This window comes from Actomonas aquatica (assembly GCF_019679435.2).
In the GTDB taxonomy this organism is placed as follows: domain Bacteria; phylum Verrucomicrobiota; class Verrucomicrobiia; order Opitutales; family Opitutaceae; genus Actomonas; species Actomonas aquatica.
In genome coordinates, this window is sequence record NZ_CP139781.1 from 3,804,865 (window position 1) to 3,861,321 (window position 56,457).

At 64.3% G+C, this 56,457-nt stretch carries 52 protein-coding genes (2 of these 52 cut by a window edge); 15 read left to right on the forward strand and 37 right to left on the reverse strand.

Annotated elements, in window-relative coordinates; translation table 11 throughout:
- From K1X11_RS14765 to K1X11_RS14785, 5 genes are all read right to left on the reverse strand, one after another.
- A protein-coding gene (locus K1X11_RS14765) for an efflux RND transporter permease subunit (protein WP_221031585.1) crosses the window boundary here: on the reverse strand, positions 1-2,078 show its 5' portion. 1,006 nt of this gene lie to the left of the window's left edge; only the first 2,078 of its 3,084 coding nucleotides appear in the window; the start codon lies at positions 2,076-2,078; the stop codon falls past the left edge of the window.
- Positions 2,075-3,016 (reverse strand): efflux RND transporter periplasmic adaptor subunit, encoded by a 942-nt coding sequence (locus K1X11_RS14770; protein ID WP_221031586.1) that lies wholly within the window; start codon positions 3,014-3,016, stop codon positions 2,075-2,077. Before K1X11_RS14770 ends, K1X11_RS14765 begins: the two co-directional genes overlap by 4 nt.
- Positions 3,017-3,280: 264 nt before the next feature.
- Positions 3,281-3,850: a lipid-binding SYLF domain-containing protein gene (locus K1X11_RS14775; RefSeq protein ID WP_221031587.1), complete on the reverse strand. Its 570-nt coding sequence runs from the start codon at positions 3,848-3,850 to the stop codon at positions 3,281-3,283.
- 57 nt (positions 3,851-3,907) lie between these two features.
- Entirely contained in the window at positions 3,908-4,288 is a 381-nt protein-coding gene (locus tag K1X11_RS14780; RefSeq protein WP_221031588.1) for a YkgJ family cysteine cluster protein, read from the reverse strand.
- A gap of 11 nt (positions 4,289-4,299) precedes the next feature.
- Positions 4,300-4,773 carry a hypothetical protein gene (locus tag K1X11_RS14785; protein WP_221031589.1) on the reverse strand — a complete coding sequence of 158 codons (474 nt, stop codon included), beginning with the start codon at positions 4,771-4,773 and terminating at the stop codon, positions 4,300-4,302.
- 208 nt (positions 4,774-4,981) lie between these two features.
- On the opposite strand from K1X11_RS14785, the gene pdxH reads away from it, so the two are divergent.
- Entirely contained in the window at positions 4,982-5,563 is a 582-nt protein-coding gene (pdxH, locus tag K1X11_RS14790) for a pyridoxamine 5'-phosphate oxidase (protein ID WP_221031590.1), read from the forward strand.
- A gap of 185 nt (positions 5,564-5,748) precedes the next feature.
- Here the strand turns inward: pdxH and K1X11_RS14795 are convergent, their stop codons facing one another.
- Positions 5,749-6,192: a DUF2721 domain-containing protein gene (locus tag K1X11_RS14795; protein WP_221031591.1), complete on the reverse strand. Its 444-nt coding sequence runs from the start codon at positions 6,190-6,192 to the stop codon at positions 5,749-5,751.
- 133 nt (positions 6,193-6,325) lie between these two features.
- On the opposite strand from K1X11_RS14795, the gene K1X11_RS14800 reads away from it, so the two are divergent.
- The gene (locus K1X11_RS14800) at positions 6,326-6,991 is read left to right on the forward strand and encodes a DUF2959 domain-containing protein (RefSeq protein ID WP_221031592.1); all 666 of its coding nucleotides are present in this window, start codon (positions 6,326-6,328) and stop codon (positions 6,989-6,991) included.
- 49 nt (positions 6,992-7,040) lie between these two features.
- On the opposite strand, the gene K1X11_RS14805 is transcribed toward K1X11_RS14800, so the two are convergent.
- Complete coding sequence (locus tag K1X11_RS14805) at positions 7,041-9,524, reverse strand: PAS domain S-box protein (protein ID WP_225919500.1); 2,484 nt, start codon at positions 9,522-9,524, stop codon at positions 7,041-7,043.
- Positions 9,525-9,664: 140 nt separating this feature from the next.
- Here K1X11_RS14805 and K1X11_RS14810 point away from each other — a divergent pair, with 140 nt between their 5' ends.
- Positions 9,665-9,904, forward strand: coding sequence for a putative signal transducing protein (locus tag K1X11_RS14810; RefSeq protein ID WP_221031593.1), 240 nt, complete (start codon positions 9,665-9,667; stop codon positions 9,902-9,904).
- 162 nt (positions 9,905-10,066) lie between these two features.
- Positions 10,067-11,368: an MFS transporter gene (locus tag K1X11_RS14815; RefSeq protein WP_221031594.1), complete on the forward strand. Its 1,302-nt coding sequence runs from the start codon at positions 10,067-10,069 to the stop codon at positions 11,366-11,368.
- A 110-nt stretch (positions 11,369-11,478) separates the two neighbouring features.
- Here the strand turns inward: K1X11_RS14815 and ilvA are convergent, their stop codons facing one another.
- Positions 11,479-12,687: a threonine ammonia-lyase gene (gene ilvA, locus K1X11_RS14820; RefSeq protein WP_221031595.1), complete on the reverse strand. Its 1,209-nt coding sequence runs from the start codon at positions 12,685-12,687 to the stop codon at positions 11,479-11,481.
- A 216-nt stretch (positions 12,688-12,903) separates the two neighbouring features.
- The gene (locus K1X11_RS14825; RefSeq protein WP_221031596.1) at positions 12,904-13,422 is read right to left on the reverse strand and encodes an EF-hand domain-containing protein; all 519 of its coding nucleotides are present in this window, start codon (positions 13,420-13,422) and stop codon (positions 12,904-12,906) included.
- 93 nt (positions 13,423-13,515) lie between these two features.
- Between K1X11_RS14825 and K1X11_RS14830 the strand changes: the two genes are divergently transcribed.
- The 4 genes from K1X11_RS14830 to K1X11_RS14845 all read left to right on the forward strand — a co-directional run bounded on the left by K1X11_RS14830 (position 13,516) and on the right by K1X11_RS14845 (position 17,124).
- Positions 13,516-13,872 carry a type II toxin-antitoxin system RelE family toxin gene (locus K1X11_RS14830; RefSeq protein WP_221031597.1) on the forward strand — a complete coding sequence of 119 codons (357 nt, stop codon included), beginning with the start codon at positions 13,516-13,518 and terminating at the stop codon, positions 13,870-13,872.
- Between the two features lie 48 nt (positions 13,873-13,920).
- Positions 13,921-14,799, forward strand: coding sequence for a CDP-diacylglycerol--serine O-phosphatidyltransferase (gene pssA, locus K1X11_RS14835; protein WP_221031598.1), 879 nt, complete (start codon positions 13,921-13,923; stop codon positions 14,797-14,799).
- Positions 14,800-15,047: 248 nt separating this feature from the next.
- On the forward strand, positions 15,048-16,172 hold the full coding sequence (gene dnaN / locus K1X11_RS14840; RefSeq protein ID WP_221031599.1) for a DNA polymerase III subunit beta: 1,125 nt from the start codon (positions 15,048-15,050) through the stop codon (positions 16,170-16,172).
- Between the two features lie 73 nt (positions 16,173-16,245).
- Positions 16,246-17,124, forward strand: coding sequence for a hypothetical protein (locus tag K1X11_RS14845; RefSeq protein WP_221031600.1), 879 nt, complete (start codon positions 16,246-16,248; stop codon positions 17,122-17,124).
- Positions 17,125-17,168: 44 nt separating this feature from the next.
- Here the strand turns inward: K1X11_RS14845 and K1X11_RS14850 are convergent, their stop codons facing one another.
- The 3 genes from K1X11_RS14850 to K1X11_RS14860 form a co-directional block, all read right to left on the reverse strand.
- Positions 17,169-18,410, reverse strand: coding sequence for a hypothetical protein (locus K1X11_RS14850; protein WP_221031601.1), 1,242 nt, complete (start codon positions 18,408-18,410; stop codon positions 17,169-17,171).
- A 189-nt stretch (positions 18,411-18,599) separates the two neighbouring features.
- Positions 18,600-19,676 (reverse strand): GDSL-type esterase/lipase family protein, encoded by a 1,077-nt coding sequence (locus tag K1X11_RS14855; protein ID WP_221031602.1) that lies wholly within the window; start codon positions 19,674-19,676, stop codon positions 18,600-18,602.
- Between the two features lie 230 nt (positions 19,677-19,906).
- On the reverse strand, positions 19,907-21,232 hold the full coding sequence (locus K1X11_RS14860; RefSeq protein ID WP_221031697.1) for a class I SAM-dependent RNA methyltransferase: 1,326 nt from the start codon (positions 21,230-21,232) through the stop codon (positions 19,907-19,909).
- Between the two features lie 74 nt (positions 21,233-21,306).
- Between K1X11_RS14860 and K1X11_RS14865 the strand changes: the two genes are divergently transcribed.
- Positions 21,307-22,113, forward strand: a complete 807-nt coding sequence (locus K1X11_RS14865) for a TrmH family RNA methyltransferase (RefSeq protein WP_221031603.1) — start codon at positions 21,307-21,309, stop codon at positions 22,111-22,113.
- A 71-nt stretch (positions 22,114-22,184) separates the two neighbouring features.
- Here the strand turns inward: K1X11_RS14865 and K1X11_RS14870 are convergent, their stop codons facing one another.
- The 4 genes from K1X11_RS14870 to K1X11_RS14885 form a co-directional block, all read right to left on the reverse strand.
- Entirely contained in the window at positions 22,185-23,255 is a 1,071-nt protein-coding gene (locus K1X11_RS14870) for an NAD-dependent epimerase/dehydratase family protein (protein ID WP_324725992.1), read from the reverse strand.
- A 52-nt stretch (positions 23,256-23,307) separates the two neighbouring features.
- The gene (locus K1X11_RS14875; protein WP_324725993.1) at positions 23,308-25,029 is read right to left on the reverse strand and encodes a fatty acid CoA ligase family protein; all 1,722 of its coding nucleotides are present in this window, start codon (positions 25,027-25,029) and stop codon (positions 23,308-23,310) included.
- A 161-nt stretch (positions 25,030-25,190) separates the two neighbouring features.
- Positions 25,191-26,321 (reverse strand): ribonuclease D, encoded by a 1,131-nt coding sequence (locus tag K1X11_RS14880; RefSeq protein ID WP_225919501.1) that lies wholly within the window; start codon positions 26,319-26,321, stop codon positions 25,191-25,193.
- 47 nt (positions 26,322-26,368) lie between these two features.
- Positions 26,369-27,244, reverse strand: coding sequence for a histone deacetylase family protein (locus tag K1X11_RS14885; protein WP_221031606.1), 876 nt, complete (start codon positions 27,242-27,244; stop codon positions 26,369-26,371).
- Positions 27,245-27,335: 91 nt separating this feature from the next.
- Between K1X11_RS14885 and queC the strand changes: the two genes are divergently transcribed.
- Positions 27,336-27,992: a 7-cyano-7-deazaguanine synthase QueC gene (gene queC / locus K1X11_RS14890; RefSeq protein WP_221031607.1), complete on the forward strand. Its 657-nt coding sequence runs from the start codon at positions 27,336-27,338 to the stop codon at positions 27,990-27,992.
- 57 nt (positions 27,993-28,049) lie between these two features.
- Positions 28,050-31,493, forward strand: a complete 3,444-nt coding sequence (locus tag K1X11_RS14895; protein ID WP_425503760.1) for a PPi-type phosphoenolpyruvate carboxykinase family protein — start codon at positions 28,050-28,052, stop codon at positions 31,491-31,493.
- Positions 31,494-31,550: 57 nt separating this feature from the next.
- On the opposite strand, the gene K1X11_RS14900 is transcribed toward K1X11_RS14895, so the two are convergent.
- Positions 31,551-33,458: a SulP family inorganic anion transporter gene (locus tag K1X11_RS14900; protein ID WP_221031609.1), complete on the reverse strand. Its 1,908-nt coding sequence runs from the start codon at positions 33,456-33,458 to the stop codon at positions 31,551-31,553.
- 108 nt (positions 33,459-33,566) lie between these two features.
- Between K1X11_RS14900 and K1X11_RS14905 the strand changes: the two genes are divergently transcribed.
- From K1X11_RS14905 to K1X11_RS14920, 4 genes are all read left to right on the forward strand, one after another.
- A complete protein-coding gene (locus tag K1X11_RS14905; protein ID WP_324725994.1) occupies positions 33,567-35,453 on the forward strand; it encodes a TonB family protein in 1,887 nt (628 codons plus the stop codon).
- A 158-nt stretch (positions 35,454-35,611) separates the two neighbouring features.
- A complete protein-coding gene (locus tag K1X11_RS14910) occupies positions 35,612-36,724 on the forward strand; it encodes a TonB family protein (RefSeq protein ID WP_221031611.1) in 1,113 nt (370 codons plus the stop codon).
- A gap of 38 nt (positions 36,725-36,762) precedes the next feature.
- Complete coding sequence (locus K1X11_RS14915; RefSeq protein ID WP_221031612.1) at positions 36,763-37,173, forward strand: VOC family protein; 411 nt, start codon at positions 36,763-36,765, stop codon at positions 37,171-37,173.
- Complete coding sequence (locus tag K1X11_RS14920; protein ID WP_221031613.1) at positions 37,170-37,667, forward strand: FKBP-type peptidyl-prolyl cis-trans isomerase; 498 nt, start codon at positions 37,170-37,172, stop codon at positions 37,665-37,667. Before K1X11_RS14915 ends, K1X11_RS14920 begins: the two co-directional genes overlap by 4 nt.
- Before the next feature lie 19 nt (positions 37,668-37,686).
- Here K1X11_RS14920 and K1X11_RS14925 read toward each other — a convergent pair whose 3' ends face one another.
- The 20 genes from K1X11_RS14925 to K1X11_RS15020 all read right to left on the reverse strand — a co-directional run.
- Positions 37,687-37,869 (reverse strand): hypothetical protein, encoded by a 183-nt coding sequence (locus K1X11_RS14925; RefSeq protein ID WP_221031614.1) that lies wholly within the window; start codon positions 37,867-37,869, stop codon positions 37,687-37,689.
- A 16-nt stretch (positions 37,870-37,885) separates the two neighbouring features.
- Positions 37,886-39,997 (reverse strand): ferrous iron transport protein B, encoded by a 2,112-nt coding sequence (gene feoB, locus K1X11_RS14930; protein ID WP_221031615.1) that lies wholly within the window; start codon positions 39,995-39,997, stop codon positions 37,886-37,888.
- 23 nt (positions 39,998-40,020) lie between these two features.
- Positions 40,021-40,263, reverse strand: a complete 243-nt coding sequence (locus K1X11_RS14935) for a FeoA family protein (RefSeq protein ID WP_221031616.1) — start codon at positions 40,261-40,263, stop codon at positions 40,021-40,023.
- A 70-nt stretch (positions 40,264-40,333) separates the two neighbouring features.
- Positions 40,334-40,594, reverse strand: a complete 261-nt coding sequence (locus tag K1X11_RS14940; RefSeq protein ID WP_221031617.1) for a FeoA family protein — start codon at positions 40,592-40,594, stop codon at positions 40,334-40,336.
- Between the two features lie 123 nt (positions 40,595-40,717).
- Positions 40,718-41,509, reverse strand: coding sequence for a hypothetical protein (locus K1X11_RS14945; RefSeq protein ID WP_221031618.1), 792 nt, complete (start codon positions 41,507-41,509; stop codon positions 40,718-40,720).
- Between the two features lie 188 nt (positions 41,510-41,697).
- Positions 41,698-42,111: an ATP synthase F1 subunit epsilon gene (gene atpC, locus K1X11_RS14950; RefSeq protein WP_221031619.1), complete on the reverse strand. Its 414-nt coding sequence runs from the start codon at positions 42,109-42,111 to the stop codon at positions 41,698-41,700.
- A 110-nt stretch (positions 42,112-42,221) separates the two neighbouring features.
- Complete coding sequence (atpD, locus tag K1X11_RS14955) at positions 42,222-43,640, reverse strand: F0F1 ATP synthase subunit beta (RefSeq protein WP_221031620.1); 1,419 nt, start codon at positions 43,638-43,640, stop codon at positions 42,222-42,224.
- Positions 43,641-43,700: 60 nt separating this feature from the next.
- Complete coding sequence (gene atpG, locus K1X11_RS14960; protein WP_221031621.1) at positions 43,701-44,582, reverse strand: ATP synthase F1 subunit gamma; 882 nt, start codon at positions 44,580-44,582, stop codon at positions 43,701-43,703.
- Positions 44,583-44,688: 106 nt separating this feature from the next.
- Positions 44,689-46,212: a F0F1 ATP synthase subunit alpha gene (gene atpA / locus K1X11_RS14965; protein ID WP_221031622.1), complete on the reverse strand. Its 1,524-nt coding sequence runs from the start codon at positions 46,210-46,212 to the stop codon at positions 44,689-44,691.
- Positions 46,213-46,270: 58 nt separating this feature from the next.
- Positions 46,271-46,666, reverse strand: a complete 396-nt coding sequence (locus tag K1X11_RS14970) for a F0F1 ATP synthase subunit delta (RefSeq protein WP_221031623.1) — start codon at positions 46,664-46,666, stop codon at positions 46,271-46,273.
- A gap of 50 nt (positions 46,667-46,716) precedes the next feature.
- A complete protein-coding gene (gene atpF / locus K1X11_RS14975; RefSeq protein ID WP_221031624.1) occupies positions 46,717-47,277 on the reverse strand; it encodes a F0F1 ATP synthase subunit B in 561 nt (186 codons plus the stop codon).
- Between the two features lie 90 nt (positions 47,278-47,367).
- On the reverse strand, positions 47,368-47,571 hold the full coding sequence (locus tag K1X11_RS14980; RefSeq protein WP_225919503.1) for an ATP synthase F0 subunit C: 204 nt from the start codon (positions 47,569-47,571) through the stop codon (positions 47,368-47,370).
- 84 nt (positions 47,572-47,655) lie between these two features.
- Positions 47,656-48,525 (reverse strand): F0F1 ATP synthase subunit A, encoded by an 870-nt coding sequence (locus tag K1X11_RS14985; protein ID WP_221031625.1) that lies wholly within the window; start codon positions 48,523-48,525, stop codon positions 47,656-47,658.
- 170 nt (positions 48,526-48,695) lie between these two features.
- On the reverse strand, positions 48,696-49,301 hold the full coding sequence (gene trmB, locus K1X11_RS14990) for a tRNA (guanine(46)-N(7))-methyltransferase TrmB (protein WP_221031626.1): 606 nt from the start codon (positions 49,299-49,301) through the stop codon (positions 48,696-48,698).
- A gap of 81 nt (positions 49,302-49,382) precedes the next feature.
- Entirely contained in the window at positions 49,383-50,660 is a 1,278-nt protein-coding gene (locus tag K1X11_RS14995; protein WP_221031627.1) for a sensor histidine kinase, read from the reverse strand.
- Between the two features lie 66 nt (positions 50,661-50,726).
- Complete coding sequence (locus K1X11_RS15000; protein ID WP_221031628.1) at positions 50,727-51,446, reverse strand: response regulator; 720 nt, start codon at positions 51,444-51,446, stop codon at positions 50,727-50,729.
- 96 nt (positions 51,447-51,542) lie between these two features.
- Entirely contained in the window at positions 51,543-53,435 is a 1,893-nt protein-coding gene (mnmG, locus tag K1X11_RS15005) for a tRNA uridine-5-carboxymethylaminomethyl(34) synthesis enzyme MnmG (protein WP_221031629.1), read from the reverse strand.
- Positions 53,436-54,806: a tRNA uridine-5-carboxymethylaminomethyl(34) synthesis GTPase MnmE gene (gene mnmE / locus K1X11_RS15010; RefSeq protein ID WP_221031630.1), complete on the reverse strand. Its 1,371-nt coding sequence runs from the start codon at positions 54,804-54,806 to the stop codon at positions 53,436-53,438.
- A gap of 75 nt (positions 54,807-54,881) precedes the next feature.
- Entirely contained in the window at positions 54,882-56,132 is a 1,251-nt protein-coding gene (locus tag K1X11_RS15015) for an efflux RND transporter periplasmic adaptor subunit (RefSeq protein WP_221031631.1), read from the reverse strand.
- Positions 56,133-56,157: 25 nt separating this feature from the next.
- Positions 56,158-56,457 carry the final stretch of an ABC transporter permease gene (locus K1X11_RS15020; RefSeq protein ID WP_221031632.1) on the reverse strand. It continues 2,064 nt past the right edge of the window, so the window shows 300 of its 2,364 coding nt (coding positions 2,065-2,364); its start codon lies beyond the right edge, outside the window; the stop codon is at positions 56,158-56,160.

Sequence of the window (56,457 nt, forward strand, 5' to 3'; positions counted from 1 at the left end):
ACGATCGCTTTCACTTTATCGCCGAGTCGCCGCAGGGTCGGCAGGTCGGGTCCGACGATGCGCACCTCCACCGGCGCTTCCACCGGAATGCCCTGTTGGAAACGCGTCACGTTGAGCCGCACGCCCGGGCGGGAACCGTGCAACTGGGCGGCGTAGTCGCGCACCAATTTCTCGGTCTCATCCGGTCCCTCCGTGCCCACCAGCAACATGCCGTAGCTCGGTCGCGGAAACTCCGGCGCGAAGCTGTAATACACGCGCGGCGCCGGCGTGCCGACAAAGGCCGCGAAGTCCGTCACGCGCTGGTCCGCCGCCAGCCGCGACTCGATTTCCCGCACCACCGCATCGGTCGCTTCGAGACGCGTGCCGAGCGGCATGTCGACCTCGATCACAAACTGCGCGCGCTCCGCCGCGGGGAAAAATTTGAGTTTGATCACCCCCACCAGCGCCGCGCCCGCCACGAGCGACAACACCGCGCCCAGCACCGTGAGGCGCGGATGCGCCACCAGCGAACGCACTGTCGGGTCGTAGAGTTTTTGCACGCCGTCGAGCACGCGCGCGCCGAGGCTGGCCGGCTGATCCTTGAGGCCCTGCTTGATGAAGATCAGGCAGAGCAGCGGCGTGAACAGCATCGCCACCACAAACGAGGTGATGAGCGCGATCGCCACCGTGATGGGCAGCGCCACGATGAACTCACCCACCGACCCGCTCAGCAGCACGCCGAGCGGCGCAAAGGCCAACACGATCGCGATCGTCGCCGTGAACACCGGCACGGTGAGCTCACCCGCCGCGCGCCACGCCGCCTCCCAATGCGACATGCCTTCGTCCAGTTTTTCGAGGTAGTTGTCGGCAATGACGATGGCGTCATCCACCACCATGCCGAGCACCACGATGAGCGCGGCCAAGGACACTTCGTGCAGCTCGATGCCGAGCATCTCCAGCGCCAGAAAGGTGAACGCGATCGTAACCGGAATCGCCATCGCCGCGATGAGCGCGACGCGAAACGGCAGGAGCAGCAGCGTGACCGCCACCACCGCGCCGACCGCGATGAAGAACTCGCGCTCAAAATGTGTGACCGCTTCGTCCACCACGCCGGGTTGGTCGTTGATCACCGTGAAGGTCAGGTCGGCCGGCAGGCGCGCCGCGACATCGTCGATCGCCGCCCGCACCGCTTCGCCATAGGACACGATGTTGTGGCCCGGCTGCACTTCGATGGAGAGCATGAGGGCCGCGTCCTCCTGCCCGTTGACGCGCAGGAACGAACTCGGATCACTCAGCCGGCGCTCGACCGTGGCGACGTCGCCCACGCGCACCACGCGATCGCCGGTGGGATCGCGCACCACCACTTGGCGTCGCACTTCCTCGACACTCGCGAGGCGTCCGCGCGTGTGCAGCGGCACCTCCAGCTCGCTCGTCTTGAGCGAGCCGGTGAAGGACGTGGTGTTTTGAAACTGCAACGCGGTGATGACCTGCGGCAGACCGGCCTGATACTCGGAGAGGCGCTGCGAATCGGCCTCCACGTAAATCGTCTCACCGCGATTGCCGAAGCGGCGAATGCGGCCCGTGCCGTCCACGCCGCGGATGGCCTCCTCGATGCGATCGAGATCGGTGCGCAGCTCGGCGTATCCACGTTTTGGCGACGAGATCGCCACCAGCAGCGCGACCGAATCACCGAAGTCGGAGTTGACCAGCGGCCCCACCACCGGCGCGGGCAGGCTCAAGAGTTTTTGTTCGGCCAGACCCAATCGCAGGCGCGACCAGAATCCCGCCATGTCCGGCACCCAGTCGTGCAACTCGACCGTCACGACCATGAGGCCGTCGCGGGTGATGGAGTGCGTTTTCTTCGCGTCGACCTCGGTGTAGGAGAAGAGGTAGGACTCGATCGGGCGGGTGAGTTGTTGCTCCACCTGCGCCGCCGACGCGCCCGGATACTGCGCGATCACGAGTGCCTGGTGAATGGAGATCGAGGGCGTGTCCTGCCGCGGCATGGTGAGCAGCGATCGCACGCCGAGCACCACGACGACCGCGCACAACACGATCACCACATGACGATGCCGCAGGGGCCAGGTGAGTAGGCTCATGGGGCGACGACCTTTACCTCGCGCCCGTCGAACAACGGAGCGGTGGTGCCGACCACCACTTGGTCGCCGGCCGCCAGTCCTTGGTCGATGATCACCTGCTCGCCCTGGGTGCCGCCGCTGGCCACCGCGCGTTTGACGACTTGGTTGCCGTCACCACCGAGCAGCCAGACATAGAGGCTGCCGTCGGCTTCGCGTTGCACTGCCGGGGGCGGCAGCAGGAGACCGTCGCGACCGCGACCGGCTTCGATGCGGGCGGTGACGAGGTTGCCGAGGCGCAGGCGGCCGTCGGTATTGGCTTGGCGGATCCGCACCGCAAAGGTGCGGGAAAAAGGATCGGCCGTGGCGGCGATCGATTCGATCTCGCCGCTGAGCGTCGACGGAGCGTCGGCGGAGTCCATGGCGGGCAGCTCGAGTTGCACGGTTTGGCCGAGGGCGAGAGCGGCGCGTTGGGATTCGGCCACGTGGACTTCGGCCCAGACGGGTTGCTCCGCCATCAGCGTGAACACCGGCACGCCGGGCGCGACGACCGCACCCACGTCGAGCGGATGCTTGAGCAACTTGCCCGCGAAGGGCGCCACCAGCTCGGTGTGGTCCAGTTGTTCGTTGGCCAGATCGAGGGCGGCCTTGGCTTCGGTGAGCGCCGCGTGGCTCCGTTCGAAATCGGTGCGGGTGAGCGAGCCGGCTTCGAAGAGCTGAGTGAGCCGGTGATGGCGGGAGCTGAGCTCGTCGGCCTGGGCTTGGGCGATGGTTTTCGCATGGCGCAGTTCGGCCGGATCGAGGCGCGCCAGGACCTGGCCCGTCGCGACCACCTCACCGTCGGCCGCGAGGACCGCCTCGATCTGCCCCGGCACGCGGAAGCCGAGCGACACCGAGTTCACCGGGATGATGGAGCCGGCGGCGATGATCGGATCCGAGAACGTCTGCGTAGAGACGGTCATCACCGAGACCGAAGGCACGGGCTCGACCGGCGGCGCCTTGGCGCAACCCGGTCCCCAGAGTGGCAATAAAAGCGCGAGCAGTCCCGCCAGCTTCGTCGCTGAGCAAGTTGCTCGAACACGGTCCTTTGTCATGAGGACCGACGCTGACAGCGCGTGATCAAAGGGCAACGTCGCCCCCATCGGACCGTGTAAAAAAACCGCGCCAAGGCGGGAGCCATGGCGCGGTCGAATCGAGTCGTTTTTTTTTGAGTCAGCCGGGGCCTATCAATCGTTCAGCGCATCATCGCGCCAATATTTGGTTCCCTGCAAGGTCGCCTGCAGGGCCAAGCCGTTTTTCGTAAACTGGTAAACCTCGACCCCCTCCGCGAGGTTGCCAGCACCGGCGGCCTGGCCGCCCTTTTCGCCGGACTTGGCGGCCGCATCGGCTTGGGCGGAGAAGTCCCAACCCTTTTCGATGAAGGCCTCCATCTTGTCCTTGTCGTAGAAAACGAAGACGCCGCGGAAGTCTTTCACGCCGAGTCCCAGACCCACACCGGCCGAGCCCATTTTCATGAAGGTTTCGTTGCCCTTGCGGTCGACGACGACGCCGTGGCCACCGGCGAACGAAGCGAAGATGACGTTGATGCCCACGTTGGAGAACACCGCATAACCCTTGGCCTTTTTGATCCGGGCCTTGGCTTCAGGCTTCGCCTCGTAGAGCTCAGCGAGGACCTCGTCGCGCATCTCGCGCACCTTGTCGCGCTGCTCCTCGATGGAGGGTTTGGCCGAAACCGAACCGACGGCGAGCACGCCGAGGAGCGTTACAAAGGAGAAAAGACGAACCGATCGAGTCATGCCTGCAAAACTGTGGCAAAAGTAACCGCGCGCAATGCGGTTTGCGCGTTTCATCAATTATTCACCAACAGCTCGTCGGGCGTCGGCGCGCTTGCGCAACCACTCCGCCTCGCAGGCCGGCGAACCACGCCCGAGGTCCCGACAGGTCTGTGGACGTTGGTCGTAGATCGCACAGACAAAACGCGCGGGTTGGTCGATGCTCGGATCGGCCGGCTCCAGCTGCAGCGCCGCACAATGGCCGTCGACCATGCGCAAGTAGGCACGGTGGTTGTCGAAGACCGCCCACCGGTCGGCCTCGGCCCCGAGCCGACTCCAGTCCGCGCCGGTCACCCGCACATACTGCGCCGCGGACGAAAAACAGCAGGCCCCGCACGCCAAACACTCCGGAGCGGCAAAGGCCGTGCTTTCGCCGGGCGGGGGGTCGGGGCTCGGATCCATCGCCGTAAGGCTCAAGCGGAAGAACCCGTGTCCGGGGTGGCGCTCGCGGTCGAGCTGCCGGAGCGACGCGCGCCGCTTTGCGCCAGTTGCTCGGCGAAGGCTTCGGGCGTCTCCTGTTTGATGACCCAGGTGAGGATGCGCAGGGTGCGCTCGGCGTCGGGCATACGGTTGCGGCGGATGAAGTAGTCGTGCACGCGCTGGCGCGGCAGCTCGAGTTCGCGGGCGAGGATGGCTTGGGCACCGGGCCGACGCAGGTGCGGCTGCACGCGCTCCACCAAGGCGTTCCAGAGGCCGGTCTCGTCGCCTGGCCGCAGCGTGATCCCCACCCCGCGTCGCGGCGGCTTCGCCATGCGCCGTCGCGCCGCCCGCGCCGCCGCCTCCATCGAAAGCCAAACCAAGTCCGCCACCAGATCCATCAACCAAGCCCGACTATCCCGATAAACCATCCCGCCACCCTGCCCCACCGAGTCAATGTTGTCACCCATTAGGTGACAAATTTTTTGTAACCCATTGATTGTTAACAAAAGTGGTCGAAATAGGTGTCACCTAATAGGTGACAGGTGGCGCTGCGAGGCGGTGGGGCGCGGGGCGTTGAGGGGGGTGAGTGATGGAGGTGATGCGCGGGGGGGGCGGGGCGGTGGAATTGGCAAGGGATGCGGGGGCGCGGAGGGCGCGGGGTGGTAGGATGGGGGCATGGTTGATCCGTTGTTGGTATTTCAGGGGTGGTTGCAGGAGGCAAAGGACGCGGGGGTGCGCGAGCCGACGGCGATGGCGTTGGCGACGGTCGATGCCCAGGGCGCTCCGGCCGTGCGCATGGTGCTGCTCAAACACGCCGATGAGCGGGGCTTTGTGTTCTACACCAATCTCGAGAGCGACAAGGGTCACCAGTTGGCCACGCACGCGCGGGCCGAGTTGTGTTTCCACTGGGCGCACTTCGAACGGCAGGTGCGGGTGCATGGGCCGGTCGAACCAGTGACCGACGCCGAGGCCGATGCCTATTTCGCGTCGCGCGCCCACAAGAGCAAATTGGGCGCGTGGGCTTCGCAGCAGTCACGGCCGTTGGAGAGTCAGGGCAAGTTGCTCAAAGCGGTCGCCGGCGTGGCGCTTAAACATCCGCTGTCGGTGCCACGTCCGCCACACTGGAGCGGATTCCGGGTGGTGCCGGATTGGATCGAGTTGTGGTCCGCCGGCGAGTTTCGGCTGCACGATCGCGTGCGCTACACGCGCGACGCGGAGGCCGAGGGCGGTTGGGCGCCTCGGCGGTTGTATCCGTGAAGGGGTGACGCTGCCCTGCCGAAGGGCTGCGACGGCGGAGCGGCAGGCGTGAGCGCGAGCAAGTTTACCCGCCTCTGGCGGCGCCGAAGGCGACCAGGGCTCGCGGCCTACAGTGCGCGTTCGATTCGGTGATGTAGGCGGCGAGCTGGCTCGCGCTGCTACATCCGAAGGGCCCCCCTTTGACCTTACATGTTGAGGTCGAGGCGGAGGGCGGTGAGGGAGAGGTTGATGTCACGCATGAAGGCGATGACCGAGCCGATGAGCGCGAGTTGGCCGATGCAGAAAACGGCGATGACGACGGCGCCGGCTTCCCAATTGGCCAGTTTGGCGAGGAAGAGCAGGAGCACGAGGATGGCGGCCGACAACACGGTGAGGGCGAGCATCATGCAGGACGCGCGCAGGATGCCGGCGCGGCGATTGAGGATGGTGATCTGCAGGTGCAGTTTGCTGGAGGCGGTGCCAGCGGGGGTGTTGGCCTGCTCGCGGGCGAGGTGACGGGCCCGGTCCACCACGCGGCCGAGGCGATTGGTGATGGTGAGCAGCAGCAGGCCGACGCCCGAGATGAGAATCACGGGGCCGATGGCGAGTTGCAGAACGGGCAGAAGATCGTTGAGCGAGAGCGACGTCATAAGCGAAGTGGCTGAAATTGGGGGCGGAGTGAAACAGGGGAGGGGTGAGAGGTCGCGAACGAAAAAGCCTCGAGGGGCACTTTTCCGGCGGGGCTTGCGACGCTCGCGCGAGGTCGCACACTGCTGCCTCACCATGACGCGCTCCTTTCCCCGCTCCCCTTGGTTGTTGTGTGCCGGCCTGTTGATCGGCGTTTTCATGACGTCCGGCTGCTCCACGGTGTATTACGAGGCGCTGGAGAAAGTGGGGGTGGCCAAGCGCGAGGTGTTGGCCGATCGGGTGGAGGACACGCAGGAGGCGCAGGAGGAGGCCAAGGAACAATTTGCGACGGCGCTGGAGCAATTGATGGAGCTCACCGGCGACACGGGCGGCGAGCTGAAGGTGCACTACGATCGCCTGGCCGACGCGCTGGCCGAGAGTGAGGACCGCGCCGAGGAGGTGCACGATCGCATCAAGGGCGTGCGCAGCGTGGCCGAGGCGTTGTTCAACGAGTGGGAGCAGGAACTCGACGACTACACCAGCGCGACGCTGCGGCAGCGCAGTGAACGCCAACTGCGTGAAACGATGCGCCGCTATGACCGGTTGGTGCTGTTGATGCAGCGGGCGGCGGATCGCATGGATCCGGTGCTGGCGACCTTGCGCGACCAGGTGCTGTTCCTGAAACACAACCTCAACGCGCAAACGGTGGCCGGACTCGATTCGACCGCGCGCGAGTTGCAGGAGGATGTGACGCTGTTGATCGCCGACATGGAAAAATCCATCGCCGAAGCGGAAGCGTTTTTGGCGACCTGGAATTCCTGACGAGGCGCGACGGAGAGGCAACGCCGCGGCCTCACACGCGCCCGCCCGCTCAGACGGGGCGGACGAGCAGGAGGGTGGTGTCGTCGTGGCGGGGGGCGTGCACGCAGAAGTTGCGCGTGTAGCGGTCGACGGTGCGCACGATCTCGGCGAGGGGGTGATCGATGTTGCGCTCAAGGGCCTGGGCGAGGCGATCGCGACCAAACTCTTCGCCGTCAGGGTTGGAGACTTCGGTGATGCCGTCGGTGTAGAGGGCGAGCACGTCGCCGGCACCGAGCTGCACTTCGTGCTCTTCGAGCATCTCGTCGAAGAGCGGTCCGTCATCGAGACCTACGGCGAGACCTTCGCCGGGGAGCAGTTCCATCTCGCCATTGGCGCGCACGAGGATGGGGGGCTCGTGGCCGGCGCGGCAGAAGCGCAGGACCTTCGTATCCAGATCGAGGATACCGTAGAAAAGGGCGACAAACATGCCGGGGCGCATGTCGGGTTCGAGGTGCCGGTTGACGCGTTTGATGGCGGCGGCGGGGCTGGGTTCACCCTCGGCGCAGAGGCGCATGGTGGCGCGGCACTCGGTCATGACGAGCGCGGCGGCGGCACCTTTGCCGGAGACGTCGGCGATGACGAAACCCCAGCGACGTTCGTCGACTTTCACGACATCGTAGTAGTCGCCGCCGATGTGCAGTGACGGGTGGGAAAGGGCTTCGATTTCGACAGCGCGGATGTCGGGAAACTCGCGGGGGCGCAGGTGGGTTTGGATGGTGGCGGCGGTGCGCAGGTCGCGCTCGCGCAGCTCGCGTTCGCGCTCCTCGGCTTCCTTGCGGTCGGAGATGTCGGTGATGAGCCCCTCGTGGTGGGTGACGATGCCCTCGGCGTTGCGACGCACGACGGTGTGGTCGGCCACCCAGCGCACGGAGCCGTCGGCGCAGACGATGCGATATTCCTGGTTGTATTCGTCGTGGCCGGATTTGGCGTGAGCTTCGACTTCGGCGGTCACGCGCTCGGAGTCGTCGGGGTGCGTGATGGCGATGAAGCCTTGGTTGGCCTGGGTGAAATATTCGGGAGTATAGCCGTATTGGGAGACGCTTTGGGAGACGAACTCGACCGGCCAGTTTTCGGCGGCGCGCCAGAGCACGACGACGGACGGGGAACGGTTGACGATGCGTTCCATTTCCTCGCGGCGGGCGAGGGCTTCTTTGAGTTGGTTCTGGGCTTCGAGGCGCAGGGTGATGTCGCGGCCGACGCCGAGGAAGGCGGTGCGGCCGTGGCGGTCGGAGTAGACCGCGGAACTCATGGCGTGCCAGATCCAGCGCCCGTCGGCGTGGCGGATGCGATACTCGATGGAGGCGTTGGAGGCGCCGTGTTTGAGGGTGTCCTCGAAGAAGGCGGTCCACTGCTCGACGTGGTCGGGGTGGAGATAGTCGGTGAAGCGGCGGCCGACGGCGTCCTTCTTGGTGTGGCCAAGTTTGCTGGTCCAGGCGGAGGAGACGAATTTGATGCGGCCCTCGGGGGTGATGGCGTAGAGGACTTCGCTGGCGGTCTCGAGGTAGGTGCGCCAACGGGCTTCGCGGCTCTGCAGGAGATTGGTGGCGAGGCGCTGTTTCGTGATATCGGCGAGCATGCCGAAGTGGTGCGTCACCTGTCCGTCGGCGTTGCGCAGGACGACCACGGTGAGTTGGCCCCAAACGGTTTTGACGAGCGATTCGCGGTTGGCGAGGGGGTGGGGTTCGTTGCCGTCGGCGTCGTAATCACCCGCGCCATCGGGATCGTCGGTCTGGAGCGCGGCGAGTTCCTCCGAGGTGAGCGGCACGATGTAACGTTTCTCGATGGTGAACTGGTCGCGTTTGCCTTCGTAGATCTCGTTGGTGAGCGCCTCCTGTTTGGCGAGATCGTCCGGATGGGTGATGGCGTAGACGTTGTTTACGTCCGCCACCTGCTCATGCGTGAGACGGATGATCTTAAGGAAAGTCGCGTTGACGTGGTTGGCGCCGGGCTGTCCGTCGGCGTTGATCTCGCGCCAGGAGATGCCGATGGGGGCGTGGTCGTAGAAGGCGGTGAGCTGGCTCTGGGTGGAGCGCAGGAGCTCAACCTGATCGACGAGCTGGCTGTGTTGGGAGCGCAGTTTTTCCTCGGTCTCTTTGAGCCGGGAAACATTGGTGCGCAGGGCGAGGAAGAAGCGCGGGCGGCCGTCGTCGCCCAGCAGCGGCATGATCGTGCTGGAGACCCAGTAGCGGGAGCCGTCTTTGGCGCGGTTGCAGATGGTGCCGCGCCAGGATTCGCCGGCTTTGATCGTCGACCAGAGTTTGGCGAAGAACTCCGGCGGATGGTAATCGGACTTGATGATGCGATGCGTCTTACCGGCGAGTTCTTCGCGGGTGTAGCCGGACACTTTGCAAAACTGGTCGTTGGCGTAGACGATGACGCCCTCGGCATCGGTGACCGCCATGATCGAATGGGCATTCGCCGCGGAAAGGATCCACGTGATCAGTTCGTGCTCAGACAGCGGTAAATCACCAAACGATGCAGCCAGCGAAGTCATGGGGGGAAACCGTTGTCGCAAGGCAGACCGGTGGGGGCGAGTCGGAACCGCAGGACTTTTGGGCAAACCGTTGGGCAAATCGGTCGCACAATCGCACGAGCGGGCTGGCGTTGAGAGCCGTTGGCGTTAGACTCGGCATCATGAAAACGATCGCGTCATGTGCGGAAATCGCGGAGGCCCAACTCATCCGCTCCGTGCTGGAGGGGCACGGTATCCAGGCAGTTATTCCCAACGAACAAACCGCCGAGATCGCCCCGCCCTACTTGTGGGCTTCCGGCGGCGTGAAGGTGCAGGTGGCTGAACAGGACGCGGCCGATGCACAGGAACTGCTGGCGACCCTGGCCAAGGAGTCGGACGCGGCGCTGGAGTTGGAGGAATAAGGCGAGCAGCCTTTCGGCGAGATCAACGGGGTTTCGCCCGCGGCCTACCTTTGTTGACGACCCTAGCGTTGCACCGGTGGGGTGGCGACGGCAGGGATGGTGCTGCTGCCTTTGCCGATGTCGTCTGAAGTTGTTCCCCCGCCCTCCCCTGCTGCTGCCTCTGTGGATTCGTCCCGGAACCGATCGCCGTGGGCCTGGGTGCCGACGCTGTATTTTGCCCAAGGTCTGCCCTACGTCGCGGTCAACCTGCTCTCGCTCACGCTCTACAAGAACCTCGGGGTTTCGAACACCGAGATCGCGTTCTACACCAGCTGGCTGAACTTCCCGTGGGTGATCAAACCGCTGTGGTCGCCGCTGGTCGACCTGTGGCGCACGAAGCGGTGGTGGACGACCCTGATGCAATGGGTGATGGCGGTGAGTTTTGGGCTGGTGGCGCTGTCGATTCCGGCCCCGTGGTTTTTCCAGGCGACGTTGCTGGTGTTTTGGCTGATGGCGTTTTGCTCGGCGACACACGACATCGCGGCCGACGGGTTCTACATGCTCGCTTTGGACAAACCGCGGCAGGCGGCTTTTGTGGGCGTGCGCAGCACGGCGTATCGCGTGGCCATGATCGCGGGTCAGGGCGGCTTGGTGTATCTGGCGGGCTATTGGTATGGCACGGGCGGCGACTATGCGGCGGCGTGGGTGAAGGTGTTTGGCGTGCTGGGCGTCGTGTTTCTGCTGGCGGCGTTGTATCACCAGAGCCAACTGCCGCGGCCGGCGGCCGATGGCGTGGCCGAGTCGGCGGGCGCGGAGGGGAGCAGCACCGGCGAGGTGCTGCGCGAATGGTGGATCGTGATGGCGACGTTTTTCCAGAAACCCGGCATCCTGCGCATCTTGGGTTTTCTGCTGCTGTATCGCTTCGCCGAGGCGCAGCTACTGAAGTTGGTCACGCCCTTTCTGCTCGATGAGCGCGCGGTGGGCGGGCTCGGGCTGACGAACGAACAGATCGGCGTGTATTACGGCACGTGGGGGGTGGTGGCGCTGACGGTCGGCGGTTTGGTGGGCGGCTGGCTGGTGTCGCGCTTCGGGCTGCGTCGCATGTTGTGGCCGCTGGTGGCGGCGCTGCATGTGCCCAACGCGGTCTTTTGGTTGCTGGCGATTTATCAACCCGAGAGCGCGTGGCTGATCGGGGGCGGACTGGTGCTGGAGCAACTCGGCTACGGCCTCGGGTTCACGGCCTATCTGGTTTACATGATGATGGTGGCGGACGGGCCGCACAAAACCGCGCACTACGCGCTGTGCACCGGCTGCATGGCCTTGGGCGTGATGTTGCCCGGCATGTTTGCCGGCTGGGTGCAAGCGCAGCTCGGTTACACCCAATTTTTTGTGTGGGTGCTGGTGTGTGCGGTGCCGTCGCTCGGCGCGGTGGCGCTGGCGCAGGGGAAGATCCAGGACGGGTTTGGGCGGAAGGTGGCGGAGTAAGGCTCGGCACCGAGAGGCAGATGCATGTCGGGCATAAAGCCCGACCCACACTAAGAAGTCGCAAGTCCCATGTGGGTCGGGCTTTACGCCCGACATCGCGCTGGTCCGGTTTACTTCGCGACGGGGAAGCCGGCTTTTTTGAGGGCGCGGCGGAGGTCTTTCAGGTGGGCCGCGTCACGCGTCTCCACCGTGCAGACGGCGCGCACTTCGCTCACATCGGGCCCGCTGAAGGCGCGGTCGTGGGCGATGTCGCGCACGCTGGCGCCGGCTTTGGCAATCACACGCGAGAGCGCCTCGAGTCCGCCCGGTCGATCACTGATCGTCACGGTGAGCCGACCGAGACGGCCGTCGGCGACGAGGCCGCGCTCGATCACACGGGAAAGTGTAGTGGGATCGATGTTACCACCGCAGACGGCCAGCACGACACGTTTGCCTTGCAGCTCCGGCAACTGGCCGGCGAGGAGCGCGCCGAGCGGCGCCGCGGCCGCGCCTTCGACGATGGTTTTCTCGAGCTCGAGGTAGCGCAGGATGGCGAGCGCGATCCATTCTTCGGATACAGCGACCACCTGATCGAGCAGCGGGCGGGCGAGCTCGAAAGCATTGGCACCAACCCGCAACACAGCGAGACCGTCGGCGAGGGTGGCACGGCGCGGGATGGTGATGGGGCCGTCGTTCTTGAGTGCGGCGGAGAAACTGGCGGTGGCTTTGGATTCCACGCCGATGACCTGGATATCGGGCTTGAGGGCTTTGGCCGCGATGGCGAGGCCGGCGATGAGACCGGCACCACCGATGGGGGCCACGATGGCATCGGCATCGGGCACCTGCCGCAGAATTTCCAGGGCCATGGTCCCCTGCCCCGCGATGATATCGGGGTCGTCGAAACCGTGCACGTAGGCGAGGCCTTCGCGTTCGACCAGGACATCGGCGGCGGCGCGGGCGGCCGCAAAGTCGACGCCTTCGACGAGGACGCGGGCGCCGAGTTTTTCGCAGGTGGCGACTTTGATGAGCGGCGCGTAGTCGGGCATGACGACCGTGACCGGAATGCCGAGCAACTGGCCGTGGTAGGCGAGTCCGAGAGCGTGGTTGCCGGCGGAGGCGGCGATGACGCCCCGGCTGCGCTGGGCGGCCGGCAGACGCAGGAGCGCGTTGCGGGCGCCCCGCTCTTTGAAGGAGCCGGTGCGTTGGAAGTTGTCCAATTTACAGAAAACCTGCGCGCCGGTGAGGTCGGAGAGGGGAATCGATTCCGGGCAAGGGGTGACCGGAATCCCACTGCGGATGCGACGGGCGGCGGCGCGAATGTCAGCGAGGGTAACAGGCATGGGCGCACTCTGCCCGCTCGACCAAACCGGGTGAACTGCAATCCCAATGAAAGATTCGGGGGCTGCCCCGCGCGGCTACGGAGCAGAGTTATTCCAGTTGTCCGCAGGTTATTCACAATGGGCGGGGCGGGCACAAAAACGCCGCGGCCTGGGGAGGTCGCGGCGTCGTGGGAGGCGCGGGAAATTTGGTGAGATGCTAACGGACTGGAACTGAGCTCAGTTGGTCTGGCGACCGGCGCCTTGGCCGCCGCCGCCTTGGCCCATGCCCTTGCCTTTGCCCTTGCCCATGCGGTCGCGCAGGGCGTCGCGGTGGGCGGTCCACTCGGCGTCGCTGATCACACCGTCTTTATCGGTGTCGATGCGGGCCATGAGGCGCGGGCGATTCACGGCTTCGGCACGCATGGTGGCGTCGGCCGTGGCACGCTCTTCGGCACTGAGGCGACCATCGCCATCGGCGTCGAAACGCTCACGCATGTTGCGCATCATTTCGCGACCGGGACGCTCACCGTTCTGGCGCTTGTCCATCATGGCTTGGTGGGCAACGCCGCGTTCTTCGGCGTTGAGCACGCCGTCACCATCGGTGTCGAAACGTTCGATCATCCAGGCGGGCGGGGTGCCGCCGGGTCCGCGACCGGGAGGCGGATTGGGGGCGTCGGTGTTGGTTTGGGCGAAGAGGAAGGAGCTGCCGAAGGCACTGGCGGCGAGGAGGGTGGTAACAACGAGTTTGCGATTCATGATTTTTAAGGGATTGAGATTCGCTGGTTACTGGGACAAGACGACCGCCCGAGGGTCGGGTTACATTGCCGTTCCCGCTTCCTCTTTGCGCCCATGTTTCAAGTCACCTTTGCCGAACAGGCCATGCACGAGCTCAACAAGCTCGACAAACTCACGCAGCTCACCGCGATCGAGCCGCTGAGTTCGCTGCGTCTGATCGATCTGGAGCGGCCGCGCGAGCCGCTGGGCAAGTTCGCCCGCGGTGGTCGCGATCTCTACCGGCTGCGCAGTGGTGAACTGCGGTTCTATTTTGAGGTCAGGGAGGAGGAGACGTTGCACGTCCTCTACATCCTCCACGAGCACTCGCTGGAGGATTTCCTGCTGCGCAATGGCCTGCCGGTCTCTGAGCAGCAGTTGGTCGAGCAGCACTCGAAGTTCTGGAAATACCTCGAATCGATCACCAAGCGCTAATCCCGACGACGCGGCCACGACGCGTCCGCCACCACTCCCCCACTCTGCATGACTCCCGCTGAACCGCCCCCTCCGGAGCGCGAGGATCCGTTCTCGCCCGAAAACGCGAGCCGCATCTATTTCCTGCCCAACCTGATGACGGCCGGAAACCTGTTCTGTGGTTTCGTGGCCTGCATCAAGTGCGTCCAGGCGCACTATCTCATGCGTGGGTCCGACGTGATCACGCCGGGTGCGAGCGTGCTGTTTTCGGAGGCCGTGTGGCTGATCTTCGGGGCGATGGCGTTTGACGTGCTCGATGGGCGCCTGGCGCGCATGGGTGGCAAGGAGTCGCTCTTCGGCGGCGAGTTCGACTCGTTGGCCGACGTGATCTCGTTCGGCCTCACGCCGGCGTTGATGATGTTTTTCCTCATCCTGTCGCCGACCCAGGGTTATCCCATTTTCCAGAAGATCGGCTGGTGTTTCGGCTTCGTTTACCTGCTGTGTGCGGCGATCCGGCTGGCGCGATTTAACGTGATCACCCACCCGCTCATCATCCGCGACAAAAAGTCGGGCTCGAAGGATTTCGTCGGGCTGCCGGTGCCGGCGGCGGCGGGCACGGTGGCGGCGCTGGTGTTGTTTCTTCTCAACTTGGCCAAGCACGACCGTGAGCTGCAAATGTGGGCGCTGGCCTTGCCGCCGCTGCTGCTGTTGATCGCGGTGCTGATGGTGAGCACGATCCGCTACCCGAGCGGCAAGCAGATCGATATGCAGACGAAGACCCCGCTGGTGTCGCTGGTGCTGGTGGTGAGCGGGGCCGGCGCGATCGTGGCCTTCAAGGAAATCGGCATGCTGGTGCTGATGCTCGGCTACATCTTCTTCGGCCTGATCCGGGCCTTCCGCGAGCGCGGTCAGAAAACCACCCCGACGCCGGATGCGGAAAGCGTGTGAGTAACTTGGGCGTCGTTCACCAACAAGTTTTGGGGTGTTAAAAACCCCCGCTTTGTTCGCAATTGGCTCGCAGTTATTCACAGGTCGGCGGCGAGCTCGGTTTCAGAGGTAAAACGTGGGTTGGGAGCGCAGTTATTGGCCTTTTTCGGACGCATAATAAGACGACTCCAATTACTTATTGAATCAGGTATCTTTTGGGGTTTGTTAACTTCCGCGTTTCACGCCCTCGTGGACGCCAACCCCACGTCATGAAACTCAAGATCAACCGCGACCATTTCAGCAACGGCCTCGCCCAGGTTCTCAACGTCGTCGGCTCCAAGGCCACGATGCCCATCCTCAGCAACGTGCTGATCGAGGCCGAGGGGAACCACATCACGCTCACCACCACCAATCTCGATCTGGGCATCCGCTGTAAGATCAAGGCCGAGGTGAAGGAGGGCGGCGCGGTCACCCTGCCGGTGAAGCGTCTGGCCACCATCGTGCGCGAGTTGCCGAACCAGGACGTGAGTTTCGATTCCTCCGCCAACCACCAGGTGAAGCTCACCTCGGGCGGTTCCACCTTCCGCATCATGGGCATCGGCAAGGACGAGTTCCCGCCGCTGCCGGAGTTTGGCGACGACCGCACCTTCACCCTCGAGCAGAGCGAGCTCATCTCGATGCTCAAGAGCGTCGCTTACGCCCAGTCGAGCGACGAGACGCGCTACATCCTCAACGGCGTGTATTTCAACTTCCGCGACGGCAAACTCTCGCTGGTCGCCACCGACGGCCGCCGTCTCGCCCTCACCTCAAAGGAGATGGAAGTCCCCGAGGACGCGTCCGGCGCCATCATCCTGCCGGCCAAGACGGTCTCCGAGCTGCAGCGCATGCTCGACAAGGGCGCGAAGCTGAAGGTCTCGTTCAACGAACGCCGTGCGGCGTTCCAGATCCAGACCGACAAGGACAGCAGCGGCCTGATCGACTCCATCTACCTCTACTCGAAGGTCGTGGAGGGCAATTATCCCAATTATCAACAGGTTATTCCCAAGGAGACGCATCAGCGCATCAAGCTCGAGCGCGAGCTGCTCCAGCAGTGCATCCACCGTGCCGCCCTCGTCTGCTCGGAGAAGAGCAACTCGGTGAAGCTCAAGATGACCTCCAACCTGCTCGAGATCACGGCGCAGAGCCCGGATTTCGGCGAGGCGCACGAGTCGATGGCGATCGATTACAACGGTCCCGACCTCCAGGTGGCCTTCAACCCGCAGTTCCTGCTCGATCCGCTCAAGGCGCTGCAGAAGGACGAAGTGTTCTTCGAAGTGAAGGACGAGGTGAGCCCCGGCGTGTTCAAGACGCTCGAGAGCTTCATCTGCGTGATCATGCCGGTGCGCCTGAGCTGAGCAGCGCGCCACGGGTAACTTTTCGGGGCCGGGCGTCATCGCGTCCGGCCCTTCTTGTCTCCGCTCACGCTTCATGGATTTCACCTATCCGATCGTCATCGCCATGGTGGTGTCGCTGGTCCTGTTTCAGATCAACCAGCGCCGCTCCTCGCCCCTGTTGGCGATCTTCAATCGCTGGCTGCGCTGGCTGGTGTTTGGCTTCGGCGTGGCCAAGATCCTGGTCGATCTGGAGCTGAGCACGCGGCCCTACTGGGTTTTGGCGCTCACGGCCCTGTTGGTCTATTTCCTGATCGAGACGGTTTATCGTTGGCTGGAGATCAAGGCGCTCAGCCTGAGCCCGATCCCGCTGTTCCCGCGCTTTCACGTGAATTCCAGCGGCGAGGAGTGGCCCACCCAACCCCGACTGCTGAAAGTCCGGGATTGGCTGCGCAAACAGGGTTTCCACGCGGTCCAGTCGCTCAAGGCCGAGCTCGCGCCGGGTTTTGCGCTGCGCATGTCGGTTTATCAGGATTCGTCCAACAAGCTGCGGGTGCAGGTGCTCTTCCTACCGCAGCCGGGCGGCAACATCGTGATGTGCGCCAGCCTGGTGTCGGTGACGACCAACGGACTGCGCTACGTGACCGACAACCTCTACCTGCCCTTCGCGGGGTTTTATCCGGAGAACTGGCTGGTGGATCGGAGTCCGTGGCGGCGGACGCTGGCGGCGCTGGTGAAGCGCCACCGGGAGCGCTTGGAGGATGAGACCGATCCGCTCAGCGAGTGGGAGACCGAGCCGCTGGCCGATCTCAACGCCCAGCAACACGCCATGGAGCAGGTGAACACCGAGCTGGGGTTTCTTTTCCCGCATCACGAGCGCGAGGAGCACGGCAAGATGACCGTGGAGGCGCGCTACCGGGTGTGGAAGGAAGCGTGGTTCCTCAACTACTTCGGCCGCAGCGCGCGGTATGAGTGAGGGAACGGAGGGGTCGGGCTTTATGCCCGAAATCGTTTAAGCGCTCAGCGGAAGTAATCAGCGAGATTGATCGTCGCGGTGGAGTCGACCGCCTGGCCGTCTTCGAGGGCGGGCAGAAAAACGAGTTGGCGGAGGATGTGCTCGTGCTCGGGGCCGTAGAGTTGGCCGGAGCCGGCGAAGCCAGTGAAGTCGCCCTTGGCGTTGATGTTGACGAGGAGCGGTCGATCGAGGCTGCCGGGTCGGTCGAGTGCTTTGAGCTCGGGCGGAGCGAGTTCCCAGACGGGCGAGGCGGGCACGGTCTCACCGCGGTGGTTGGCCGTGTGGTCGAGCAGGAGGTATTGGCGGGCCTCGTCGGTGGTGAGTTGAAAGCGCTTTTCGGAGAGATTGGTGGCGAGCTCCTTGCCGTTGTTGAAAAGGTGGACCTTGAGCTCGAGGATCTCAAATCCGGGGGCGAGGCCCGTTTGCAAGAAGTTAACCTTCTTGGGTTTAGGGCCGACTTCCCCGATCGGTTTGTAGAAATTGATGTCTTCGATTTCGCCGTTGGGGTGGCGGATGCGGGCGAGCGCGACGCAGAATGCGTGGGCCATCGGGGTCGGGGTGGAGACGCGGAACTGGAGGCGCACGGAGTCGTGCGGATTCAGGATTTCCTGGGCCTGTTGTTCCTTGGCAGTGAAGTCTGGATCGGTGATGGCGTCGACGCGGGCGACTTCGTCCAAATGACCGCGGATCTGCGAGTTTACGCCGGCTTGCATGCGTTCGACGGCTTCTGGGGATGGCCCACCCTGCCCTCCTTGTGAGGGCAACGCGGCAATTCCCCGGGAAAGGTTGGCGGCCATCAGGGTGCCCTGGGAGAGCTGGTCCTGCTGGTAATTCATCATGTTGGTCTGGCGCCCCATCCACTTCTTCTGGGGGTCGCTGGCCGGTGAATACGTGGTCTCGTATTCGAGATCCGAAACGGTGGCGCTGAGGTCACTCACCTTGGGCACGAGTTTCCAACGGTAGCCGGTGGTGCGGTCAATTTCGTTGAGCTCGCCGGCGGCGGACTTCGCCAAGGTGGTCTCACCCACGATGTTGCGCACTTCGAGCATCTCGGTGCCCTGGGGCACAAAAAGATCGATGCCGACGAAGAGTTGGTGGGTGTGCTCGGGGGAGGCTTTGGACGTGACGACGCGAGGCTTGGGCTGGGCGACCAAGGGTGAGGTCGTGAGCGCCAGACAAACCAGTGCGGCGGAAACAGCGATGCGCAACGCGGGTCGCCGCTGGCGCGGAAACGTGGTTTGGGACATGAGCAGATGCAGGTGGGGTGGTTTAGGTCGGGAAAGGCGAAGCGGCGAATCTTGAGGGGGCAGAGATTTGGGGCCGCATCTCTGAGATGGCAGGTGCGCGGTAGTGTTCCCGATCCTTGGTCCGGCGCAACCGGGCCTTTCAGTTACTGTGCAGCAGCGGCGGAGCCGAGCGGCTGTGTGCGCTCAACCTCACCAGCCCGTGAGCTGGCGGGCGGTGGGCGCGATCTCGGTGGCGATTTGCTCCATCTGGAAAACCACCGGATGGGCGTTGAGTGGCGTGCCGGGCTGGTGTGACACCTCAACGACGGCGATGCGGTCGGAGTCGAAACCGAGGGCAGGCGCGGCGGTGGCGAGTTCGTGGAGCCAACGATAGAGGGTCGTTCGTTTTTCGGGATCGGAGCTGTCGGGATCGGCCGGATGAGGGTGCTGCATGGGGCTGCCACAGAGGATCACGGCGGCATCGGGGTGCAGGCGATGGAGGCGCGACAGCAGGTTGCGGTAGGTGGACTTGAAATGGGCCGCGTCGGGGACTCCGAGGTTGAAGTCGTTCTGGCCCAGCATGATGACGATCAGATCGGGCGTGTAGCGGCTGTGATCCCAGAGGTATTCGGGGTCGGCGGGCGTCTCGGGATGATCGGGCACGGCGCGCTCGAAGAAGGCCGGCGCGTTGGCCTGATCGGTGCGACCATCCCAGGTGCGGATGAGGCCACGACCGCCGTAAGCGACGATGTTGACCTCGGCGCCTAGGGAGCGCGCGAGGATCCAGCCCCAAGTGCGGGCGGCGTTGTTGGTGCGCGGCGTGGGGTCGGGCGTGGGCGGGAGCTGCTCGACGTAGTGGCCGGTGGTGATGGAGTCGCCGATCACCAGCACGCGACGGTCGCGAGGCGCCGGCGCGGCGAGGAGTTGGGTGGCAGTCGGATCAAACTCGAGTCCGCCAAAAGTCACGATGCCCTGCCATGCCTCGGTGCGGCGAACGAGCGACACGAGCCGACCGGACTCGGGAGCCGGTCCGGATGGCAGCGGGACAAGGTTGTCGCCCTCCTCCAGCTGCAGCACGGCGTCCGGGGCGCCATTGATGGAGAGGTTAAAGAAGCAGGTGTCGCTGTCGGCGTGCAGACGAATCGCGGGCGCCTCACCGGTGTAGGTGAAGCGCAGCTCGATGCCCGGAAAAGCCATGAGCAGACCGGAGCCATCGGCGGTAGGCGCGGTGCGGCCGATCACGGTGAGGGCCGGTGAAGTCGGCGGCAGAGTCTCGGCGTGCGACATGAGAGCGGAAGCGGTGAAGCAGAAGGAAAGACCCGCGGCGGAAAGCCAGCGAGACAGCGAACAACGAAGCATGCCGCTTCATCGCACGACGCCCAAAAGAGCGCAAAACCGGACTGCGGAAAACTGCAGTCACCAAATGGTTGCAGGTAGGCCGGGTTTTGCGCGCTGCCGGTCCTGCCCGTGCCGGCCGGCCGAGGCAAAATTCAAAGATATAAGATTGACCCCTTTGGCTAGGATTTCACCAACGTCACGACGCACTCGAGGTGGCGGGTTTGGGGGAAGAGGTCGAAGGGCTGGACGGCGGTGAGGCGGTAGCCGGCTGCCTTGAAATGGACCAGGTCGCGCATCTGGGTGGCGGGGTCACAACTCACGTAAACGACCGCCCGCGGGCCGTATTCAAAAAGCTGAGACAGGAAACTTTCATCGCAGCCTTTGCGCGGCGGATCGATGAGCACGACGGTGTCGGCCGGCGGCAGGTCCGTCTCGAGTCCGGCAAAGATGGCGGCGGCGTCGCCGGCCTGAAAGGTGGCGTTGGTCAGGCCGTTGGCCGCGGCGTTTTCCGTCGCGAACTGCACGCTGGTTTCGCTGATCTCGATGCCGCGCACTTTCTCAAAGGCGCTGGCGCAACTGAGCGCGAAGAGGCCGCTGCCACAGTAGGCGTCCACCATGTAGCGCGCGCCGGTCGCCGCCGCCTGGTCGCGGGCGTAGCCGGTGAAAGCGGGCAGGATGAAGGGGTTGTTCTGGAAAAAGTCGCGGGCAAGGAAGTGTAGTTTCAGGGCTCCGACTTGTTCGTGAATGATGGCGTCGTGGGAGGTGACGACCCCTTCGGTGGCGTGGCGCAGGAGGAGGGTGGCGCCTTTTTTGTAGGCACCGGCAGCGAGGTTGGCGCGGACTTCGGACCGGATCTGCGGCAGGTGCGCGTTGATCGCGTCGGTTGCGATGAGGCACTCCGGCACGTCGATGATGTGGTTGCGGGTGCCTTGGCGGAGGAAGCCGATGGGTTGCGCCGACGCGTCGTCGCCGTCGCGCGGGAGGTTGAAGTGCGGGGTGATCTTGGAACGGTAGCCGAATTTTTCGGGCGAGCCGATGACGGGGTTCACCGGATGCGTGAGGCCGGCCATGTGTTCGAGCAGTTCCTCGACCTGCTGGCGCTTCCAGACGAGCTGGGCGTCGTAGTTGAGATGTTGATACTGGCAGCCACCGCATTCACCAAAGAGCGGACAGCGCGGGGTGACGCGGTCGGGTGACGGGGTGAGGACTTCGATCAGATCGGCTTCGGAGAAATTCTTCTGGTTGCGGAAAACGCGGGCGCGGACGCGTTCGCCCGGCAGGCTGAAGGGGACCATGACCACCCACGTGGATTTTGGATTCTCGATTTCGGATTCTTGATTGGCCGGCTGGTCGCTGGTCGCTGATTGCTGATCGCTGGCGAGTTCCACGCGGCCGAGGCCTACGCCGCGGTTGGTGAGCGTCGTGATCTCGAGCTCGATTTCGGCGTGATAGGGGAACGGGAAGTCCCGACGGGTTTTGGTCTTATTGCGGCCCACGGAACACACGGAATACACGGAAAGGTGAAAACCGAGTGTTTTCTTTTCGTGTCTTTTGGTGTGTTTGGTGGGCTTTTCGAGCCATGGAACCCGAGGTCATTACCAGTTTGCAGAATCCGCGCGTGAAGCAGCTTGTGAAGCTGCGCGACCGGCGTCCGCGGGATCAGGCGGGTCAGTTTCTGGTGGAGGGCTTTCGGCAGATTCGCCGGGCGCTGGACAAGGGTTACGCGCCGGTGGAGCTGTATGTGTGTCCGGAATGGTATCCGGGTGAACAGGGCAACGAGGCGGGTTTGATCGCCGATGCGCAGGCAGCGGGGGCGCGGGTGTTTGAGTTGAGCAAGTCAGCTTTCGCCAAGGTGGCCTATCGCGAGCGGCCCGATGGGCTGTTGGCGGTGTTGCCGCAGTGGCAGAACGGGCTCGATGACCTGCCGCTCTCCCCCACCCCGTTTTTGTTGGTGGTCGAGGCGATCGAAAAGCCGGGCAACCTAGGCACGATTCTGCGCAGCGCCGATGCGGCGGGCGTGGATGGCCTGATTGTGTGCGACCCGGTGACGGATTTGTTTAATCCCAACGTGGTGCGGGCCTCGACCGGGGTGTTGTTTTCGGTGCCGGTGGCGATCGCCGAGAGTGACGCGGTGCGGGCTTGGTTGCAGGCGAAAGGTATCCGCAGTGTGGCGACAACGCCGTCGGCGACGCAGTTGCACACCGACGCCGATTTGACCGGATCCATGGCGATCGTGATGGGCAGCGAGCAATACGGCCTGAGCGACGACTGGCTGCGCGAAGCGGACGACCGCGTGCGCATTCCGATGGCGGGTCAGGCGGATTCGCTGAACGTGGCGATGGCGACGATCATCACGCTGTTCGAGGCGGTGCGGCAGCGAAACTAGGGAATTTTGAATGGTGAATAGTGAATGGTGAATGGTGAAACCCGGGCCACCTGCAGTCCTTTCACCATTCTCTATTCACCATTCTTCATTCTACGGATCAGTTCTTGGGTGCCTTCGGCCATGGTGATGGTGGGCTCGTAACCGAGGTCGCGCTTGGCGGCGGTGAGGTTGAACCAGTGGTCCTTGGCGAGTTCGGCGGCGATGAAACGGGTCATGGGCGGTTCGCCTTTGAGCGGGAGCAGGCGCCAGAGGGTTTCGCAGACGGCGCCGATGCGGGAGGCGGCGGCGAGGGAAATGCGCTTGGTGAGCGGCGGTTCGCCGAGGCCGGTGAGCAGCTCGTTGATCCAATCCCAGAGGTTCACCGGCTCGTCGTTGGTGATGAAATAAGCCCGCCCGGCCGCTGCCGGAAGTTCCTTATGCGCAAGGGTATCTGCGGAACCGTCACGTAATACGTGACAAGTGGAGAGGGCGGTTTCGGCGGCGAGGTGGGCGGCGGTGGCGTTGGTGATGTGCACCATGTCGACGCGGTTTTGGCCGGTGCCGACGATGCGCAGGCGGCCGGCGCGGGCGCGGGCGAGGATGCGCGGCACGAGGTGCGGGTCGCCGGGGCCCCAGATGAGGTGGGGGCGCAGGGCGGTGGTGAGAAAGCCGGGACGGTTGACCGCGAGCACGGCCTTTTCGGCGATGGCTTTCGTGAGCGGATAAGGGCTGGGGCAGTCGGTCGTGAGCGGCAGGGATTCGTCGGCGTCGGCGAGGTCGCGGCCGTTGTAGACGACGCTGGGCGTGCTGGTGTGGATGAAGCGTTGCACGCCGGCGGTCTGCGCGGCGGCGAGCAGAGTCTCGGTGGCGGTGACGTTGTCGCGGTAGAAGTCGTCATAGCGGCCCCAGACGCCGACGCGGGCGGCGACGTGGAAGACGGTCCCTACGCCTTCCACGGCGGCGGCGCAGGTGGTCGGGTCGTGCAGGGCGCCAGTGACGACGCGGATGCCGCGGGCGGTGAGCGCGGGGCGCGGCTGGCGCGAGACGACGGTCACGTTGCGACCGGCGGCGAGGAGTTGGTCGACGAGATGGGAGCCGAGGAAGCCGGTGCCGCCGGTGACGAGGACGGGAGTGGTGGGAGGTTCGGGTTGCGGGTTGGCCACGGAAGGACGGGGTGTCGGGCGTAAAGCCCGACCCACAGGGAGGGTTGGTCGTTTAGGGGGGGCCCGACGGTTTGGCCGTGGCGGCCCACTTGGCGAGGGTGAGGCGGTGGATTTTGGCGTTGTGGCGGACGTCGACGGGGAAGCCGGGGTGCAGGTAAAAGGCTTCGACGCGGGCGGCGTGGGGGTGATCGGCGGCGAGGGTGCGCAGTTCCGCGATGAGGGTGGTCGCGGCGGTGGGGTTTTGCAGGAGCTGCGGGTCGCGGGGCTCGATGACGAGGGCCGGGCGTTGCGTCGGGCGCTGGCCGAGCCCGACGAGGGCGGTGCGGCGGACGGCGGCGTGTTGGTTGAAGATGGGTTCGACTTGTTCGGTGAAGAGCGGGCCGGTGGCGGTTTCGACGCGCTCGGCGGCGCGGCCGCAGAACCAGAGGCGGCCGTAGTCGTCGAGGTAACCGCAGTCGCCCATGCGATGCCAGGCGGCGGCAGAGCCGCCGGAAATCCCAGGCTCTAAATGACTAAATCCTAAATCGGAGTTGGCGGGGATTTTCGCCCGCGCGGTGGCGTCGGGTAGGGCGTCGTAGGACTGGGTGACGGTGGGGCCGCGGACGATGATTTCGCCGATCTTGAGGGGCGGGAGGGTTTTGATCTCTGACTCGGTGGCGATGGGGTCGTCGGTGAGCGCGATGATTTTGACCTCGTTGGGCGCGATGATGTGGCCGACGCAGGTGCCGGCGCCGGTGCGGGTGGCGGCGGCGGTGTGTTCGATGACGGTGGTGGCGTCGATGGTGGCGACGGGCAGGGCTTCGGTGGCGCCGTAGGGGCTGTGGAGTTCGCCGTTGGTGAGGATGGGCCGCATGAGTTCCCAAAGGGCCGGGGGCACGGGGGCGCCGGCGGAGAGCACGCGCTTCATGGTGGGCAGGGTGAGGCGCTGAGCGTGGCAGTGGCGGGCGATCTTGTGCCAGAGGGTCGGGGAGCCGAAGGAGTTGGTGACCTGTTCCTGGGTGATGGCTTGGACGATCTTGGCGGGGTCGACGGCGGCGGGTTTGGAGGGGTCGATTTCGGGGACGACAGTGGTCATGCCCAGCGCGGGGTTGAAGAGCGCGAAGATGGGCAGCATGGGGAGGTCGACCTCGCCGGGGCGGATTTCGAAGGTGTGGCGGATGAGTTCCACCTGGGCGTTGAACATGCCGTGGGCGTAGCAGACGCCTTTGGGGGCGCCGGTGGAGCCGGAGGTGAAGAGGATGGCGGCGAGTTCGTCGGTGGTGGAGGCGGCGACGGCGAGTTTGCCGGTGTCGCCGCGGTTGGAGAGGCGGGCGGTGGTGTCGCCGCGGGCGGCGATGCGGATGCGGACGGATTTGAAGGCGCCGCGGAAGAGGTGGCTGAGCAGGCGGGCGAGCGGGATGCCGAGCAGGGCGCGGGGTTGGGTGCGGCGGACGCAGGCGAGGAAGCTTTTGCGCCCCATGCCGGGGTCGATGACGACGGGCACGGCGCCGTGGGCAAAGAGGGCGAAGACGCTGGCGATGAGGGGCAGGCCCTGGCGGACCATGACGAGGACGCGGTCGCCGCGTTGCACGCCGGCGTGGCGGAGGCGGTGTTGCCAGGCGGCGGCTTCGGCTTCGAGTTCGGCGAAGCTGAGGGTGAGGTAGTCGATGGCACCGTCGGCGGTGCGGCCGCGGGGGATCTTGAGCGCCGGGGTGTGCGGCTGGCTGGCCGCCATCCGGGGAAGGTGGCGGGCGATGTTGGCGGAGTCGGCTGGCGGAGGCGGTGGCGTCGGCACGGTTGCGAGCCAGCTAAGGTGGGTCGGTGTCGGGCGTAAAGCTCGGGTGGTGGTGCCGAGGCTGGAAGCCTCGGCCACGGGGGGGCGGACGGGTGGCCGAGAGGCAGGGGGCCGAGGGGCAAAGCGAGAGCGGCCGAGACGGCCGCTGCTACAACCGGGCGTCAGGCGTTGGCGCCTTGGGCGAAGGCGGGGAGGTCGCGGATGAGGCCGGCTTGCCAGGGGAGGAGAAGCTCATCGAGTTGCTCGGGGCTGCGCGCGATTTGGGCGAGTTGGGAGCGGTTGGCGATGAGGGTGGGCTCGAGGTTGAGCTTGGTGGCGATCTGGTCGCGGCCGGCTTTGAGACGATCTTGGAAGGCGAGTTCGTTGGGGGTGAGCGGGCGGTGGTCGCGGTTGCGTTGGCGGCGCGGCAGGCTGGCGGGGTCGGTTTCCAGACCCTGGTGCACGGCGGCGGTGAGCGACTTGATGAGGCGGCTGTGGCGGCGGCCGAGGTTGATGGAGGCGAGGATGGTGGCCTCGCTGTCACCGTTTTCGGCGTGCTGGGCCATGGTGAGCAGCAGCTTGTTGTTGCAGACCTTGAAGGGGGGCGTGTCGAGGCGTTCGGCGGTGGCTTCGCGCCAGTGCCAGACGGAGTGGAGGACCCCGAGGCCACGGCCGCGGAGTTTCTCGGATTTGCCGATGCGCCAGGCGTTTTCGTCGCCGGAGGGGAAGCCGGTCTGGGCGGCTTCGATCTGGCGGCGGCATTGTTGCTCGAGCCAGTCGACGCGATCGAGTTTGCGCAGCTCCTTGGTGAGGAGGTTGCGGAGCTCCGGGAGGTGCCAGACGTCGAGGGAGGCGTAGTCGAGGAGCTTTTGGGTGAGCGGGCGTTTGGACCAGTTGGCCTTCTGGGACTCCTTGGACATGATGAGGCCGAAGTAGTCTTCCATGAGGGCGGCGAGGCCGACGCGCTGGCGGTTGAGGAGCTGGGCGGCGAGCATGGTGTCGAACATGCTCTTGCACTCGAAGCGGTTGAGGTCGTGCAGCAGGCGCAGGTCGTAGTCGCTGCCGTGCATGATGAGATGCTTGGTAGCGAGCTTCTCGTAAAGGGGGGCGAAGTTGAGCGGCGCAAGGGCGTCGACGAGGTAGACCTTGCCGTCGACCAGGAACTGCAGGAGGCAGATCTTGGTGCGGTAGCAGTTCATGTTGTCGGCCTCGGTATCGAGGGCGACTTCGTCCACGCGATCGATGGCGTCGAGCAGGGGGGCGAGTTGACCGGGTTGGTCGAGGAGTTGGTAGGCCGGTGCCGTGGGCTTCATTTTAACGCCGAAAAATTGGCGGGCGGGTCGTGGGAGGAAACGTTTGATCATGCGCGGACGTCCTCGCCGGCCCAAGCGGAGAGGAAGGCGTCGACGAGTTGGGGCAGGTCGGCGCTGTAGCCGCCCTCAAGCACGGCGGCGGCGGGAAGTCCGCTGGTGCGCAGCCAGGAGCCGAGGGTGGCGAAATCTGTGGTTTGCAAAGTCATGTTGGTGATCGGGTCGCCCTGATAGGCGTCGAAGCCGGCAGAGACGAGCACAAGGTCCGGGTCGAAGGCAATCACGGCGTCAAGAGAGTGGCGCAAGGCGTCGAGGTGGGCGGCCCGGGGCGCCAAAGGAGGTATCGGCCAATTGTGGCAGTTGCTGAAGCTGGTGAGGCCGGTTCCCGGATAGCAGGGGGATTGGTGGACGGAGGTGAAGAGGAAGCCGGGTTGGTCGGCGAGCAGGGCTTCGGTGCCGTTGCCGTGGTGGGCGTCGAAGTCCCAGACGGCGACGCGGGTGGCGCCGAGGTGGAGCTGGGCGTGGCGGGCAGCGATGGCGATCTGGTTGAGGTAGCAGAACCCCATGGGTTGGTCGGCGGTGGCGTGGTGACCGGGCGGGCGATTGAGGGCGATGACGGGTCCGCGGCCGGCGAGCGCGGCTTCGGCGGCGGCGATGGCGGCCCCGGTGGCGCGGTAGGCGTGGGTGGCGATGTCGGGGAAAAATGGGGTGTCGGCGTCGAAGTCCTCTGGGACGAGCAGGCGTTCGAGGTGGGCCGGGGTATGGCAGAGGGCGGCGTCGGTCGCGGTGGCGAGGGGCGGCTCCTGCCAGATCCAGTCGGGGTGGGCGGCGCGCAGGTGGGGCACGGTGCGGGCGAGGCGGGCGGGTTGCTCGGGGCGCGAAGCGTTGCCGTAGGCGGTGCAGTGCGGGGTATGGAGGAGGAGCATGGGGGGAGCGGCGGCCGTGGGGAGAAAGATAAAGAGAAAGAAGAAAGAGAAAGATTGGGCAATGCGGGGGCGGACGGCTTTTTTGGGTGGGATGAAGGTTGTGGTGTTATGTTCCGGCGGAATGGATTCGGTGGCGGCGCTGTATTGGGCACGGGAGCAGCATGAAGTGGTGGCAGTGCTGAGTTTTGACTACGGGGCGAAGCACAATGCCCGGGAGATCCCGTTCGCGGCGGGGCATGCGGCGGCGTTGGGTGTGCGGCATGAGGTGGTGGAGTTGCCGTTTGTGGACCGGTTGTTTGATTCGGCGTTGCTGAAGTCGGGCGGGGAAATCCCGGACGGCCATTACGAAGACGCCAACATGAAGCAGACGGTGGTGCCGTTTCGGAATGCGATCATGTTGAGCATTGCAGCCGGGGTGGCGGAGAGTGCCGGGGCGACCGGCGTGGTGATCGCGGCGCATGGTGGTGATCACGCGATTTATCCGGATTGCCGGGAGCCGTTTATGCAGGCGATGGGGGACGCCATGCGGCTGGGGACCTATGTAGAAGTAGCGCTTTTGCGGCCGTTCATCGCGATGGACAAGGGCCGGATCGCGGCGGAGGGCGCGCGGCTGGGGGTGGACTTCGGGCGGACCTGGTCGTGCTACAAAGGAGGGGCGCAACACTGCGGAACCTGTGGCACTTGCGTGGAACGGCGCGAAGCGTTTGCAGTAGCGGGGCTAATCGATCCGACCGCTTATAAGGCCTAGTAGACCCATCGGTGAGTCATCTCTTTTTGAAAGCATGGGTTGGACGGGAGGCGTGCAATGTCTCTAGCGTCCTCGGCAAGCATGACATCGACCAAACGTCCGCCATCGCCTGAGGAACTACGTCAAGCTATCGCCCTGCGACTGGGGCTACTGGGTTGCCCGACGGGCCCCAGTGGTGGGTCGCAGGCGTTGACTGAGCTTGCTGACCCCATTTTCTCCCGCCACCGGGAGATGACGCGCCAGATGGTGGAGCGTTATGCGCCGGTGGATGGACGCATCCAGCACTTCATCAACCAGTATCTGGCGGAGCTAGGCGATCCCCCTTCCCTGCCCCTGCGCACGCTGGTCCTCGACCAGCCGGGCCTGGCGCGCGAGCTGTCGCTGCCGGATCGCGGTGACGCGACGGAGTCGCCGTTGCTCTCGAGCTTCCGTCTGCGCAACGGCGTGTTGCACAACCCGGCCAGCGATCGACGCACAACCAAGGGTGTGTTTCACATCGCCGAGGGCGGACTGCCGGTGCCGGAAGACAAGAAGGCGACGCCGAAGCAGGCTTTTGCCAAACTGCTCGAGATGGCTTTCAAGGCCCCCGCCGATATTATGCGGGTGCCCTACTCGGCCGATTGGGAGACGCCGGCCTCGGCCTGGGTGTCGCTCATGCTGCGCCCGCTGGTGGTGCCGGAGGTGAAGGGCTTCACCCGCGCCAAGCGCATGGAGACGCGTTTCTTCGTGCCGGGTTCGTTGGTGGCCAATCTGGACTTTGTGGAGTCGATCTTCGGCAACGGTGGCGACCCCTACCTGCCGGAGAACGATGCCGCGCTCGATATCGACGGTTGGACCGGCCACACCGGCTGCGTGATCCTCGCTCCGCATCTCGTGAGCGTGCCGAAGATCCTGCTCGGTCTCCCCCACTACGACCTCGCCACCCCGCGCCAACGCCGCGACGGCATGTGCTGGAAGGACGAGAGCGAACTCTACAACGACGGCTCGGCCTTCAAGCTGTGCGCCCGCGACGCCCGCGGTGTGGTGGTGACGCTCATCGCCGACAACTACTTCGGCTACTGCAAGAAGGAGGTGAAGACCCAGATCGGTTACGCCGCCAATCTCTACGGTGTCGCCGAAGAGGAGCACGCCGGTGGTGCGTTGGTTTACCCGTCCTACGACCTGGGTGAGGAATTCGCCGGCAGCGTGCACGTGAAGTCGCGCGGTCACTCCTTTGCCGAGGTGGTCGAGAAATACAGCGACCTCATCGACGTGAAGCCCGAGGGCTACGCGGTCGATAAGGAGTATCCGTCAATCTACTACGTGCCGGAAGACGTGCGTTTCGACCTGCCCACCCAGACGGTGGTGTGGACGGGCGATGACGGCGAGACCCGCACTCTGCCCCTGCGCGCCGGCATCACTTACGTGCGTCCGTCGGGCTACAAGGTGGAGCTGGAGCAGCCCCCGGGTCAGACGACCTGGAACCTCGTCGGCACGGTCGCCGAGGGCACGCTGTGCCACAAGCCCTGCACGGTTTCGGGCGGCGGCAAATCGGAAATCTCCAAGGCGATCTCCGACGCCATTCTGCCCGGCACGGTGTTTGTCGCCGACTTCGAGCGCGACATGAAGCGCGTGCAGGAGCTGCTCGATCATCCGTATCACGAGCGCTTCGCCGATCCCGCCCGCCGCGGCAAGGATCACCGCCCGATCCTGAGCCCCGAGCGTTCGCTCGGCTCGGTGATCAAACTGCTCACCCCGTCGAACGACTTCTCCGAAGAGTTCAACGACTGGCTGAAGGTCATCCCGCAATACCTGAAGGAAATCGTCTTCGTGGTGAAGCGCTACTACCAGGCCGACTGGGGCGATGACTGGCGCAGCCACTTCTCGGTGGACATCATCAATGGCACGCCGGGCAACGAGCTGAAGTGCGACAACCGCAAGCTGAGCGCGAGCTACCTGCGCGTCGGTTTCCGCGACGACGGTTCGTGGCGTGTCTTCGGTCTGCGCGAGGACTTCCATCCCGCCGCCAAGGTGCAGATGGAAGACGACATCACGGCCTCCGTGGTGGTGCCGGCCGATCAGTTGCCGGACCGCGCCGCCGGCAGCACCCGTCTCTCGGAAAAGTTTGTCGAGAACTGCGAGACCCGTCTCTTCCAGCGCCCCGACGACGCGATCCATCGCGGTTACGACAAGCAGGCCGAGCGCGACCTCGCCGGCCCGGGCAACTTCATCTCCAACTTCGAACCGCTGACGCGCGAAGACGCCAAGGAGCTGGTGGCCGATGCCGTCAACTTCGACAAGTGGACCGCTCCGGTGAAGAAGTTGATCAAGGAAGCCGCCACGGCTCCCGACGGTGCCTCCTACTTCGTTTCGCCGGCGCATCCGCGCATCGTGGACGGCAAGCCGACCAAGAACCCGCGCTACCTGCAGATGCGCCCCGACCTCGTCGATCCGAAGTCGGCGCACCTGGCGAAGATGGCCACGCGCCTGCATCGCCGCGTCGCCGCCGACGCCGCGGTTTACACGCCGGTCGATGCGGTGGTCCCGGGCCGTCGCAACAACCCGCCGGATGTGAAGGCGGGCATTCGCGCGCTGGCGGTGTTTAACCCGATTCACTACTTCGAACTGCCGGAGCTGTTCCTCGAGTTCATCAGCTCGATGACCGGCAAGTCCCCGTCGACCACCGGTGCCGGTTCGGAAGGCGCGCTGACGAAGGGTCCGTTCAACTGCCTGCCGGCGATCTACGATCTCAATGCCGCGCTGGTTTCGCTGCTGCTCACCGGTCACCCGGTGTTTGTGTCGGCGGCCGGTTACGTGGGTCCGAAGATGCGCGTCGATCACGACGTGAGTCTGCTCATCCCGGAAGTGTGGTGCCGCATGACGCCCGAGGAGCGCGATCCGCAGTTCCTCATCGATCACCTCTACCTCGAGAAGTGCGAAGACATGGAGCACAACGGCGAGAAGGTGCTCTCGAGCCGCCTCGGCTACCGCATCACGGCGAAGTTTGCCCGCACCTTCTTCGGTCGCGTGTTCAACCATCCGCACGTGGTCTTCACCGACGACATGCTGAGGCCCGAGCTGCAGGACATGGATCTCTTTGCCGACGGCATGGAGAACATCTGCGTGACCCACGAGCGCGTGGCCCAGGCCTACTTCGACGACGGCACGATCGCCGATGCCTGCCCGCCGCTGGAAGCGCTGTTGCACATCATGGCCAAGGGCAACTGGAACGGCCATGGACTCGACGCGCCGGAAGTGCGTTCGATGTTCAGCCGCGAAGCGCTGGTGGAGACCGACTGGTATAAGGCCCGTCTCGCGTCCAAGCAGAAGTGGGATGTCGGTCTCTGGGAGCGTCACATCGAGTCGCTCCGACTGGTGATCGACAATCCGCGCAGCGAAGACGTGGCGGAGCGCATGGGCCTCACCGCCAAGTTGTGCGAAGCCGAGGCCGAGTTGGCCCGCGTGAGCAGCGACGATTACCTCGCCTCGCTGGTCGGCACGCTGGGTCGCCAGCCGGTCTGAGCCGCAGCGCGGTCAGCGCGCGCGTAGTTTTGGTTCTGATACAGGGTCCGACGACGTTCAGTCGTCGGACTCTTTCTTTTTGCGGGACTGGTCGACGAAGATGCGGATCTCGGCGTCGCGGCGGCCGAGCACCTCGGTGGCGCGCTTGAGGGCGTCGCGGGTGGAGAGGGTCGGGTTGGTGGGCACCTCGCGGAAGAAGTTCTCCTCGCCGAGGCGCGCGATGAAACCGGAGTTGCGCAGCACGCGGGTGACCTCGCGGCCAGCACCGGAGACGATGAGCTGGCGTTTGGATTTTTTGAGGAAGTCGTGCAGTTCCTCGATGGCGATGGCGGCGGAGGCGTCGAGGTTGCGGGCGTTTTTGAGGCGCAGGATGATGACCTTGAGGGACGGGTCGCGGATGACTTCGCGGATCTGTTGGGAGAAGATCTCGGTGGAACCAAAGAAGAGGTCGCCCTCGGCGTGCAGGATGGAGATGCCGGGCACGTTGCGGCGATCGGGCGTGGGCAGCTCGGCGAGTTGGCCGTCCTGGTTGAAGTTGTATTCGGAGAGCTCGGGTTGGCCGGCCTTTTTGAGGAAGAGCATGATCGACGTGAAGGCGCCGAGGTAGATGGCGGCGTCGATGGTGAGCAGCAGGGCCGAGCTGAAGGTGACGATGAAGACGACGGTGTCGGAGTGGGTGGTGCGCAGCGCCAGCAGGAGGTTGCGGCGGTTGATGAGCGAGCAGGCGATGCCCATGACGAGCACGGCGAGGGCGGCCTTGGGGATGAAGTGAATGAGCGGCCCGATGCTGAAGAGCATCACGGCCACGATGATGCCGCCGTAGACATTGGCCAAGGGGGAGCGGGCGCCGGAGGTGTCGGAGAGCACGGAGCGCGTGAGTGAGCCGGAGGCGTTCATGCCGCCGCAGAGGCCGCTGGTGATGTTGGCCATGCCCATGGCATACATCTCCTGGTTGACGACGAAGCGATGGCCGGCGCGGGAGGCGAGGGTCTTGCCGATGGAGGAGCCCTCGAGGATGGAGACAAAGGCGAGCGCGAGCGCGGGGGCGGCGAGGTCACCGATGAGCTGGTAGTCGAAGGTGCCGGGGAAAAAGCGCAGGTTGCCGAGGTCGAAGGTCTGCAGGTAGGCGATGTCCCAACCGACATAGCGGAACCCGATGCCCATCACGGCGGTGAGCAGGAGGGTGCCGGCGATGTTGGGCAGGAAGCGCACCCAGCGCATGAGGCCGAGGTTGATGGCGAGGGTGCCGGCGGCCATGGCGAGCTCGGGCCAGTGGGTCTGCGGGAGCTGGCGCACGGTGGCGGCGATGATGCCGACAAAGGTCGAGGCGCCGGCGGTGCGCACGCCGAGGATGTTTTGGATCTGGTTGACGAAAATGAGCGCGGCGGCGGCGGTGATGTAACCGGTGATGACCGAGCGCGAGATGTAGTTGATCAGCAATGACGCGCGGGCGATCGCGCCGAGCACGAGGAAGACGCCCACCAGCACGACGAAGAGCGGCACGGCGAGGGCGCGGGTTTCTTCGGGCAGGCCGGTGGAGGCGACGCCGGTGAGCAGCAGGATGGCGGTGGCGTTGGTGGGCCCGAGGCAGATGAAGCGGGTGCCGCTGAAGAAGGGGCCGACGATGGCGGCGACGGCGCAGCTCACCAGACCCATGAGGGCGGGCACGCCGGCGATGAGCGAGAAGGCGATGCTCTGGGGGAAGCCGAGGATGGCGACGTTGAAGCCGGCCTTGGCGTCGGCGATGAGGGTCGAACGTTGCGGGCGGCGGAAGAGGCGGCGGCCGGGGAACCAATCGATCTGCACGGCGCGCACGGTGGAGCGACCCCAGTAGCGCAGGATGCGACCCCAGTGGCGGCGATGGGGGCGGATCGGATCGGGAGAGGGTGCGATGTCAGCGGTTGGTTTCGCCTGCGGGGATGCGGCGGCGTCGCTGGAATCCGGACTGGGTGTCGGGTCGCTCACGGGAATGCGGGAGACGCTGAGGTCAAAGGGGGCGATGCGTCAACCGGCAGGCGCGGGCGGAGCGGTTCGGAATTGTGGCAACCCGTTGAGTTCCGTTGGCTGCTGAATATGGAAAAACGGTTGCGATGGATGACTGGGCTGAGTGTGGGAGTCGGACTGTGGTGTGCGTTGGGCGCCCAAGAGGAAGCGGGGGCGGTCGACGGGAAGTGGGAGGTGACCAAGGAGGAGGCGGCGTGGAAGCCGGATGGGTTGTTTGATTTGGGCAACCTGGAGCAGCCGCCGGTGCCGACGTTTCAGGCGAGGCCCGTTTACCCGATGGAACTACGCGTAGCAGGGATCACGGGGAACGCGATTGTCGGTTTTATCGTGGACTCGCATGGCAAGGTGCGGTCGGCCTACGCGATACGGGCGACGCACCCGGAGTTTGGTGAGGCCGGGGTGGCGGCCGTGTCGCAGTGGAAATTTGAGCCGGGCCGGGTGGGCGGTCGGGTGGTGAACACGCGTATGCAGGTGCCGCTCTATTTTAACATCGTGCCGGATGCTCCCGCGCCGGCGGCAAAGGCACCAGGGATGGAGGAGGAGGAGTGGAAGCCGGATGGGTTGTTTGATTTGAGCGACCTGGAGCAGCAGCCGGTGCCGACGTCCCAGGCGAGTCCCGTTTATCCTCTGGAACTGCGCGAAGCAGGGATCATGGGAAATGCGATCGTGGGTTTTATCGTGGATAAACAGGGCAAGGTGCGGTCGCCCTACGCGGTGCGGGCGACGCACCCGGAGTTTGGCGAGGCGGCGGTGGTGGCCGTGGCGCAGTGGAAATTTGAGCCCGGCCAGAAGGACGGTCAGGTGGTCAACACGCGCATGCAGGTGCCGGTGATTTTTAACCTCCTGCCAGATGATCCCGGTGCCGCTGCGCGCGCCGAGGCGCGGAAGAAGCTGGCGATAGCGTTACCCAAGGTGAAGGACTCGGTCGATGCGGTGGGAGCATCCCATGTCCCGCCGCCCGAGCTCCAAGTGAAGCAAGCGCCGTGGGACGTCGCGCCGCAGCCGCTCAAGCAACGCAAGCCGGAGTATCCCTACGCGATGCGGCGGATCGGCGACGATGGCACGGTCGTGCTGCGCCTCTTGGTGCGGAAGACGGGAGTCGTGGATCAGGTGCACGTGTTGCGCTCGACCAATCCGGGTTTGGATGAAGCGGCGGTGGATGCGGCGCTGGATTGGGTCTTTTCGCCGGCGATCAAAAACGGGTTGCCGATCGATGCGGAGTTGCAGGTGCCGATCATGTTCCGGATCGACGGAAAGAAGGCGCGCGACCGTTGGACGATTTCGAAAAACCTAGGGCCCTGGCCGGAATCGGTGCCGGAGGTCTTTCGCTGGGACACGGCGCCGGAGTTGGTGAGTTATGCCGCGCCGGTGTATCCGCGGGCGGCGCTGATGGACGGCCGCAAGGGCAAGGTGCGGGTGAAGTTTGCGATCGATGAACAGGGGCGCGTGCTCACCGCGCTGCCGGCGGAGGACGGGGATCCGGACCTGATGCAGGCGGCGATCGCGGCAGTGGAGACGTTTCGGTTTAAACCGGCGCGGCGGGAGTGGAAGCCGTGCGGCGCGATCCTGAACATGGAGTTTAACTTCACGACGAACTCGCGATCCGATGCGCCGGTTTCGCGCGACACCATACGGGTGCTCAAGCAGTTGAAGCGAGGTAAGGACCGATTCGCGGACCTGACGGAATTGGATGGTTTGCCTGAGCCGTTGTCGCAGCGCCCGCCGAAGACGCCGCCGCAGTTGCTCAAAGAGGGAAAGGGGGGCGAAGTGCTGTTGGAGGTGGTGATCGATCGGAAGGGTTTTGTGCGTTTGCCCAAAGTGCTGGAGGCTACGGATCCTGCGTTGGGCGCGGCGGCGATTCACGCGGTCAGCAACTGGCGCTATGCCGCGCCGCTGCGCGACGGTGAAGCGGTCGATGTCGTGGCGAAGTTGCCGGTGGTGTTTCGGGTGGAGTGAGTCGCCGGCGGACGCGGCGGGCGAGGAGTTCGCTCAGGGCCCGCGGCAAAAGCGGGGGGCCAAAGCCGCGGCAACGTCGACCGGTGACGCCGTGAATACCCGCTAAACTACGCCGCGCGGAGCTTGCGTGCCCTCAAGGAACCCGCTCGGCTCAAGTCATGATCTTTCAGCGATTTGGGTCATGGTGTTCACCACATAAAATCGCGGGGTTCCTGGCCGGCACCGCTTTCTTCCTCCTCCTCTCCGGAGTCCCTGCAAGGGCTCAGGACCGCGATCCAGCGGAGCTGGACGTGCAGCCCAAGGTCACGCGCCAGCAGAAGCCCATCTATCCTTTTGCGATGCATCGCCTGGGAATCACGGGTCAGGTGATCGTTGCCTTTATTGTCCAGTCCGATGGACGCGTCGGCGCGGCCTATGCCGTCAAGGCCTCGCATCCGAGCTTCCGGCAGGCCGCGATCGACGCTGTCGAGCGGTGGCGCTTCGAACCCGGCCGGAAGGACGGCCGCGCGGTGGACGTGCGCATGCAGGTCCCGATCATCTTTAATATTACCGGTGAACCCCAAAACCTCGGCTGGAAGGTGAAACGACCGCGCGAGTTCCCCGAGACGATCCCGCGCAAGTTTCGCTGGGACGATGCCCCCGTGCTGGTCGACTACAGCCCGCCGGTTTACCCCCGCCAAGCCCTGCTGGAAAAGCGCTACGGCAAAGTGACGGTGAGTTTCATGGTCTCGCCCACCGGGCAGGTCATCCAAACCCAAGCCGAGCCAGACGGCGATCCCGACTTCCAAGGCGCGGCCGTGGCCGCCGCGGAGACTTTCCGGTTCAAGCCGGCCAAACTGGACGACGGGACGCCTTGCGGGGCCATCCTCAAAATGGAGTTCGATTTTTATCTCTCCTCCGACCGGAGCGATGCGCCCTACACCGACGAGATGCGCCGGATCATCAAGGTGCTCAGCCGCAAGCCAGACTCTTTGCCGGGCCTGAAGGATCTCGACAAGATGCCGCGGCCGGTCGCGCAGCGTGCTCCCACGGTTCCCCCGGAGCTGCAGCGGAAAGGTCAACCGGCCAAGGCCATGGTGGAGTTCATCATCAGCCGCAGTGGCCTCGTGCTCCTGCCGCGCGTGGTGGAGACCACCGATGAAGCCTTCGGCTACGCCGCGGTCCATGCGGTGGCCGACTGGGGCTTTGTGCCGCCGGTGATCGACGGTAAACCGGTTGATGTGATCGCGCGGGTTCCCGTCGCCTACAACCCTGAGCCGAGCGGGGATTGATTCTCGAAGCCCAACCGGAAATCCCCTAGCGATCTCCCATGGCCGACGCCGAGACCTCCCCTACCCCGTCTGCGCCTGAACTCGGCCAGGTCGCGATCACGGTGGCCGATTTGGCGGCGGCGACGGCGTTTTATCGCGACGTGTTGGGACTGCGGTTCCTGTTCGCGGCGGGTCCGAACCTCGCCTTTTTGCAAGCGGGGGCGGTGCGGGTGATGCTGAGTGTGCCGCAGGGGCACGGAGCGCCGGGGAAAAACTCGGCGCTGTATTTTAAGGTCGAGCAAATCGTGGAGACGCACGCAGCGATGGTGGCGAAGGGCGCGGTCAACGAGCGGGCGCCGGCGATGGCGGCCCCGATGCCGGATCACGATTTGTGGATCGGGTTTTTGCGGGATCCGGAAGGCAATTTGGTCGGTTTAATGGAAGAAGTGAGACCCCCGGCAGAACGATGAAAGGAACGATTGTAGCGATAGTGCTCTTGGTCGCCGCGGCGGCCGGCGTGTGGTGGTATGCGGATCAGCGCAATGCGCGGATCGCGGCTGAGCGCGAAGCGGCGCGCGTGGCGGCCGAACAAGCGGTGCGCGACGAGCGGCTGGAATTGTTTGGCGAGGAGGCGCTGGCCGAAGGCATTGCCTGGACCGATTCCGGGCTGGGCATCCTGCACCTCGAGAGCGGCAGTGGCGCGAAGCCGTATCCGGGAGCGTATGTGAAATTTAAATACCGCGTGCGGCTGAAGGACGGCACGGAAGTGCAGCGGGAAGACAAACCCACCGAGGCGCGCATCGGCCAGATGATCCCGGGGGTGTCGTCGGGCCTGCAGCAGATGCTGCCGGGTGGGCGGGCGATCCTGTTTATCCCGCCACGCTTGGGTTACGGCGGATCCGCGTATGGTCCGATTCCGCCGAACTCCGGCCTCGTGTTTGAGGTCGAGTTGCTGAAACCGTGAATCCCGCGGCCCCCCCGGATCAGCGGCGGGGTTGCAGGTGCGGGGGCAGTTTGAGTTTCGGCTGCGGGCAGGCACAGCTGCCGCCGCTGGCGCAGCCCACCCCACCCTGCCGTCGTTTGCTGAGGTAGGAAAACGCCAGGTAGCCGATCGCGAGGAGCACGATCAGGGGGGCGACGAGGGACTGCCAGGGAAGGTCGAACATGAGAAACGTTGGGACCTCAGAAACCGAGGGCGGTGCCGGTCTGGTAAATGATCAGGCACAAAATCCAAGCGAAGCCGGTTTGGTAACCGATCTGAAAGAGCGGCCAGCGCCAGGAATTGGTTTCGCGTTTCACGATGGCGACGGTGCTGACGCACTGCATGGCGAACACGTAGAACACCATGAGGGTGAGGCAGACCAGCGGAGTGAATAGCGGGCGGCCGTCCGGCCAGGTGGCGGAACGGAGGGCTTGGAGCAAGGGTTCGGTGTTCTCTTCGTCTTCCTCGACGTTGAAGACGACACTCGTCGCACTGACGAATACTTCGCGGGCGGCGAAGGAGGAGATGAGGCCGATGCCGATCTGCCAGTTAAAGCCGAGGGGCTCGATGGCGGGTTCGATGACGTGGCCGGCCTGACCGGCGAAACTTTGGGCGATCTGTTCGCTGGGCGTGGCGTCTTCGCCGGCCTTGGGGTAGGCGGTGAGGGCCCAGAGCACGATGGAGATGGCGAGGATGATGGTGCCGGCGCGTTTGAGGAAGATGCCGCCGCGCTCGGCCATTTGCAGGGCGACGTCTTTCACTCGCGGCAGGCGGTAAGGCGGCAGCTCCATGATCATGAGCGGCGGTTCGCCCTTGAGCAGGGTGCGCTTGAAGAGCCAGGCGAAAGCAAAGGCGCCGCAGGTGCCGAGGCCATACATCAGCAACATGAGGCCCACCTTGGTGAGGATGGGCACTTCGCGCGACGGCACGAGGGCGGCGATCATGAGCAGGTAAACCGGCAGGCGGGCGGAGCAGCTCATGAAGGGTGCCACGAGAATGGTGACGAGACGGTCCTTGTGGTCCTCGATGGTGCGGGTGGCCATGATGCCGGGAATGGCGCAGGCGTAGGAGCTGAGCAGCGGGATGAAGGATTTACCGTTCAGCCCCACGCGGCTCATGAGGCGGTCCATGATGAAGGCGGCCCGAGCCATGTAGCCGGTGCTTTCGAGGAGGCCGATGAAAAAGAAGAGGATGAGAATCTGTGGGAGGAAGATCACCACGCCGCCGACGCCGGCGATGGCGCCGTCGGTGATGAGGTCGCGCAGGTCGCCGGGCGGCATGGCGGCTTTGACGCCGTCGGCCATGGCGGCGACGGCGGACTCGATGAGTCCCATGGGATACTCGGCGAGGGTGAAAATGCTCAGGAAGAGCAGCGTCATGATCGAGCCGAGGACGGCCCAGCCCCAGAAGCCGTGGGTGACGATGGCGTCGATCCGATCGGAAACGTTTTGAGGCGCGACGGAGGCAGCGGATTTGACGGATTCGGCGGTGAGTTTGCCGATGGCGTCGTAGCGGGCCCCCACGAGGCTTCCGGACCAGTCGGTGCCGTCGTCCTGCCAGCGTTTCGTCCATTGCTGGAGGATGGCGGCGGTGCGCGGGCTGAGGGGTTGGGAGCCGGTCACGCGCACGGGATCCGGGTCGGTGAGCAGCAGCAGGGCTTCGGCGCGGGCGATGAGCGGGGGTTTTTTGTCGGCGTCTTGGAGGGAGGCCTGCAGTTCGGCGACGGCGGGGGCGATGGCGGCGGGGACGCTCCAGCGGTGTTTGGGCAGCGGCAGGTCGGAGCGGCTCATGGCGAGTTTGAGCTCGATGAGCCCGTGGCCGCGCGAGGCCTGGGCGGGGATGACGGGGATACCGAGTTCCTTTTCCAGATGGTCGAAGCGGATCTGCAGACCGGCGTTGGTCGCGACGTCGATCATGTTGACGACGAGAATGACCGGGCGGCCGAGATCCAGGATCTGGTGAACGAGGTAGAGGTTTCGCTCGAGGTTGGAGCCATCGACGATGCAAACGATGCGGTCGGGCATCTGGGTGTCGGCGCGGCGGCCGAGGAGCACGTCGCGGGTGACGGCTTCGTCGGGTGAGCGGGCGGCCAGGGAGTAGGCGCCCGGCAGGTCGATGACGGTCATGGGGTGACCGTGCTGGGAGTAGGCGGTGCCGACTTTGCGTTCGACGGTCACGCCCGGGTAGTTGCCGACCTTCTGCTTCAGGCCGGTGAGCGCGTTGAAAAGGGTGGATTTGCCGCAGTTGGGGTTGCCGACAAAGGCATACACCGGGGTGCGGGAAGGTGTTTTAACGTGCTCGGGCAGATTCATATCCTGGGCGCTGGGAAGTCCGGTCAGGCGGAGGTGGCCTCGACCATGATGTGGTCGGCTTCGGTCTTACGCAGGGTCAGGTTGTAGCCACGAAGCTTGATTTCGATCGGATCGCCCAAGGGGGCACGGCGAAGCAGAGTGAAGGAGGTGCCAGGGAGCATGCCCATTTCTCGCAGGCGCAGAAAGGCGTTACCCGAGAGTGGGTAGGCGCGGACGACGGCAGTGGCGCCGGTGGCCAGGCTGGAGAGGGAAACGGTGTCGGACATGCGAAGGGCGGCGGAAAGAGTCGCGGGAGCGAAGGGTCCCGGGGAGAGACGCTGGGCCGGGGTCGAAGACTCAGGCGGACATCGGCAGGGAGCCGACGGAGATCAGGATGCGGCGGGCGGCGTCGTGGCTGAGGGCGATACGGGTGCCGTTGACTTGGCAGATGATGGTGGAGCGGCCGGAGATCTTTTTGACCGTGGCGGATTCACCGAACCCGAGTTCGCGCACGCGCTGTTTAAAGGTGCCCTCCCCTTGGAGTTCACAAACCAGGCCTGATTCGCCAGCGCCGAGCTGGCAGAGAGGGAGGCGAGTCGATTTGAGATCCTGTTTCATAAGGGTCGGCGAAGTCGACTGAGACTCAGTTTCAATGTCAATCGAGTGTGTGAAGTAGGCACAAAAAAGCGCACCTCGTAATGAGGTGCGCTGAGAAAGTTCTAGGTGAGGCGCAGAGCCGGATCAGGTGGACGGGCTGGCGACGTCGGTCGGGTTCTCGGGAACCTCGGGAGTTTCAACCTCCTCCGGAATGTCAGGAGTTTCGGTGTCGCCGGTTTCCTCAGCCGGAGCTTCGTCGGCTGGAGCGTCGCCGGAATCACCGCTGTCACCGGAATCACCGCTGTCACCGGAATCACCGCTGTCACCTCCGGTGGAACCTTGGGAGGCGGCGTCGGCAATGGCCTGAGAGTCTTGGCCGGTTTGTTCGGCAGCTTCTTGGGCACCTTGCTGGGCGCCGGAAGATGCGGCGGAAGTTACAGCTTGGACGTCACTTCCGGTGTTAGTGGCTGCCTGGGTGGCACCAGAAGTGGCACCAGAGGACGCGGCAGCGGCAACGGATACGCTGTCACCGCCCGAATTGGCGGCGGCGACCACTGCGCCTTGAGTGGCACCAGCGGCCGCGGCTTGGGCGATTGCAGCGACATTACCTCCAGGAGTGGCGGCGACGGTTTCGGTCACGGCTTCGGTCACCGTAGCGGCGACGACTTGGACGATGTCGGCGGTGACAACTTCGGTGCCACCGTCGCTGGAAACGTCGGCGACGATGTCGGCCACGGCGGCTTGAACAGCGGCGGCGTCGGTCAAGTTCACGCCGGCAGCGGCGAGAGCTTGTTGAACAGCGGCTTTACCTTGGGCACCACCCGCGCGGATGGCGGCGCGTTGGGCAGCGGTGAGTGTAACCGTTTGGGCAAAAGCGACTGCACTGATCAGCATGCTGATCAGGAGGCCCTGAGTGAGGAGTCGGATGAATTTCATGGTGTGGTATTAGGAACTGCTGCGGAGCGAGGATGAAATTATGATGATCGCGGGAGGGGCAAGTCAGATGATTCTCGTTACTGATGCAAACAAATAGACGGTAGCCGAGAATTGTTACGTTGCCCCTTTTGCAGCATAATTCCGGCCAAATCGCATGGTGGTGGCGATTTGGCCGTTGAGGCTTCGGCTTAGCGGCGGCGGCGTTTGAGGCCGAGCTGGGCGACGGAGAAGCGGACGACGCTTTCAAGTCGTTCCACTTCGGCGGGATCCAGATTGGTTTCTTTGGCTTCCTTCAGCGCGAGCTGGGCGCGTTGCATGGCTTTCTCGGCGGCGTCTTCGTCGATGGCCTTCTCCTCGATAGCGTGTTCGGCCAAGATGGAGATCTTGTCGCCTTGGACTTGGACAAAACCGTCACCGATGACGAGCGCCTCGGTGGCGGTGCCTTTGGTCACCCGCAGTTCACCGTCGGCCACTTGGGAAAGCAGCGGAAGGTGACCCGGGAGGACGCCGATTTCACCTTCGACGGTGGGAATGACCACGTTGTCGACGGTGTCGGAGTAGACCCGGGCTTCGGGGGTGACGATTTCGAGAGTCAGAGACATGAGTGTGAAGTAGTGAGTAGCGGCTAAAGAGTAGTGAGTAGGTGGGTGGAGGATGCCGTGCGGTATGATGCCGGATGCTCGCTACTCGCTACTGTCTCCTCGCTACTGAATTATTTCTTACCGGCGCCTTCGAGCACCTCGTCGATGGAGCCCTTCATGTAGAAGTCGCCCTCGGGGATGTCGTCGAGTTCGCCATCGAGGATCATCTTGAAGCCGCGGACGGTGTCCTTGACCGAGACATACTTGCCCGGCGAGCCGGTGAAGACCTCGGCCACGTGGAAGGGCTGGGAGAGGAAGCGCTGGATCTTGCGGGCGCGGTAGACGGTGAGCTTGTCCTCGGGGGAGAGCTCATCGAGACCGAGAATCGCGATGATGTCCTGCAGGTCCTTGTAGCGCTGGAGGACGCGCTGCACCTCGCGGGCGACCTGGTAGTGCTCCTGGCCGACCACGTTGGGCTCGAGGGCCTTCGACACGGAGGCGAGCGGATCCACGGCCGGGTAAATACCGAGCTCGGCGATGGCGCGTTCCAACACGATGGTGGAGTCCAAGTGAGCAAAGGTATTGGCCGGGGCCGGGTCGGTAAGGTCGTCGGCCGGGACGTAAACCGCCTGGAAGGAGGTGATGGAACCCTTCTTGGTCGAGGTGATGCGCTCCTGGAGGAGGCCCATCTCGTTGGAGAGAGTCGGCTGGTAACCCACCGCGGAGGGGGAGCGACCGAGCAGCGCGGACACCTCGGAACCGGCCTGGGAGAAACGGAAGATGTTATCGACGAAGAGGAGCACGTCCTGGTTCTTCTCGTCGCGGAAGTATTCGGTCATGGCGAGGGCCGAGAGTGCGACGCGCATACGGGCACCGGGCGGCTCGTTCATCTGACCGTAAACGAGAGCCACCTTGGACTTGGAGATGTCCTCCTGGTTGATGACGCCCGCGTCGGACATTTCGTGGTAGAGGTCATTACCTTCACGGGAACGCTCACCCACCCCGGCGAACACGGAGTAACCACCGTGGGCCTTGGCGATGTTGTTGATGAGCTCCATGATGACGACGGTCTTACCGACGCCGGCACCACCGAAGGCGCCCACCTTTCCGCCCTTGGAGAACGGGGCGATGAGGTCGATGACCTTGATGCCGGTCTCGAGGATCTGCTCCTCGGTGTCCTGGTCGACCAGGGCCGGCGGCTGACGGTGAATGGGATACTTCTTCTCGTGCGGGACTTCGCCGCGGCCGTCCACGGGAGCGCCGGTGACGTCGAAGATGCGACCGAGCACGCCCTCGCCCACCGGGACGGAGATGGGGGCGCCGGTGTCGGTGGCGGTCATGCCACGCTTGAGGCCCTCGGAGGAGGACATGGCGATGGAGCGGGCGATGCCGTTACCCAAGTGCTGCTGCACCTCGAGGGTGAGCAACTCGGATTTGCCATCGACGACAAACTCAACGGTGAGGGCTTGGTAGATGGGCGGGATGCTGTTCTCGGCGAACTGCACGTCGACGACGGGGCCGATAACTTGGACGATTTTGCCGGTATTCATTTCGTGAAAGGGAACGGGATCGGGGCGGATGGCGGAAGGGTTGGAACGGAACAGACGGGATCAGGCCGCGGTGAATTGGGCGGCGGCGATTTCGAGAATTTCCTGAGTGATGGCGGCCTGACGGGCCTTGTTGTATTGCAGGGTGAGATCGTCGAGGAGGCTGGTGGCGTTGTCCTTGGCGGTCTTCATCGCGACCATACGGGCGCTGTGCTCGGAAGCCTTGGTGGAGAGCGCGACCTGGTAGAGGTAACGCTTCACGTAGAACGGCAGGAGAGCTTCGAGGACGGTCTGGGCGTCGGGCTCGAAGATCATCAGCCGTTCGTCGGCGAACTCCTTGGCGCGGTCGTCGGAGTGGTCGTCGGACAAGTGGGAGACGAACTCCTTGAGGTTGTTCAACGGCAACAGCGGGCGATGGGTCGGCTCCTGCACGAGGGTGTTTTTGAAGCGCGGGTAAATGACTTCGATGGTGTCGATCTCACCCTTGAGGAAGAGGTCGATCATGAAGTCGCCCATGGCCTTGATCTCGGCGAAGGGCACCTTGTCGTGGATGCCGAAGTCGGCGACGACGTTGCGCTTGCTGCGCGCGAGGAACTGGGCGCCCTTGCGACCGGAGACGACGAACTTGGCGTCGCCTTTGATCTCGCCGACCAGCTTAAAGAGGTTGGCGTTGAGCGGACCGCAGAGGCCCTTGTCGGTGGTGATGAGCAGGATGCCGCGGGTCTTCACCTCGCGGGGCTGGAGGAAGGGATGGAGGCTGCCGTCGACCTTGTCGGCGAGGGAGGCGAGCATGTCGGCCATGAGGACGGCGTAGGGCCGGCCAGCAGTGGCGGCGGCCTGAGCCTTCTTCATCTTCGACGCAGCGACCAACTCCATCGCCTTGGTAATCTGGCGAGTATTTTTGACCGACTTGATGCGTCGGCGGATGTCGCGGGTGGAGGCCATGGGAATGAAGTAGCGGGTAGAGAGTAGTGGGTAGCGAGTAGGTTGGAGAGTCGGGAATTTTTCTGACGATGCTCGCTACTCGCTACTCGATGCTGGCTACTGGTTTTTAGCCTTGGCTGCTGGCCCACTCGTCGCAGGCGGTCTTGAGTTCGGCTTCGATCTCGTCGGTGAGTTTGGCCGTCTCGCGAATCTTGGTGAGGAGCGCATCCTTGCGGGTGGCGAAGAACTCACGGAGGGACTCGGCGGAAGCCTGCACCTTGGCGGTGTCGATCTTGGCGTAGTAGTCCTTCTGGAGGGCCCAGAGGGTGACGACCTGTTGCTCGATCGGAATCGGGTTGAAGGCAGGCTGCTTGAAGAGTTCGACGATGCGGTTACCGCGGTCGAGCTGGGCCTTGGTTTTGGCGTCGAGGTCGGAGCCAAACTGAGCGAAGGCGGCGAGTTCGCGGAACTGGGCGAGCTCACCCTTGAGTTTACCACCGACCTGCTTGGTGGCCTTGATCTGCGCGGCGGAACCCACACGGGACACGGACAGACCGACGGAAACGGCCGGGCGGATACCCTGGTTGAAGAGGTCGGTCTCGAGGAAGATCTGACCGTCGGTGATGGAAATCACGTTGGTCGGAATGTAGGCGGACACGTCGCCGGCTTGGGTCTCAATGATCGGGAGGGCGGTGAGGGAGCCCTTGCCGTTGAGGCGCGCGGCGCGCTCGAGGAGGCGGCTGTGGAGATAGAAAACGTCACCCGGGTAAGCCTCGCGACCGGAGGGGCGCTTGAGGATGAGGGAGATCTGGCGGTAGGCCACGGCGTGTTTGGAGAGGTCGTCATAGACGATGAGCGCGTCCATGTCGTTTTCCATGAACCACTCGCCGATGGCGGCGCCGGAGAAGGGGGCGAGGTATTGGTTGGCCGGATTGTCGGCGGCCGGAGCGGCGACGATCACGGTGTATTCGAGGGCACCGGCGGCTTCGAGGGCGGCGAGGGTGCGCACGATGTTGGAGTTCTTCTGACCAACCGCGACGTAGATGGAGTAGACCGGTCGGAACTTCGGGTCGCCGGACTCGAGGCCGACCTTGTTGATCTTGGCCTGGTTGATGATCGTATCGATCGCGATGGTGGTCTTACCGGTGCCGCGGTCGCCGATGATGAGCTCACGCTGGCCGCGACCGATCGGAATCATGGAGTCGATGGCCTGGATGCCGGTGAAGAGGGGCTGGTCGACCGACTTGCGGGCGATGATGCCGGGAGCGATGCGTTCGACGGGGAAGGTTTCCTTGGCGTCGATCGGGCCTTTGCCGTCGACCGGGTTGCCGAGGGCGTCGACCGTGCGGCCGAGCAGGGCCTTGCCGACAGGAACGGAAAGGAGCTTGCCGGTGGTGAGGACCTCGTCGCCTTCCTTGAGTTGGGAGACGTCGCCGAGAACCACGCAGCCGACCTCATCTTCTTCCAAGTTGAGGGCGATGCCGGTGACGCCGCCGGGGAAGGTCACCATTTCGTTATACATCACGTCGGAGAGGCCATCGATCTTGGCCACGCCGTCGGCGACGGTGCGAATGCTGCCGGTGTTCTTTTTGACCGCCTTGTTGGAGAGGTTGGCGATCTGGGATTCGATTTGTTCGAGGACGGTGCTCATGGCTGCGCGGGGCGCGGTTGCGGTTTAAGGAGTTTGGATTGTTGAAAAAGGGGTGGGGTCAGACCGAAGCGGCGAGGGCGTCGAGTTGGCCGGCGACGGTGGATTCGTAAACATCGTCGCCGATGCGCACGCGCAGGCCGGCGATGAGGTCGTCGTTGCGCTTGGCGGTCGCGGAGACGTGGCGCTTGTATTTCTGGGTGAGCGCGCCACCGATGGCACCGAGGACGGACTCGGAGACGTCGCCGGCGTGTTCCACGACGGCGTTGGTCTTGGCGAGTTCCTGGGCGATGCGGCGGTGGTAGATCTTGAGCACGGCCAGCGGTTGGGCGGGCGGGTGCTTTTCAAGATAAGCCAGCACACCGGCGACACGCTCGGGATCGACCGCGCCGTCGGAACCAAGGCTCAGCTGGGTGAGCTGCTTGGCGAGTTCGGTGGTTTGTTTGGAGGTGGCCACGGGGGAAAAGCGGAAACGCTGAAATTAGAAAATGCTGAGATCGAGTCAGCTTAGGCGACGGTGAGCTCCTTGGCGGCGGCGTCGTTGTAACGCTTGCGCTCGTCGTCGGAGAGTTCCTTGGCCAGCACCTGGCGGGTGGTGGCGACGACGAGGCGGGCGATCTCGCCGCGAGCTTCGGCGATCATCTTGCGGTGCTCGAGCTCGGTGGCGTGCTGCGCCTTGGTGATGATCTCCTGCGCCTTGGTGGTGGCTTCCTGGGTTTGCTTCTCCATGAAGGCCTTGGCGGATTGGCGGGCCTCATCGATGATCTTGGAGGCTTCGCCCTGGGCGGTCTTGATGATCTCGGCGCTCTCCACCTGGGCGGCGTCGAGTTTGGTCTTCATCTCCTCGGCATGCTTGATGCCGGCGTCGATTTTTTCCTGACGCTCTTCCATCGTGCCGATGACGGGCTTGATGATTTTGAAGTATACGACTGCAAAGAAGATCAGGAAGCCGATCAGCTGCAGGACGATGTAGCGTCCTTCGATACCGAAGTCACCGAGTCCGAATTTCTCCAACACGCCTTGGGTGGCACCGGCTTCGGCGGCGGCGAGGATGAGGTTGTTCAGCATAACGAGAGGAAGTTGAGGAGACGGAATGAAAAGGGGGGACCTCACCGGCCGGTCGAAAACGCGACCGATGAGGTAAAACAAAAACCTAGCTTATTTCGCGAGGAAGAGGGCGAGGATGCCGAGACCTTCGGCGAGAGCCATACCGATAATGGCCTGAACGAGGATCTTACCGGAAGCGCCCGGGTTGCGGCCGACGGCTTCAGCCGCCTTGTAGCCGATGAGGCCCACGCCGATAGCGGCGCCGAGCAGACCGAGACCAGAGGCGATGTTGCCAGAGATTTCAGCGAGGATCATGATGATGTGTTGGGTTTGGAGGTTTGGTTGCAGTTGCCGCCGTGCACGCTCTTGGCATGCTCCCGACGGTAAATTGGGGAAAGCTTAGTGGGCCTCGGCGTGACCCTCCTCGTGGTCGTGATCGTCGCCGTGATTGCAGATGAGGCCGATGTAAACCGCGCTCAGGAGCGTGAAGACCGTCGCCTGAATGAGGCCGACCAACATCTCCATGAAGTAGAACACAAAGAAGAAGCCGGTGCCGTGGAGCAGGTTCTCACCACCAAAGATGTTGCCGAAGAGACGCACCGAGAGGGTGAAGGGACGGATGAAGATGGAGAAGACTTCGATGCAGCCCACGATGAGGAACACGAGGGTCAGGATCGGGTAGAGCCAGCCGGGGGTCTCGGCTTTATCGGCCTTGTTGCCGAAGAGGTCGATGAAGAGGACCTTGGGGCCCGCATACTTAAAGACAATGATTGCCCAGGCGCCGAACGAGAGCAGCGCGAGCGCGATGGTGCCGTTGAAGTCGGAGGTGAAGGGACGGATGAGCGGCGTGAAGTGCTCGTGGCCGGCGGCGTCATGGCCGTGCCAGCCGATGGTGCCGACGCCGGGGATGAGGCCCATCCAGTTGTTCACCAGAATAAAGATGAAGAGCGTGGCGAGCAGCGGGAAGGCGGCCGGGAAGGCCTTCTTGCCGACGATGGGCTCGAAGAGGTCACGCAGACCGGTGATGAGCGCCTCCATGACGGCTTGACCCTTGGAGGGGCGAATGGACGGTTTGCCGACCATCCACATCAAGAGGAGGATGATGACACCGGTGAAAGCCCAGGCGGTGATGATGGCGTTGGTGAAGGTGCCGTTGAAGAAAAGCGGCTCAGCACGCGGCGACACACCGGCACCGTCACCAGCAGCAAACGCCGTGGCGGCGGTTGCAAGAAGGAGGGCAAAATTGCGGAGTTTGGATACCCGGAACATGGAGGTATTAGCGGTGCAAGTAAGGACGAGAAAGAGAGGTGGTAGGGGATCCCCCGGAGGTCCGTCAACCTCTGAAACCCTTGCAAGTTTCCCTGTCACTGAGCTAACGGGCCGGACGGTTCGGGAAAGGGACGAAACGGGGTGTCGGGCGGAAGTGGCGGTGCCCTCCCCTACTCTGCCGACGGCGGCGCGGCGCGCACAGCCACCAACGATTGGAAGCTGGGGGCGCGTGCTTCGAAGACGGTGCGCTGCTCAAACGGCCAGGGCGCGCCGGGCTGGAGCTGCCAATCGGGGTGGGCGGCGACGACTTCGTGGGCGACTTCGAAATACGGGGCGTGGTCGGTGCGGAAACAGAGTTGGCAACCGGGAGCGCAGAGTTGTGCGAGGCGCGAGAGGAACGGGCCCTGGATGAGGCGGTTTTTCCAGTGGCGGCGCTTCGGCCAGGGATCGGGGAAGAGCACGAGGACGTTGCGGGTGAAGCGAGTCCCGGAGGGCAGCGCTTCTAATAAATCCTCGGCGGCGGCGCGCAGCCACGTGACGTTTTGCAGGCCGGCGCGGGTGGTTTTGCGGTCGGCCTTCTCGAGGCGCTCTTTGATGATGTCGATCGCGATGCAGTGCTCATCGGGATGGGCCTCGGCGTAGGCGGCCATGAAGTGTCCGTGGCCGCAGCCGATTTCCAGGGTCAGCGCGGGATGGTCCAGCGGCACGCGGGTGAGCGTGTCGCGCAGGGCGGTCAGGCGCTGGTGTTGGATGGCTTGGGCCTCTTCGATCGGCATGGGCGCGGGTAAAAGGGGCCGCGCGCAGCGGGGCAAGCGTCAAGCGGAGGCCGCCGGCGACTGCGCGTCGGCGGGAGTGGGTCACTCGTGGGTCGTTTTACCGGCCGGGAGGGTGAGAATGAACGTGGTCCCCTGCCCCACCGTGCTGTCGACGCTCACGCGTCCGCCGTGGAGCTGGATAATGTGTTTTACGATGCTCAGGCCGAGGCCGGTGCCGCCCTTGTCGCGGGAGCGGCCTTTTTCTACCCGGTAAAAACGCTCAAAAATGTGCGGCAGATCGGCCTCGGGGATGCCCTGGCCGGTGTCGGCGACGAGGATCTCGATCTCGCTGGTGCGCCGCTTGGCCGAGACCGCGATGCGCGAGCCGGCCGGGGTGTATTTGAGGGCGTTATCGAGGAGGTTTTCGAACACCTGGGTGAGTTTCAGCGGGTCGATCAGGAGGGGCTCGATTGCGGGGTCGATGTCGCCATCGATCTGGTGGTGCTCGGCGGCGGGGCGACCCCGGTAATCCTCGAGAATACCGCCGACGAGGGACTGCAGAGAGGTGGATTCCCGCTGCAGTCCGGGATTGATCGATTCGAGGCGTGAGAGCGTGAGCAGGTCCTCCAGCAGGGAATTCAGACGCTCGGTGTGGCGGTGAATGGTGGCGAGGAAGCGGGTGCGGTCGGCGAGCTCCATCTCGTGATGGCCGTCGACAAGGGTTTCGACGTAGCCCTTGATCACACTGAGCGGGGTGCGGAGTTCGTGGGAGACGTTGGCGACAAATTCCTTGCGGACCAACTCGAGGCGTTTCTGGCGGGTGATGTCGTGGAGCACGAAGAGCGCCCACTTCCCTTTGCCGCCGTCGAGGGCGGGAATGGTGCTGCCGGTGACTTCGACCCAGCGGGTGTCCTGATCTTCGTCAAATTCGATGGCGTGCTGCGGCTCTGCCCTGCCCTTGCGCACGGCATCGACGTAGTTGAGGAAGGCCACGCTGTGGAGGACGACCTCCAGCCGCTGATCGATGATGTTGGTCGCCTTGGGGAAGATGTCCTGCAAGGCTTTGTTAGCCAGTAGGATATGGTTGTGGTTGTCCACCAGCAGCACGGCCTCCTGCAGGCTGCCCAGGGTCGCCTCGAGTTGGGTGATCTGGCTGGACTGCTGTTGCTCGAGTTCGCCGACCTTCAGGATCAGGGCGTTGCTCACCTGGCAAAAGCGGTCCCAGTCGCGGTCGAGGGTGCCGGGATGTTCGTCGCGGAGAAAGGGCTGTCGGCGCTCGAGCGAGGCTTGCAGGCTGCGCAACGCGTTGCGGTGTCGAACCAGTTTACGCCACAGCAGCAGGACGACGACAGCGAGCGCGAGGGTGACGGTGGTGAGCATGCGGAGCGAGACGGGGCGGCACGGTGAAGCGGAGCGACACCGACGACCGCGAGAGAATCGTCGCTTTTAAGCGGATGACTCCTGGGCCCGGCGTTCTGCCATGCGGTAGCCGACGCCGCGGATCGTTTCAATCCATTCGGCTTCTTCGCCCAATTTCTCGCGGAGGCGGCGAACGTGGGTGTCGACGGTGCGGGTCTCGATCTCAGTCTCGTAGTTCCAGACGTTGATCAGGAGGTGCTCGCGGGTTTGGACCCGGCCGCGGCGCTCCATCAGGAGGTGAAGCAGCTTAAATTCGGTCGCGGTGAGCTCAACGACGTCGCCGTTGATTTTCACCTCGTGGCGCTCGGCATCGAGTTCGATGGCGCCGGCGATGAGCTTGGGCTGCGCGTCGACCGGCTTTTCGGAGGTGCGGCGCAGGATGTTCTGCACGCGCAGGACGAGTTCCTTGGTGCTGAAAGGCTTGCAGATGTAGTCGTCGGCGCCGGTCTCGAGGCCCTGGACGCGGTCGTTTTCTTCGACTTTGGCGGTCAGGAAAATGACGGGCACCTGCTTCAGCTTGGGATCCGCCCGCAGCATGCGGCAGATCTGGATGCCGTTGATCTCGGGCATCATCACATCGAGGATGACGAGGTCGGGCAGCATGGAGCGTGCAATGCCGATGCTCTGCGTCGGGTCGTTGACGGTCTCCACCGCGAAGCCCTTTGCCTTGAGGTGATAGGCGACCAAATCGGCGACATCAGACTCGTCGTCTACAACCAGGATTTTCTTGCGAGAGTTCTCGGACATTTTGGCGTGTTTACCTCTTCGCGGGGCGTCGTCCTAGTCGAATCTCCTCCCGTTTCACAATTGTTACAACATGCGCAAAGATGTTGCGAAAAGTATTCAGGCAGGCGGCTTCCGGCGGCGCTGCGCCTCGATAAAGATTAGTAAGATGCTGATATCAGAGGGGTTAACGCCACTGATGCGGCTGGCCTGGCCAAGCGTAAAGGGTTGGGTCTCGGCGAGCTTTTGCGCACTTTCGTGGCGCAGGCCTTTGATTTGGAGGTAATCGAGACCGACGGGAATCTGGACTTTCTCGATGTTGGCGAGCTTGGCGATTTGGCGCTGTTCGCGCTCCAGGTAGCCCTTGTAGCTGACGCGGTAGAGCACCTCTTGGCGCGATTCAGTCGGCAGGTTTTGGAAGTCGGTCGGCAGCTCCGGCCACTCGCCGTCGCCCTGCGATGCGCGGCGAATGCGATCGCCAAAAGTCCCCTGCCCTCCCCCGGGTCGCTTGGATTCAAACCACTCAATCCAGTGATCGACGGTGGCGACTTTGGCCTCCATGCGCGCGAGTCGAGCGGGCGAAACCAGCCCGTGTTCGCGGGCGTGTGGCAGCATGCGGTTTTCGGCGCTGCCGTGGTTAAAGAGCAGGCGGTGTTCGGCCCGACTGGTGAACATGCGATACGGCTCCTTGGTGCCCTTGGTGACGAGATCGTCGATGAGCACGCCGATGTAGCCTTCGGCGCGGCCAATCACGAGCGGCGGCTCTCCCCTCGCCTTATGCACCGCGTTCACACCCGCGATCAGGCCTTGGGCGGCGGCCTCTTCGTAGCCCGAAGTGCCGTTGATTTGGCCCGCAAAAAACAGGTTTTCCACCTTCTTGGACTCCAGGGATGGGAAAAGCTGCGTAGGCGGCGCAAAGTCATACTCGACCGCATAGGCCGGGCGTAGCAACTGGGCCTGCTCGAGGCCGGGCACGGATCGCACCATGGCCATCTGCACATCGAACGGCAACGAGGTGGAGAGGCCGTTGATGTAATACTCGTTGGTCGAGCGGCCTTCGGGCTCGAGAAACAGCAAATGACGCGGTTTATCGGCGAAACGGACAAACTTATCCTCGATACTGGGACAATACCGGGGACCCGTGCCTTGGATCTCACCCGAATACATGGCGGACTTGGCGAGGTTGTCCCGCACGATCTGGGCGGTTTCCTCGGTCGTGTAGGTCATCCAGCACGAAACCTGGTTGGTGCCGGGCTGCCACCCGAGGCGATCCTCGCCGGTTTGTTCCACGTGGAACAAGTGCTCGTCCTGGCGGGTTTCGTGGAATGCAAAGCAGGTCGGAGCCTCGTCGCCACGCTGCTCAGTCATCTTGCTGAAGTCCAAGCTACGGCCCAGCAGCCGCGGAGGTGTGCCGGTTTTGAGGCGTTGGAGCTCAATTCCGGCCTGTTCGAAGGATGCAGAGAGGGTTTTGGCGGAAAAATCCCCCATGCGGCCGCCTTCGTTTTTGTTGGTGCCGATGTGCATGAGGCCGCGCAGGAAGGTGCCGGTGGTGACGACGACGGTGTGCGCGGCGAATTCGAGGTCCAGATTGGTTTGCACGCCGGTGACGCGGTCTTTGGCGAAGGTAAGCCCAGTCACGGTGGCTTGGAAGAGCTGCAGGTTGGGCTGCAGCTCCAGGGTGTGCTTCATCCGAAATTGGTAGGCCTTCTTGTCGGATTGGGCGCGAGGGGACTGCACGGCGAGTCCCTTGGATTCATTGAGCAGGCGGAACTGAATGGCGGTCAGGTCGGTGTTGATGCCCATCTCGCCACCCAGGGCATCGATCTCGCGCACCATCTGGCCCTTGGCTTGACCACCGATGGCGGGGTTGCAGCTCATGGCGGCGACCGTGTCGATGTTTCCGGTGAGGAGGAGGGTGTTGGCGCCCATGCGGGCAGCGGCCAGGGCGGCCTCGCAGCCGGCGTGACCGCCACCGCAAATGATAACGTCGTATGGTAAGCTATTGAATAGCATCTATTTACCTATGCAAAAGGTCGCGAAAAGGCGGTCCAGCATGGCCTCGTTGTCGATCCGGCCGCCGATTTCACCAAAGGCGTCCACCACGCCACGCAGATCGCTGGCCAGCAGTTCGGTGGGGCCGGAAGAGCGGAGGTTGGCCAAGGCGGTTTCGAGGCAATCCGTGGCGCGGCGCAGGGCGTCGGCATGGCGGGCGTTGATCGCGATCTGGTCGCCGGCGTCGCCGGGTCGGAAGCGGTCGGCGATTTCGGTGATGCGTTGCTCGAGCGTGGTCAGGCCCTCACGGGTGCGGGTGGAGAGGGGGAGGGCGGGGAGTTCGTCCGGCGCCTCGGCCACTGGCGGCTGGCCTTGCAGTAGGTCAACCTTGTTTAGCACGACCAAGGTGGTGTTCGGGTTGAGGCGATGGGCAACTTCGGCGGACAGAGGTGGGGCAGGGTGGTTGGCATCCAGCACGAGCAGGGCGAGGTCGGCCTCTTCGATGCGCTCGTAAGTCTTTTGAATGCCCAGCGCTTCGACGGTGCCGGGGGTGGGGTTGAGTCCGGCGGTGTCGATGAGGCGTAGGCAGTGCGGACCCACCATGACCGTTTCCTCCAAGTAGTCGCGGGTGGTGCCGGGCTCGTCACTCACCAGGGCGCGTTCGCGGCCAAGGAGGGCGTTGAGGAGGGAGCTCTTGCCGGCGTTGGGTTCGCCGAGGATGACCGTCTTGATACCTTCGCGGAGCAGGTCACCGTAGCGATGGGTGGCGAGGAGCTGCTGTGTTCCACGTAGAACACTGTTGAGGATATCGACCACGATGACGCGGTCTTCGTCAGGCAAATCTTCCTCGGGAAAATCGATGTAGGCCTCCACGCGAGCGAGGCCTAGCAGAAGCTCGTCGGTGAGGCGGGTAAGGTGCTGGCCAAGGCTGCCGCGGAGCTGTTGATTTGCTGCCGCAATGGCGCGGGCGCTACGGGCGTGGATGAGGTCCATGACGGCCTCGGCCTGACTCAAATCCAGGCGGCCGTTCAGGAAAGCGCGGCGGGTGAATTCGCCGGCGTCAGCGGCGCGACAACCTCGTTTAAATAAATCATCCAGAACGAGTTGAGCGATGAGCGGGTTGCCGTGCGTGGAAATCTCCAGCACGTCTTCTCCGGTGTAGGATTGGGGGCCGGCGAAGTAGGTCACGAGCACATCGTCGACTACGCTGCCGGCGGTATCGCGGTAGGCGCGGTGGCTGGTTTGGCGGGGGCGGAGCGAGGCGCGGAAAATGGCCTGGGCGAGCTGGGCGCAATCAGGCCCGCTGACCCGCACCACGGCGATCGCCGCCGTGCCCGGAGCGGTGGCCGGCGCGGCAATGGTGTCGATGGTATTGGCGGTGTCTTCGATCATGCGGACAGCCAGACCGAACCGCGGAACGCGTCGGACGCAAAACGAAACGGAAGCGCGCGGTTAGTCGCTGCAGCCCTACAAGGGTTCAACCCGGCTGCCGTCGGCGACGCGGTCGCCCGGATACACGATGACGGTGTCGTCTTCGTTAAGGCCGGCAGTGACTTCGGTGACGATGCCGTTGCTCAAACCGACTTCGACCGTGCGCTCCCGGGCTGATCCGCCATCGAGGACGAAGGTGTGCCAGTGGCCGTCGCGTTGAAAGAGGGCGCCGGCGGGGACTTGCAGCGAATCGTCGCGGCGGGCGCGTTCGATGCGTGCTTCCACGCGGTAGCTGTCGCCGAGGGTGGGGCGCTCGGTGATCGGCGTGACGAGGTCGGCGAGCACGTTCACGCGTTGTTCTTCGACGCCGAGGGCGGAGACTTTGGTGAAGGCGGCCGGTTCAACCAGGCGCACGCGGGCCTCCAGCGGTGATTCGCCGCCCCATTGTTCGAGCCAGACGGTGGCACCGGGTTGGATGGCGACGCCGTCGCGCGACAAGACCTCCACCCGCACTTCGAGGTCGGTGGGGTCGCCGACTTCGAGCAGGGGCGTGCCGCCGGCGACGATGCGGGCGCTTTCCTGCATCACCCGCAGCACGCGGCCATCGACCGGCGAGGTGATTTGCATCGTCGCGCTGGCGTTGCCCGCAGGATCGGCAATGCCGCGGTCGAGCACGGCTTGGGCTTGTTCCAGTTCGTAGCGGGCCACCTGCAGCGCGAAGGTGGCGGCGCGGTCCTCCTGGGCAGCGGTGCGCTCGCGGTTTTCGGCAATGTCGAGTTCCTGTTGGGAAACGAGGCGGTCGGAGAACAGGACGCGTTGGCGCTTGGCTTCGGATTGCGCGAGATCGAGGGCAGCAGCGGCGCGTTCGCGCTGGGCTTCGGCCTGGGCCACTTGGCTTTCGGCGGCGCGCACACGGGCTTCGGCTTGAGCGCGGCTGCGGGCATCGAGGATGTCGCCGCTGGCGGGCTCAAGCACGGCGAGCACGGTTTCGCCGGCGATGACGGGGGCGCCGGGCTTGAGGGTGATGCGTCGCAGGTGACCGGATACAGGGCTGGAGATCACGTAACGGTGGCGCACTTGGGTGACACCCTCCTCATTCACGGTGGCAACGAGTGGAGCGCGCACCACGAGGGCGGTTTCAACGGGCAAGGGGGAGGGCCAGAGACCGGCCACGATGAGTGCGAGGAGCACGGCACCGGCGATGTAGCGCCAGCCCTTGCGGCGACGTTGATGCTGATCGCCGGCGGTGGGGTCGAACGGGGTGGGGGGATCGGAGGAGTCCGTCATGGCGGTGTAAGTGAAATACGGATACTTAATCGCGGGCCTTAAGTGCGCTGACCAAATCGAGTTGGTTGAGTTTACGGCAGGCGATGATCGCGGAGAGGGTGGTGGCGAGCACGATGACCAGCGTGGCGTAAGCGTAGTTGCCGGGAGTGAGGATGAGGGGCAGGCGCACCGTCTCGGTATTGATGCTCTCAAGGAGTTGCGCGGCCATGCCGGAGCCGAGCCACAAGCCGAGCGGCAGGGCGAGAGCGGTGAGCACCACGAGTTCGCCGACGAGCACGCTGCCCACATCGCCTTGGCTGAAACCGAGCACGCGCAGGGTGGCGAG

Coding starts and splice junctions, on each gene's coding strand:
- K1X11_RS14770 (WP_221031586.1), bottom strand. CDS start 3,016: ATGACCGTCTCTACGCAGACGTTCTCGGATCCGATCATCGCCGCCGGC.
- K1X11_RS14775 (WP_221031587.1), bottom strand. CDS start 3,850: ATGACTCGATCGGTTCGTCTTTTCTCCTTTGTAACGCTCCTCGGCGTG.
- K1X11_RS14780 (WP_221031588.1), bottom strand. CDS start 4,288: ATGGATCCGAGCCCCGACCCCCCGCCCGGCGAAAGCACGGCCTTTGCC.
- K1X11_RS14785 (WP_221031589.1), bottom strand. CDS start 4,773: ATGGGTGACAACATTGACTCGGTGGGGCAGGGTGGCGGGATGGTTTAT.
- pdxH (WP_221031590.1), top strand. CDS start 4,982: ATGGTTGATCCGTTGTTGGTATTTCAGGGGTGGTTGCAGGAGGCAAAG.
- K1X11_RS14795 (WP_221031591.1), bottom strand. CDS start 6,192: ATGACGTCGCTCTCGCTCAACGATCTTCTGCCCGTTCTGCAACTCGCC.
- K1X11_RS14800 (WP_221031592.1), top strand. CDS start 6,326: ATGACGCGCTCCTTTCCCCGCTCCCCTTGGTTGTTGTGTGCCGGCCTG.
- K1X11_RS14805 (WP_225919500.1), bottom strand. CDS start 9,524: ATGACTTCGCTGGCTGCATCGTTTGGTGATTTACCGCTGTCTGAGCAC.
- K1X11_RS14810 (WP_221031593.1), top strand. CDS start 9,665: ATGAAAACGATCGCGTCATGTGCGGAAATCGCGGAGGCCCAACTCATC.
- ilvA (WP_221031595.1), bottom strand. CDS start 12,687: ATGCCTGTTACCCTCGCTGACATTCGCGCCGCCGCCCGTCGCATCCGC.
- K1X11_RS14825 (WP_221031596.1), bottom strand. CDS start 13,422: ATGAATCGCAAACTCGTTGTTACCACCCTCCTCGCCGCCAGTGCCTTC.
- K1X11_RS14830 (WP_221031597.1), top strand. CDS start 13,516: ATGTTTCAAGTCACCTTTGCCGAACAGGCCATGCACGAGCTCAACAAG.
- pssA (WP_221031598.1), top strand. CDS start 13,921: ATGACTCCCGCTGAACCGCCCCCTCCGGAGCGCGAGGATCCGTTCTCG.
- dnaN (WP_221031599.1), top strand. CDS start 15,048: ATGAAACTCAAGATCAACCGCGACCATTTCAGCAACGGCCTCGCCCAG.
- K1X11_RS14845 (WP_221031600.1), top strand. CDS start 16,246: ATGGATTTCACCTATCCGATCGTCATCGCCATGGTGGTGTCGCTGGTC.
- K1X11_RS14850 (WP_221031601.1), bottom strand. CDS start 18,410: ATGTCCCAAACCACGTTTCCGCGCCAGCGGCGACCCGCGTTGCGCATC.
- K1X11_RS14855 (WP_221031602.1), bottom strand. CDS start 19,676: ATGTCGCACGCCGAGACTCTGCCGCCGACTTCACCGGCCCTCACCGTG.
- K1X11_RS14865 (WP_221031603.1), top strand. CDS start 21,307: ATGGAACCCGAGGTCATTACCAGTTTGCAGAATCCGCGCGTGAAGCAG.
- K1X11_RS14880 (WP_225919501.1), bottom strand. CDS start 26,321: ATGAAGCCCACGGCACCGGCCTACCAACTCCTCGACCAACCCGGTCAA.
- K1X11_RS14885 (WP_221031606.1), bottom strand. CDS start 27,244: ATGCTCCTCCTCCATACCCCGCACTGCACCGCCTACGGCAACGCTTCG.
- queC (WP_221031607.1), top strand. CDS start 27,336: ATGAAGGTTGTGGTGTTATGTTCCGGCGGAATGGATTCGGTGGCGGCG.
- K1X11_RS14895 (WP_425503760.1), top strand. CDS start 28,050: ATGTCTCTAGCGTCCTCGGCAAGCATGACATCGACCAAACGTCCGCCA.
- K1X11_RS14905 (WP_324725994.1), top strand. CDS start 33,567: ATGGAAAAACGGTTGCGATGGATGACTGGGCTGAGTGTGGGAGTCGGA.
- K1X11_RS14910 (WP_221031611.1), top strand. CDS start 35,612: ATGATCTTTCAGCGATTTGGGTCATGGTGTTCACCACATAAAATCGCG.
- K1X11_RS14915 (WP_221031612.1), top strand. CDS start 36,763: ATGGCCGACGCCGAGACCTCCCCTACCCCGTCTGCGCCTGAACTCGGC.
- K1X11_RS14920 (WP_221031613.1), top strand. CDS start 37,170: ATGAAAGGAACGATTGTAGCGATAGTGCTCTTGGTCGCCGCGGCGGCC.
- K1X11_RS14925 (WP_221031614.1), bottom strand. CDS start 37,869: ATGTTCGACCTTCCCTGGCAGTCCCTCGTCGCCCCCCTGATCGTGCTC.
- feoB (WP_221031615.1), bottom strand. CDS start 39,997: ATGAATCTGCCCGAGCACGTTAAAACACCTTCCCGCACCCCGGTGTAT.
- K1X11_RS14935 (WP_221031616.1), bottom strand. CDS start 40,263: ATGTCCGACACCGTTTCCCTCTCCAGCCTGGCCACCGGCGCCACTGCC.
- K1X11_RS14940 (WP_221031617.1), bottom strand. CDS start 40,594: ATGAAACAGGATCTCAAATCGACTCGCCTCCCTCTCTGCCAGCTCGGC.
- K1X11_RS14945 (WP_221031618.1), bottom strand. CDS start 41,509: ATGAAATTCATCCGACTCCTCACTCAGGGCCTCCTGATCAGCATGCTG.
- atpC (WP_221031619.1), bottom strand. CDS start 42,111: ATGTCTCTGACTCTCGAAATCGTCACCCCCGAAGCCCGGGTCTACTCC.
- atpD (WP_221031620.1), bottom strand. CDS start 43,640: ATGAATACCGGCAAAATCGTCCAAGTTATCGGCCCCGTCGTCGACGTG.
- atpG (WP_221031621.1), bottom strand. CDS start 44,582: ATGGCCTCCACCCGCGACATCCGCCGACGCATCAAGTCGGTCAAAAAT.
- atpA (WP_221031622.1), bottom strand. CDS start 46,212: ATGAGCACCGTCCTCGAACAAATCGAATCCCAGATCGCCAACCTCTCC.
- atpF (WP_221031624.1), bottom strand. CDS start 47,277: ATGCTGAACAACCTCATCCTCGCCGCCGCCGAAGCCGGTGCCACCCAA.
- K1X11_RS14980 (WP_225919503.1), bottom strand. CDS start 47,571: ATGATCCTCGCTGAAATCTCTGGCAACATCGCCTCTGGTCTCGGTCTG.
- K1X11_RS14985 (WP_221031625.1), bottom strand. CDS start 48,525: ATGTTCCGGGTATCCAAACTCCGCAATTTTGCCCTCCTTCTTGCAACC.
- trmB (WP_221031626.1), bottom strand. CDS start 49,301: ATGCCGATCGAAGAGGCCCAAGCCATCCAACACCAGCGCCTGACCGCC.
- K1X11_RS14995 (WP_221031627.1), bottom strand. CDS start 50,660: ATGCTCACCACCGTCACCCTCGCGCTCGCTGTCGTCGTCCTGCTGCTG.
- K1X11_RS15000 (WP_221031628.1), bottom strand. CDS start 51,446: ATGTCCGAGAACTCTCGCAAGAAAATCCTGGTTGTAGACGACGAGTCT.
- mnmG (WP_221031629.1), bottom strand. CDS start 53,435: ATGCTATTCAATAGCTTACCATACGACGTTATCATTTGCGGTGGCGGT.
- mnmE (WP_221031630.1), bottom strand. CDS start 54,806: ATGATCGAAGACACCGCCAATACCATCGACACCATTGCCGCGCCGGCC.
- K1X11_RS15015 (WP_221031631.1), bottom strand. CDS start 56,132: ATGACGGACTCCTCCGATCCCCCCACCCCGTTCGACCCCACCGCCGGC.